Origin of the sequence: Pantoea sp. LS15, assembly GCF_012241585.1 — a bacterium.
GTDB lineage: Bacteria > Pseudomonadota > Gammaproteobacteria > Enterobacterales > Enterobacteriaceae > Enterobacter.
Map to the genome: position 1 here is coordinate 1 of NZ_JAAVXA010000019.1, position 57,077 is coordinate 57,077.

Below are 57,077 nucleotides of genomic sequence, written 5' to 3' on the forward strand. Positions count from 1 at the left end.
GGCGAACAAAACAAACTCGGTACGTAATGACATGGTATCTCTCGCATCCCAGGGCATAAGCGACTCCATTAACGGGTTCTTATGCCTTAGTTGTAAGTGTCTACCATGTCCCCGAACAAGTGTTCACTATGTCCCCGGACTGTACATTGGGAGAGGGTTGGGGTGAGGGCATCAGGCCGCTCTTACTCCTGCTCATTCACCGGTGGAATGGCCGGTGCCGGCTTCACTTCTTCCTGCGTATTGCGGTTTTCCAGCTCGGTAAGACGCTGTTCCAGCAATGCCAGTTTCTCGCGGGTGCGCAGCAGAACCTGGGTCTGCACGTCGAACTCTTCACGGCTGACTAAATCAAGGCGAACCAACTGCGCCTGCAGCGTCTGGCGGATCTTCTTTTCTACGTCATCACCAAATTCACGAATGCCTTTCGGCATGGATTCGTGTACCTGACGCGCAATTTGCTCAATTTTTTTCGGATCAATCATTGTCGTTTCCCTTGATGAAAAGGTGTCAGTGCCTATTGTAGCGCGTCATGCCGCGGGTTAAACAAAATTGTTTGATGCTTATGCATTGCCCAGGGTAATCAATAGCGTTATAGTTATCTCGCTTATTCTCAGGGCGGGGCGAAATTCCCCACCGGCGGTAAATCAGCTTCACGCTGAAAGCCCGCGAGCGCTTTGAGTGAACACTCAAAGGTCAGCAGATCCGGTGTAATTCCGGGGCCGACGGTTAGAGTCCGGATGGGAGAGAGTAACGATCCAGTCGGGCATGGGCCCGCTCACGTTATTTTTTTGCCGCTTATACGGCGCTCCTAAGACTGCCCTGATTCTGGTAACCATAATTTTAATGAGGTTTTTTTACCATGAATCAGACGCTACTTTCCTCTTTTGGCACTTCAACTCAACGTGTTGAACATGCACTGGATGCACTGCGCGAAGGCCGCGGTGTGATGGTGCTTGACGATGAAAACCGTGAAAATGAAGGCGACATGATTTTTGCCGCCGAAAACATGACCGTTGAGCAGATGGCGCTAACCATCCGTCACGGCAGCGGCATCGTATGCCTGTGTATTACCGAAGACCGTCGTAAGCAGCTCGAACTGCCAATGATGGTTGAGAACAACACCAGCGCCTTTGGTACCGGTTTTACCGTCACCATCGAAGCGGCGCATGGCGTGACCACGGGTGTGTCTGCGGCTGACCGTCTGACCACCGTACGTGCAGCGATTGCCGACGGTGCTAAACCATCCGATCTGCACCGTCCTGGGCATGTTTTCCCACTGCGTGCGCAGGCGGGCGGTGTGTTGACTCGTGGCGGCCACACTGAAGCGACTATCGATCTGGTGACGCTGGCAGGTTTCAAACCTGCAGGTGTTTTGTGTGAGCTGACCAACGATGACGGCACCATGGCGCGCGCGCCGGAGTGCATCACCTTTGCTCGTCTGCACAATATGCCAGTGGTAACGATTGAAGATCTGGTGGAGTATCGCCAGGCGCACGAGCGTAAAGCCAGCTGAAATAGTTAACGTGAAAAAGCCGGGGAAACCCGGCTTTTTTGTTGTTAGTGGTAGTTAATTTTAAACAGCACAACCGATTCGAAGGGGCCTGACTGAATTGCTTTTCCCTCCACTGGTGAGAGTTCTGCCGTGTACATTTGTTCATACTGCAGTGTGCCGCCTGTAAAATCGGCGTACTCTTTATACTGGTTGAAAGTATACGGCTGGGTTCCGTTAAGGATCCGCAGCTTCAAGCCATTACCTATCAGCAACGCCGTATCTTCGGCGGTAAGCGTTTCAGCCGTGTAGAACGACGAGTCCATTTTGAACCCATCTGAACACTGGGCATCCTGCACCTTCGTCGTCTTCACCGAGAAGGTACGTGTACGCGTCTGTTGATTCACAATATCGCGTGCACTAAAGGTGCCGAAGTCGATCTCCTGGTTTTCAGGAAAAATGCTAAACGTCGCCCCACAATCCAGAACGGTAATATTTTGCAGGCCGTTGATGTGGTACTTGAGGTTTTTCGCGTCGGCCATCTGATTAACCCCACCTTTGCCATCGAACTGCACAACGATGTAGTCGCTGAGCGAACTCACATAGCCATGTGGGGGGGCCGCTTTAATTTTGACGAACAAGCGCAAACGCGCGATGAATGTCCGGGTGGTATGGATATTATCCGGATTACCGGAGCAGATGAGATTTTCCCATCCCATCTGTCGGATTTGATCCGGGGTATAAATCGTGATGCTGTTGTTATCCAGGCACTGACGGGTATCGACCCCGTTAGGCTGGCCCGTCGCATCATAATCCATCCCTTCATAAGTGACGCCAAGTTCATAGTAAGGATCGGCTGCGGCAGGGTAAGGGTTCACCCATGCGTAGATATCCTCTTGTGTAAAACCACTGGCAACATTGTGATCGCAGGTCACCGGGATTTTAATGTCGTCCGATTCCCAAATTTTTTGGCCGATCTGCGCGTTACTTGGGATGGAAAAAGGTGAGATTGTTTTTGTCTCCTCTACGGGACCGCCGGAACCACCAAGATAGCAGTTCAGCGCCAGTGCTTCTTTTAAAGGCAGAACCGAAAGCAGCATAATAAACAGTATATTAGCGAGCTTTCGCATTTTCTATCTTCCGTTCGGTGAGCTTGCACTGAGCTGTTCCTGCGCACTGCACGTCGACCTTCTTCAGTGCGCCGTAATCGTCGATATAGCCGATGCTGTAATAGTTGCCGTGGTAGTCACCCGTAGACGTTTTTGCCGTCGAGAAAGGCGCGATCATCAGGCTGTCAAAGCCCGGCAGCATGGTTTTCGCATTCTTACTGAGCCACGCCAGGGTGATGTAATACGGCGTGGGATTATGCACGATCAACCCTTTCGCATTGGCTGTGATCTCCATGCGCATTTCCGCCAGCTCGCCGGGCTTTTTGGTAATCGCTTTTGGGCGCCAGAACAGTTTGATCCTGCTCTGCATCGCGATCTGCATGACGCTACGTTCATCGCTGGCGCCGCTGCTTTTCGGCGGCACTTCGCGCAGGTTGAAATAGAACAGGGATTCTCTGTCTTTCGGCAGCTGGCTGGTGGCCGCTTGCTTAACGATCCTGACCTGAGACGCGGAACCCGCTTCAAGGCGTTGAATGGGAGGGAGCGCCATGAAATGCGTGTCTTCTTTGCGCCCCTTTTCATCTTCAATCCAGGAGAGCGCCAGGTAAGGCAAAGCTTTGCTCTGATTGTCCACTTTCAGGCTGCTGGCTTTGTCACTTTCCGGGAAGACAATGCGTGTGCGGTCCAGATTAATGGCTGCATGGGTGGTAAATGCTGTGCCAAGCAATAACAGGCACAGGCTTTTAAGCGGGGTTAAATTCATCATGATTTTTTACTGACATGGCAGTATCAACTGCATACTGTTTTCGAGGTGTGAAGGTAATGTGAAGCGACACTGCTGATTGTCTCCCCACGTTACGCGGAATTCTTGTTGTGGCTCTACGGCACCGAGCCAGACGTGACCGTCATCGGCAACCATTGCAATCTGCCGATCGTTTTCCAGCAGGCGAACAACCGCGCCCAGCGGCGGCGTACCAGAGGTGGTGCGTAAGATACCTGCGATATCATTGCCTGAACGAGTGGCAATCTGACGATATCCAATGGCGCCTTCAGTCCAGGTAGAGGTGACGACGCGGGTATCCACGTCCACGCCATCGGGAAGGTTGTTCATATTGACCTGCACGCTGGCGGGTGAATAGCTGGAAATCGACGGTAAAACACCAATACCAAATCGGTTGGTTTCATCCCGTGACATATTCAGCGGGATGTTGCCTACGCCATCAGTGCTGACCATGACTCGCGGTTCGTTGCCATAACTGCGCCGGTGCAACGCAGCACCTTTAGCCGTTGAGGTGAATGAGCCGTTCCAGCTGGCGCTCAGTGAATTGTATTCGTTAGCCTTATAGCTCCCGGAGAGATTCAGGTCACCAAAAGGTGAATAATGTTGATAGTTGCCGCTTACCTGCGCACCAGCATCTGACTTCTCGCTTTCGGTGCCTACGGAAACACCCCAGGTATTATTGCGGTCTGATGTGTCATACCAGGATACATTCTGGCTCAGGCTGTCGCTGTTGTGCAGGTCGTAATTCAGACGATGATCGGGATCGAGTGGTACGCTCAGTGAGAGATAGAACTGCGTATCGTCGTCTTCATCTTCATAATGCGTTTTACTCCACGACAGGGTGACGCCGAGGTTTTTCCAGCGACCCAGATCAAAGTTGTAGCCTGCGGTAACGCTGCCCGTGGTAGAAGGTGAATTGTTCCACCAGGTTTGACGTAACATATTCACATAGAGGTTGAGTGATAACGCTGAAATGTACTGGCTTGCCGTCAAGCTAAGCGTCTGTTTTTCTGACTGCCGATTGTTATTGTCATAATCCAGAAAACGGGCGTAGCTCAGGAACTGTGGGTCTGAGTAGCGATAGCTGGCGAGCGTTAGCTGGCTGCCTGTAGTATCGAAACGTTTACTGTAGTTTAAGCGGTAGCTGTAACCTGTCTGCTTATTCAGATTCGGTAACTGACTGGTTGCCTGCGTGATATCAAAAGAGAGGGCGCCAAAGTACTCCATATTTTGCCCGATCCCGGCGGCGAGAGACCGGTAATGATCGCCATCGGCGAGCGTACCGCCATAGAGGGAGGTTTGTGACAACACGCCCCAGGAATATTCACCGCTCATAAACGCGTTATCTTCAACATCATGCGAGGTGTCTTTGCGCGCTCTCCCGGCCGCCAGTTTGTAGCGAACCTGACCTTTTCGCGTTAAAAAAGGCACTGATTCCGCAGATACCTGGAAGGTACTGACGCGTCCATCTTCTTCCGTCACTTTTACGTCCAGCGTACCCTGAACAGACTGGTTAAGATCCTGAATTACAAAGGGTCCAGGCGGGACTTTGCTCTGGTAAATCACGCGATCAGCAAGGCTGACGGTAACCGTGGCGTTGGTTTGCGCTATCCCGGAAATTTGTGGCGCGTAACCCCGTAGCGACCATGGCAGCATGCGCTCATCGCTAATCAGAGATGCACCGGTATAGGTGAAAGCATCAAAAATGGCGGACTGAAAATCTGTTTCACCCAGGGTTAATTTGGCCCCGAGTGAGGGAAGGGGGCGGAACATATAAACACGTGAAAAGCGTCCATTATGTTCAGAACCGGCATCGGTATGTGTTTGCGTGTACTGATAATCGCTTCGTAACCGCCACGCGCCCATATTGGCACCCGCAGTCCCGTAGGTGTTGGCGTTGTCTGTGTCTGAGCCGTTATCAGGCTGGTAATGGCTGGCGAACAGGTTGTAATCCAGCAATACGCCTGGTACGCCATTGTCCCAGGTTGATGGCGGCATCCAGTCTGCGGCACGGTATTGTAACCATGCCTGAGGAATGGTCACGTTGAGCGTCTGACTAGCCTGGTCAAAGGTAAACTTAATATCGGGTCTGGATGAAAAATCAATGCACCCCTCTTTTTCTGGCAGGGCGTTGCGAATGTTGTCCTGCAGAGCAAAGGTATCGGCCAGCTCGGATGGAATACAGACCTGTACCTGGTTATTAATCTCTCGCCAGCGAAGCTGCCAGCCATTTGCCTGAGGAATATTATTAATGGAAATCGTGACAAAATAGTTACCTGGGATTACGGCGATTTGATCTTTGAAGAGAGATAAGTCAACACTACCACGTTGTTCTTTATCAATTGCATTAATGTTAAATTCAGTTGCGGAGGTAATTTTCGTCATTAACAGGGACGTGATAATGATTATCCATTGTAATTTATATGTCATCGTCCTGTTACTCAAAAAGATATAGAATACCGGCTGCATTAAATTGCAGCCGGTTTATCCTGTGGCGTGATATTATTATTTGTACATCAGAACATAGTTGGCGGTTGCTTCGACCTGACCCGCAGTGGCAGTTTTACCTGAAGCCACTTCCATTAATGCTTTGAAATGCAGTGTTTGAGTAGTGGAACCTGCCAGCAAAGCGATCTCATTTGCTGCTCCCAGCGTAATGTTGGCTTCGGCATTATCCAGCAAACGAACGCCAACGTTCTGCGCACCACTTGCATAAGTGTTACTCATCAGGCTGGTGTCCGTCGCGTCTGTTGCTGCGCTGGTAAAGGTTACATCGACTTTGGTGATCGGCGTGTCAGTTTCGTCCGCCGGGTCGTCGAGCTGGCAATTTTCCAGATTGATATCAACCGGAACAGCGGTAGACTTTTTGTTGGCATTGATGACGGCAGTGGTCACTTCACCAAGATCAACTTCTTTATCAACGCTGTCTGGCGCAATACTGCAAGGGGCATCAATTACAACGCCTTTGAATTTGATCTTGCCCGACCCCTGGTCCTCAGCAACGGCAGAACCCGAGACGATAGCAGCCATAGCAACGGCTAACAGAATTTTTTTACCCATATACATGAAAATATCCTTTTTCAAACGAATTCATACTCTGAATATTAATTTCAGGACGCATATCGAGTATACGGGAGGAGGGAGGGGGGATGCGATTACCGTAGCTTAAAGCTATTTTAAGATTATATTAATATATAATGCCTGTTGATTGTAACTATCGGCTTACTCTCATAATTTAAACAGTGGCCCGGATAATATGCTTACTCAGTTTAAAAGTCTATTTCTATAAAACCATAGCATCCATTGTAAATAAACAGGATGGATTATTAATTTTTACGTGTATTTTGCGTTTCGCAACCCTGCCTCCGTAATAAACAGAGGCAGGGTTAATGTTACCCGATACCTGCTGACTGCAATAATACCAGGCTCAGCCCCATCACCGACATTCCGCACAGTACGCCATAGCTTGGGTTGTTGTTAGGGTCGATCTCTTTGGCGAGCGGCATCAGTTCATCGACCGAAAGCGCAACCATAATCCCGGCGACTGCGGCCATTATGGCGGCCATCACCACCGGTGAAACCAGGCTGCCGAGTATCAGCCATGCCAGAACGCCTCCCAGAATTTCTGCCAGCCCCGAAACGTCTGCCCAAAGAATGGCGGTACGTTTCGACCCTGTGGCCGCATATACCGGTCCGGCAACTGCCAGTCCTTCAGGAATATTGTGTAAGGCTACTGCCAGCGCGATGCCAAAACCCATCTCCAGATTGCTGCTGGCCGTCACGTAGGTAGCGACGCCTTCCGGGAAATTGTGCAGACTGATACCCAGCGTCAGCAGGATCGCGGTGCGCTTAATATTACGTGGCATGGGGGTAACGCTTTTTTGCATCAAATCCTGCGGATGGGCATGAGGCAGCATGCGGTCGAGTGCAAAGTACCCCAGCAGGCCAAAGACAAACATGCCATACCCCAGCAACGGAGACATACCCTCTGTTCCCAACGCGGCGGGCAGCATCTCCATCAGGGAGATGAGTAGCATGATCCCGGCAGCAAAACCCAGTGAGAACGCCAGCACGCGGTTAGACGGTTTCTGGCCAAGAACACCGAGGATCGCTCCGATGAAGGTCGCAGCGCCCGCAAGTATCGTCAGGATCAATGGTACTGACATGTATTACTCCTTGTGATAATGATTCTCATTAATGTAAATGATTCATTGTCAGCAAAGCGAGCAGTGGAGCTCTGCTTTACACATTCCTTACATTCAAATTTCCTGAAGATGATCTTCACGCTTATCAGCGTTCATCTTTGCCAGATTGCGCGTAATGTAGCACCATTAAATTGACACCTTCTGTAAGGATATCACCATGACTTCTTCCCGTATGCCAGCCCTGTTTTTAGGCCACGGTAGCCCAATGAATGTTCTGGAAGACAACGTCTATACCCGCTCATGGCGTCATCTGGGTGAAACGTTGCCGCGTCCGAAAGCGATTGTGGTGGTATCTGCGCACTGGTTTACTCGTGGGACAGGCGTGACCGCCATGGAAGCGCCAAAAACCATTCATGATTTTGGCGGTTTCCCGCAGGCGCTGTACGACACGCATTATCCGGCCCCTGGCTCACCTGAACTGGCACAGCATCTGGTGGAGCTGCTTGCTCCTGTCCCGGTAGCGCTGGATAAAGAAGCCTGGGGCTTTGACCATGGCTCCTGGGGTGTGCTGATCAAAATGTATCCGGATGCGGATATCCCGATGGTGCAGTTGAGCATCGACAGTACCAAACCGGCCGCCTGGCATCTGGAGATGGGTCGTAAGCTGGCGACACTGCGTGATGAAGGCATTATGCTGGTGGCAAGCGGCAACGTGGTGCATAACCTGCGTACGGCACGCTGGCACGGCGAGAACACCCCCTATCCGTGGGCGACATCTTTTAATGATTACGTTAAAGCGAATCTGACCTGGCAAGGCCCGGTTGAGGAGCATCCGTTAGTGAATTATCTGGATCACGAAGGCGGTTCGCTCTCTAACCCGACGCCAGAACACTTCCTGCCGCTATTGTACGTTCTTGGTGCGTGGGATGGTCAGGAGCCGGTTACGATCCCGGTTGACGGCATTGAGATGGGTAGTCTGAGTATGCTGTCGGTGCTGGTAGGGTGAAAACATGCCCGGTGGCGCTGCTTACCGGGCCTACAAAACCGTAGGCCGGGTCAGGCGAAGCCGCCACCCGGCAGATCTTACTCCACAAAAATATGTGGATAGAATCGTGACAGATCCTGCGTGATCAGCGCGCGATCTTCGCGGATGCCAATCCCGGCTGGTTGATCGTTGATGAGCCAGCTGCCAATCAGCGTGTAGCTGTCGCCAAATTTCGGCAGTTGATAAAATTCCTGGACGATCATCCCTTCTTCGCCGTAAGGCCCTTCAACCGCTTCCAGCGTTTTGCCGTTTTCGATAATCGACACGTTCGCCCCTTCACGGGAGAAGATCGGCTTAACGACGTATTTCTCCATTTGCGGATAATCATCTTCCGCAAAATACGCAGGCAGCAGGTTAGGATGGTTCGGGAACATTTCCCACAGCAAAGGCAGCAGGGCTTTGTTGGAGATAATGCTCTTCCATGCCGGTTCCAGCCAGCATACGCCTGCATCTTCCAGCTTGGTGGAGAACATTTCGCGCAGCATATATTCCCACGGGTAAAGCTTGAACAGGTTGCTGATCACCTGATCCTGCATGTCCGTGAACTGACCTTTTTCACCCAGGCCGATATCTTCGATATAGAGGAATTCGGTTGCCACTTCTGCTTCGGCGGCGCAGTCCTGCAGATACTGAACCGTCCCGCGATCTTCTTCCGTGTCGCGGCAACAGGCGAGGTGCAGCAGGTTGAAGCCAAACTGCTCGCGCAGCTCGGCAAAACGCTCTATCAGCTTCTCCTGCAGGCTGTTGAACTGATCGCTGCCTTCCGGCAGATTTCCGGCATTGGCCTGGTCTTCCAGCCAGATCCACTGGAAGAACGCCGCTTCATACAGAGAGGTTGGCGTATCGGCGTTGTTTTCCAGCAGCTTAGGCTCGCCTTTGCCGTCCCACGCCAGATCCAGGCGAGAGTAAAGCGAAGGCTGATTCGTTTTCCACGACTGACGGACAAAGCTCCAGGTGTGCTTCGGAATGCGGAATTTTGCCATCAGCTCGTCGCTGTCGATGACTTTATCCACCACCTTGAGGCACATCTGGTGCAGCTCGGCCGTCACCTCTTCCAGTTTCTCAACCTGAGCGAGCGTGAGTTTGTAATAGGCGTCTTCACACCAGTACGGCTCGCCGTACATGGTATGGAAGTTAAAACCGTATTCGGTAGCTTTTTCGCGCCAGTCCGGGCGCTCGGTGATACTGACTCGTTCCATGATCAGCCGCCCATTGAACGAGTAGAGGTGCCTGTCGCGCTACGCTGCATACTGGTCTGCTTCGCTACGGATTCACCAAACCCGCCACGGGTGATGGTGCTGGTGGTCGCAGGCTTCGGTGCCATCGCCGTTTTCGGGACGGTCACGGTGCGGCCTGGGGTTGCTGCGCCGTAGCCTTTGCCGCTGGCGTCGGTGTATTGACCATAAGCCGGGCTAGCCGGGTTTTTCGAGCTAAACAGCGGTTGCTGCTGGTAACCCGCTCCGCCACCCATCAGACGGCCCATCATATAACCTGCCATCAGAGGCATCCAGAAACTGCCGCTGGACTGCGCCTGTGCCTGATTTTCCGGGGCCGTGCCTGCCTGAGCAGGCGTCTGCTGGCACTGACCTTCACCGAACTCTGCTACACAATCTTCACGTGAAGCATATTTCGGTGCGGTACGTTCTGCTTCTTTCAGCGCGTTGGTGTATGCCGTTTTACATTCGGCGGCTTTACCGGTTGCGGCAGAGCAGTCGTCGGCGTTTTGATACAGCGAAACCGTTTCGTCGTTTTTCTCACAACCTGCCAGCATAAAGACAGCCGTAACTGCCAGCGCAACAGGGGTGAGGTGACGCGCGTTCCAGCTCTTGCGGAACGATGCGTGATTAATCGTTTTTGTCCGTTTCATCTTTGTCTTCCAGGACCCAGTGGTAATAACGCTCAGGATAGAGGATGAGTGGTTGAAAATGAAGCGAAGAGGGGCGGAATCAGGGGGATCTTTACGTTGGCTTACGTTCGGGTGTGATTCAGATGCGCCCTCTCCCTGCGGGAGAGGGCCAGATGACAATCTTAGTTACGGAACGGATTGCTGCCGTTGCTTGCTGGCGTGGTAGAACGCGCAGCAGCAGGCTGTGCAGCAGGGGCGTTGCTGTTAGCGTTGAAGTTATCTACGGCGGCAACCTGCTCCGGGTTCTCCGGCGCAACGCTGTCCGGCGACGTTGAGACCGGTTTGCCCAGTGCGCTGTTCAGCATCTGCAGGTCCTGCTCGTTCAGTGTACCCAGAGCCTGTTTGATGTTCAGCTGGTTAATCAGGTACTGGTAACGCGCGCTTGAAAGCTGCTGTTTCGCGTTGTACAGCGTGGTGGTTGCATCCAGCACATCAACGATAGTACGTGTACCGACCGAGTAACCTGCTTCCATCGCATCCAGGGAGCTCTGTGCAGACACCACGGCTTGTTTATACGCGTTGATGCTGCTGATAGAGGCATTCACGTTGTTGAAAGAAGAACGAACGGTCTGCACCACGTTGCGGTGAGCACTTTCCAACTGCTCGCTCGCGCCAACAAAGTTGTACTGCGCCTGTTTCACCTGAGAGTTGACCTGACCGCCCTGGTACAGTGGCAGGGAGAAGCTCAGACCCACTTTGTTCTGACCCATATTGCTGTCGTCATACTGGGACGTATTGGTTTTAGAGCCGCTGTAGCTCGTATCAGAAACACCGGTAGATGCGCTGAGGCTCAGGGTTGGCAGGTGGCCATCCTGTGCCTGACGAATCTGTTCGCGGGCCAGATCCTGGCTCAGACGCGCCTGCAGCAAACTCAGGTTGCGGTTTTCCGCTTCTTTCAACAGGGCGTTGACCGCCTGCGGTTTATCCGTTTTGAAGCTGTCCACGTTCAGAGACGCCAGCTCAGGGTAGTAATTCCCGGTGACCTGACGCAGGGATTCCAGCGCATTGTCGAGATTGTTACGCGCGGTCACTTCGTTGGCCAGTACGCTGTCGTACTGTGAACGGGCGTTCTGCACGTCAGTGATCGCAACCAGACCCACGTTGAAACGCTGTGTGGTTTGATCTAACTGGCGGTAAATGGCCTGTTTCTGCGCTTCGGTGTAGGAGAGCGAGTCAATCGCGCTCAGCACGTTAAAGTAAGCTGTTGCGGTGTTCAGGATCAGCGTTTGCTGGTCAGTCTGATAGGTCACATCCTGGATGCCTGCGCTCTTTTCCTGCAGGGTCAGGGCACGCCATTTGGACATATCAAACAGCGTTTGTGTCAATTGCAGTGAGGCGCTGGTAGCATTGGAGTTGACGCCGTTAGCGTCGCGGAAACCGTTGCTGTAGGTATAATCTGCACCTAAACCTAACTGTGGCAGCAATGGGCTACGCGCTTCGTTAATCTTTTCAAACGCAGCATCACGATCGGCCGCTGATTTACGTAAATCAGGGTTGCCCAGACGTGCCTGCTGGTAGACCTGTAACAGGTTTTCCGCCTGGCTCATTGCACTGAAGCCCGTCAGGCTCAGGCCGATAAGGATGGGGAGCAATTTCTTCATTTGCATTCCTTGTTGTGAAGCAGTATTAGCGCTGATCTAATTAAAAAATAATTGCCGATTCTAACAGAATCTTCCATACCAAAAGGTTGGCGTTACGTGCCATCTGGCGGTAATTTGCACCAATCTAGCATATAGCCTTACAAACGGCAGCCAAACAGCCTTGAAATTCACAATTTCATCACCATTGCTACCAGGACTCGACTCATGCAGAAACCAGAAAAGTTGCCCGTGACATTCGCCAAAAACGATGTAGAAATTATTGCACGAGAAATGCTTTATAGCGGTTTTTTTTCGATGGAACTTTACCGTTTCAGGCATCGCCTGTTTAACGGTGAAATGAGCGGCGAAATCAGACGCGAAATTTTTGAGCGCGGGCATGCGGCAGTCTTGCTACCCTTTGACCCAGTGCGCGACGAAGTTGTGCTGGTGGAACAGATCCGAATTGCGGCTTACGACGTCAGCGAGAGCCCGTGGTTACTGGAGATGGTAGCGGGGATGATCGAAGAGGGCGAATCGGTCGAAGACGTTGCCCGTCGCGAGGCGCTGGAAGAGGCAGGTTTAGTGGTAGGACGTACAAAACCGGTGCTGAGTTATCTGGCAAGCCCGGGGGGCACCAGCGAACGCCTGTCGATTATGGTGGGCGAAGTGGACGCCACGACGGCGGAAGGGATCCACGGTCTGGCAGATGAAAACGAAGATATTCGGGTTCATGTGGTGAGCCGGGAACAGGCTTATCAGTGGGTAGAAGAGGGGAAAATCGACAACGCAGCGTCTGTCATCGCCCTGCAATGGCTGCAACTGCATTATCAGACATTACGAAACGAGTGGAAAAAATGAAGCGTTATACACCTGACTTCCCAGAAATGATGCGCCTGTGCGAAACCAATTTCGCACAATTGCGCCGCCTGCTGCCGAAAAATGACGCACCCGGCGAAACGGTAAGCTATCAGGTGAGCAACGCGCAGTATCGGTTAACGATAACAGAATCAACGCGCTACACTACGCTGGTGGAGATTGAGCAAACGGCACCCAGTATTAGTTACTGGAGCCTGCCGTCGATGACGGTGCGCCTCTATCACGATGCAATGGTCGCTGAAGTGTGTTCAAGTCAGCAGATCTTTCGCTTCAAGGCACGGTATGATTACCCGAATAAAAAGTTGCATCAACGCGACGAAAAGCATCAAATTAACCAGTTTTTAGCTGACTGGCTAAGATATTGTTTAGCACATGGAGCAATGGCGATTCCGGTTTGTTAGCGTCATAAACCTACCTAAGGACACCATTTGGAAAGCCTGTTGAACCTGACTGTTGCTGGTGGGGCGCCAGTCAGGATATTACAAATCACCGATACCCACCTTTTTGCCGAAAAGCATGAAACTCTGCTTGGGGTCAACACCTGGGAGAGCTATCAGGCGGTACTTAGCGCCATTCACGCTGAAAATCGTGCATGCGATTTGATTGTCGCAACGGGCGATCTGGCGCAGGACCAATCCTCCGCGGCCTACCAGCATTTTGCTGAAGGCATCGCGAGTTTCAGCGTGCCTTGCGTCTGGCTGCCAGGAAACCACGATTTCCAGCCGGCTATGTACAATGCCCTCCAGGATGCAGGGATTTCTCCGGCAAAATGTGTCTTTGCGGGTGAACAGTGGCAGATCTTGCTGCTGGACAGCCAGGTGTTTGGTGTCCCGCACGGTGAGTTAAGCGAGTTCCAGCTCGACTGGCTGGAGACCAAACTGGCTGCTGAACCTGAACGTCATACGCTGTTATTACTTCATCATCACCCTCTGCCAGCAGGTTGCAGCTGGCTCGATCAGCACAGTTTGCGTAATTCTGCTGCACTGGATCACGTGCTGGCGAAATTCCCGCGTGTGAAGAATCTGCTGTGCGGACACATACATCAGGAACAGGATCTCGACTGGAATGGTCGCCGTATGCTGGCGACGCCATCGACCTGCGTTCAGTTTAAGCCGCATTGTGCCAACTTTACTCTGGATACCATCGCACCAGGCTGGCGCTGGCTGGAACTGCATGCTGATGGTTCGCTGACCACGGAAGTCTGCCGTTTGACAGGCGCCAAATTCCGTCCGGACACCGCTTCAGAAGGCTACTGATGTCTACGCTCCTTTATCTGCACGGATTCAACAGCTCGCCGCGCTCCGCAAAAGCGACACAGTTTCGCCAGTGGCTGAGCGTGCATCACCCTGATGTTGAGATGATTATTCCGCAGCTGCCGCCTTACCCGGCGGAGGCTGCGGAGATGCTGGAATCTATTGTGCTTGAACACGGCGGCGAATCATTCGGTGTGGTCGGCTCATCACTGGGCGGATACTACGCCACCTGGCTCTCGCAATGTTTCATGCTGCCCGCTGTTGTCGTTAACCCGGCGGTGCGGCCATTTGAGCTGCTTCGGGACTTTCTTGGTGAAAACGAGAACCCCTACACCGGTCAGCAATATGTGCTAGAGTCACGCCATATTTACGATCTCAAAGTTATGCAGGTTGACCCGCTTGAAGCGCCCGATCTTATCTGGCTGCTGCAACAGACGGGTGATGAAGTGCTGGATTACCGCCAGGCAGTGGCGTATTACGCCTCCTGCCGCCAGACGATAGAAGAGGGCGGAAACCATGCTTTCACGGGCTTTGAGGATCATTTCACCCAGATTGTCGATTTTCTTGGACTGCACAGCCACTGACAATCAATGCGAATTGCTAGTTTAAATCATGACGCAAACCTATAACGCTGATGCCATTGAGGTCCTCACCGGGCTTGAGCCGGTTCGCCGCCGCCCGGGGATGTACACCGATACGACGCGCCCAAACCACCTGGGCCAGGAAGTTATTGATAACAGTGTGGACGAAGCGCTGGCTGGCCATGCCAAACGCGTTGACGTCATCCTGCATGCTGATCAGTCGCTGGAAGTCATTGACGACGGACGCGGTATGCCGGTGGATATCCATCCTGAAGAGGGCGTACCGGCCGTTGAGCTGATCCTCTGCCGACTGCATGCAGGCGGTAAGTTCTCCAATAAAAACTATCAGTTCTCTGGTGGTTTACACGGTGTGGGGATCTCTGTGGTCAACGCCCTGTCTAAACGCGTGGAAGTGAACGTCCGCCGTGACGGTCAGGTCTATAACATCGCGTTTGAAAATGGTGAGAAGGTTCAGGATCTGCAGGTTGTCGGTACGTGCGGCAAACGCAACACTGGCACCAGCGTTCACTTCTGGCCTGACGAAAGCTTCTTCGACAGCCCACGTTTTTCTGTTTCTCGCCTTACACACCTGCTGAAAGCCAAAGCGGTGCTCTGCCCAGGCGTGGAAATCACCTTTAAAGACAACGTAAACAATACAGAGCAAAGCTGGCGCTACGAAGACGGTCTTAACGACTATCTGTGCGAAGCGGTAAACGGCCTGCCGACGCTGCCGGAAAAACCGTTCGTCGGTAATTTTACCGGTGACACCGAAGCGGTGGACTGGGCGCTGCTGTGGCTGCCGGAAGGCGGTGAGCTGCTGACCGAAAGCTACGTTAACCTGATCCCAACCATGCTTGGCGGTACGCACGTCAACGGCCTGCGTCAGGGGCTGCTGGACGCGATGCGCGAGTTCTGCGAATACCGCAATATCCTGCCGCGTGGCGTGAAGCTGTCGGCGGAAGATATCTGGGATCGTTGTGCCTACGTGCTCTCTGTGAAAATGCAGGATCCGCAGTTTGCCGGTCAGACTAAAGAGCGCTTGTCGTCACGTCAGTGTGCGGCATTCGTCTCCGGCGTGGTGAAAGATGCGTTTACCCTGTGGCTGAACCAGAACGTTCAGGCGGCAGAGATGCTGGCTGAAATGGCGATCTCCAGCGCTCAGCGTCGTCTGCGTGCTGCGAAGAAAGTGGTGCGTAAAAAACTGACCAGTGGCCCTGCGCTACCAGGAAAACTGGCGGACTGTACTGCGCAGGATCTCAACCGTACCGAGTTGTTCCTCGTGGAAGGGGACTCGGCGGGTGGTTCGGCCAAGCAGGCGCGCGATCGTGAATATCAGGCGATCATGCCGCTTAAGGGTAAGATCCTGAACACCTGGGAAGTCTCTTCAGATGAAGTGCTGGCTTCGCAGGAAGTGCATGATATTTCGGTGGCGATCGGTATCGATCCTGACAGCGATGATCTGAGCCAACTGCGCTACGGAAAGATCTGTATCCTCGCGGATGCGGACTCCGATGGTCTGCACATTGCCACGCTGCTGTGCGCACTGTTTGTGAAGCACTTCCGCACGCTGGTGAAAAACGGCCACGTTCACGTGGCGCTGCCGCCGCTGTACCGTATCGACCTCGGCAAAGAAGTGTATTACGCGCTGACGGAAGAAGAAAAAGCGGGTGTGCTGGAACAGCTGAAGCGTAAGAAGGGTAAACCGAACGTTCAGCGCTTTAAAGGGCTGGGTGAGATGAACCCGATGCAACTGCGCGAAACCACGCTGGATCCCAACACGCGTCGTCTGGTGCAACTGACGATCAGTGACGAAGACGAGCAGCAAACCAACGCGATGATGGATATGCTCCTTGCCAAGAAACGTTCGGAAGACCGACGTAACTGGCTACAGGAGAAAGGCGATATGGCGGATATTGAAGCCTGATGCTGAAAAAGCCCTGCGATGCAGGGCTTTTTTTATGTCAAAACTCCATCTTCACCGTAAATTGCACTTCACGTGGGTCGCCAATCTGGTTGCCCAGGTTATTGGTCGCGATAGATGATGTGTAGTAAGTCTTATCAAACAGGTTCTTCACGTTCACCTGCAGCGTCACCGGATACTGCAGTTTCATCTTATAGGCCGCAAAGGCATCGGCAACAAAATAGCCCGGTAAATAATAGTCTGCGCCGTTGGTCGCTGAGCGACGGCTCACACCGTGTCCACCACCGCCAAGCGTCAATGTATTTCCGCCGATCACATTGTGAATGTCATAGGTCAGGAACAGTGAGCCGGTATGGCGTGGCACGTTCGGCAGCGGTTTGCCTGCATAGTCCGGGTCTTCCAGCACTTTTGCGTCCGTATAGCCGTAGCTGGCAATGATGTTGGTGTTCTCCGTCAGGGACCCTGCCAGATCCACCTCTACACCCTGCGAACGCACGCGGCCAGCGGTTTTCGCGATGGTTTCTCCCGCGATGCTTTCGGTGTACAACACGTTGCGTTTGTGAATATCAAACAGCGCGATATTGGCAGTAATACCGTCGAACAGGTCAAACTTAGCGCCAATTTCATATGCATTTGATGTTTCCGGCGGCAGATCGCCAATGTAGCTCGCAATGGATGATTGCGGCATAAACGTCTGGGAATAGTTGGCAAACAGTGAGACTGCTGGCGTGAGCTTGTAAACCAGCCCCAGCTTCGGTGTCCACTGGTCGTCGCGGCTGTCGGTATTGACGTTGAACGGGCGACCTTTACCGGCGTACTGGGTGTAATACTGATAGCGCAATCCGGCGACGGCGATCCATTTATCGGTCAGGTACAGCGCGTCCTGAGCGTAGGCGGAGTAACTCTCTTGCTTGATGGTCTGGTCGCTGTCTGACGCTGAGACAGTAGTGCACTTGCTAAGGTTGCCATACGTCGGGTTGTAGATATTGAAATCTTTGACGTTTTTACAGCGGATCATATCCGTACGCAGCAGATCGTAATTCTCATACGACACGCCGGTGAGGATCTCGTTGTAGAAGCCAGCGATGTCCACATTCCCCTGCAGATCCGCACGCGTCGTATGCATCCGCTGGGTCGAGCCTTGCGTCGCATCTACGCGGCGGGTCAGGTTGCCCGTTTTTGAATCGTAGGCCATTACGCGGGCCTGGTTATCGCTGTATTTATCCTGGCTAAAGCTGTAGTCGAACTTTGCGGTCCACTGGCTGTTCAGGCGATATTCTGCGTTGAGCTGCGCCAGGTCTGACTGACCATCGGTAATGTTAAACGGTTCGTCAAAACGCGTTTTGCGATCAACGTTTACCGGCTGTTTGGTGTTGAGATCGAAGATCGTTCCACGATCGAACGGTGTCTTATAGTCGCGATGCGAATAGAGCACGGTGACCGTGGCATCATCGCCAAACCAGGTCAGAGATGGTGCGATAAAGGTGCTGCGCTCGTTGCCAAAATTGCGCCAGTAATCTTCGTCCTGATATTCGCCCGTCAGGCGATACGCCAGACGCGTGCCGTCAATCGGGCCAGTAACATCAACCTGGCCAGTACCGCCGCCAAAGCTGGAAGAGGTGGCAGAAATTGAGCCGCCGAAGGTTTTCTCCGGGCGTTTGGTCACGACGTTTATCAGACCGCCAGGATCGAGGATGCCATAAAGCGTTGAGGCCGGGCCTTTTAGCACTTCCACGCGCTCGGTAACGGCATTAAAACTGCGCGGCAGTACGGTGCGCAGGCCGTTGGTCATCACCGAACCGTCGCGGTTCGCGCCAAACCCACGACGAACAAATGCATCCTGCGTACCGCCCAGAGTATTGGTTTGCACCACGTTACTGACGTTATAAAGCGCTTCATCAAGCGTAGTGGCGTGCTGATCTTCCAGCACTTTATCACTGACAGTATTGACTACCTGCGGGATATCCAGCATTGGCATGTTGGTCAGTGTCGCGGTGGAGGTATTCAACGGCTGATAGCCATTTGTAGCATCTATCGTAGCATTCGGACTGGCGGTGACGGTAAGCGTTTCGCCGTCTTTAGCCGTTGCGTTGTCAGCTGCCTGCACCAATGGCGCCATAAACAGCAGTGAAAAGAGCGCGCGCCCTTTTACCCCAGAGAGAGAAGGTGTGAACGTAGCCATTACATCTGTTTTCCCAAGATATCCCGCGCATGAAGGGGCGCGGAAGAATATGTGAGTCATTGCCCTTAATTGTCTGCTCGTTAACCGTATGGTATCGAACATGTAATTGATAATCATTCAATCATGTGGGGATGTAGTAGTAAATGGAAAAAAGCAAAAATCGGCTACAACATTTAACTGTGCGTATTAGCGCAGCAGAGTTCTAATTAACCTGTTGAAAGTAATGATTTTATAAGCATTGTTTTATTCATGTTTCTTCAGGTTTATCCCTGGTTTTATCAGGGTGTTTCTTCGCTTGACTACTACATGACGCAGCGTCAAACTCTCAAAAGAGAATGAGTTTTATTTTTATTTGTTGGTTTTTCATTACGTTGGCGTTCACGTGGCTCACAACACAAAACAACCGGGACTGGTTCTGGAGAACCTCTCTGCGGGCTATCAGAAAAAAATCATCGTTGATGATATCTCCCTTGCGATCCATCAGCAGAAAATGACGGTGCTGGTAGGGGCGAACGGCTGTGGAAAATCCACACTGTTGAGCACTATCGCGCGGCAGCTGCAGCCGCTCGGGGGTACCGCGCTGCTGGACGGTAAAGCCATTCATGAGCAGCCGACCAAAACGGTTGCCCGTCAGCTTGGCATTCTCCCGCAGTCTCCGCTGCTGCCGGAAGGGTTAACCGTCTTTGAGCTGGTTTCACGCGGGCGCTTTCCCTGGCAAAATTTTATGCGCCAGTGGAGCGACGAGGACGAACGGGCTGTTGAAGAGGCGCTGCGGCTGACGGGGACGGCAGAGTTTGCACATCTGCCGGTTGAAAGCTTGTCTGGCGGTCAGCGTCAGCGCTGCTGGATCGCCATGGCCCTGGCGCAGCAAACGCCATATATCCTGCTGGATGAACCGACAACCTTTCTCGATCTCCGCTATCAGGTGGAGATCCTGGAACTGCTGCATATGCTGACCCGCCAGCACGGACGCACCGTCGTGGTGGTGCTGCACGATCTTAACTTCGCGGTGAACTACGGTGATTCGCTGATCTTTTTACGTCAGGGGAAAGTTGAAGGCGTATTGCATGAGGGCGATGCCTGCACGCCGGAGTTGATCAAAGCAGTGTTTGATGTCGACGTGCATATGTCGGTTAACCCGTTGACTGGCAAACCGTTTTTTATGCCGTTCCGTCAGGTCACTGAAAAACCATGATACGCACAACGCTGGCTTTTATTCTCTTTGCGTTACTGCTGATGATGGGGGCGATTGCCCACCTGGGTATCGGCGCGCGCGTTATTTCTCCGTTGACGGTGGTCCAGGCGTTTTTCGATTTTAATCCCCATAATTTCGACCATAACGTCATTATCAAATTAAGACTGCTGCGCCTCTGTGCCGCGATGGTGACAGGTGCCGCGCTCGGCGTGGCGGGTGTCCTGCTACAGTCCGTGATCCGCAACCCGCTTGGTGAACCGCATATTCTGGGGCTGAATGCCGGGGCAGCGCTGGCGGTGGTGCTGACGAGTGCGCTCGGAATGACACTGCCGTTTGGTCGCCCGCTCGTTGCCGCCGCCGGTGCTGCCGCGCTGTTTTTGCTGGTGCTGATGTTCTCCTCGTCTGGCCGCACCGGGCTCACACCAATGAAAGTGACGCTGTGTGGCGTGGCACTGTCGGCATTTGCCTCATCAGTGACTGCCGCAGTTCTGATTCTGGATGAACAGACGCTGCTCGCCCTGCGAACCTGGCTGGCGGGGGATTTAGCGGGGGTAAAACAAGAAACGCTTCAGAGTGCCCTGTGGGCTGCTGCTGGCGGTTTTGTTCTCGCTATCGGAGTGTCGCCGTCGCTCAATATGCTGGCTCTGGGCGACCGGATGGCGCAAGGGCTTGGCGTTTCACTACTCAGAACCCGCCTGCTGGCCCTGCTGGCAATTGCGCTGCTCTGTGGCGCGGCCGTCTCTATCGCCGGGCCGATTGGCTTTATCGGCCTGGTCGTGCCGCAACTCATTCGCCGTCTGGTGTCGGTCGATTTACGTGTGATGGTGCCGCTGTCGGCCCTGTGTGGCGCGCTGGTTTTGCTGCTGGCGGATATTGCCGCCCGAACGTTGTTTACGCCCTGGGAGCTGGCAACCGGCATCATGACCGCCCTGGTTGGCGCACCGATCTTCATTTTCATGGCATCGAGGATGTTCAAATGAACCGGGCCGGACTCCGCGCGATCCGTATTGGTCGCCTGTCGGCATTGGTTCGCCCGAGGGCATTGGCATGCCTGGCGTTTTTAGCGCTGGTGGCATTAAGCCTGCTGGGCTTTGGTCTGACGCACGGTTCGCTACCCATTCCCACCTCCGCTATTGCCCGCGCGCTGTTTTCTCCTGAAGGCCTGACAGCAGAGGCGCACTATATCGTGATGGATATTCGCCTGCCGCGCCTGCTGATGGCGGTACTGTGCGGCGCAATGCTCGGCATGGCCGGAGCGGCCATGCAGTCCATCACCCGCAATGGCCTGGCCGACCCCGGTCTTATCGGCGTGAAAGAAGGCTGCAGTGCGGCCGTGCTGGTGCTGATCTTTCAGTTCCCGGCGCTGAGTCTGGCCTGGCGTCCGCTGGCAGGCATGGCCGGGGGGCTACTCACAGCGCTGCTGGTGGTCTTGCTGGCGCGTGATATCTCGCGTCCGCGATTCATCCTGATTGGCATCGGTGTGTCATGGGCCTTTGCTGCCGCAATGGGCGTCTTTATGACCACCGCCGACGTGCGTGACGTGCAGACGGCAATGCTCTGGCTGGCTGGAAGCCTGCATGCGGCAAACTGGACGCTGGTGGGGCTGGCCGCACTCTGGACGCTTCCCGCGTTTGCGTTGTTACTGTTTACCGCGCGTGCCGCCGATGTTGCGTTACTCGGTAATCAGGCCGCAACAGGCCTCGGCGTGCATACAACCCGACTGGCGCTGCTGCGCGTCCTTGCCCCGGTGGTGCTGACGGCGGCCTGCGTCTCCTGCGTAGGCAGTATTGGTTTCGTGGGACTCATTGCCCCGCATATGGCACGCCTGCTGCTACGTGGTGGGCAAACCGCGCTCCTGACGGGAAGTGCTGTGCTGGGGGCACTGCTGGTGTTGCTGGCGGATAACGTCGGGCGTCTGGCATTTCTCCCGCTGCAATTGCCAGCGGGAATTGTGATTTCATTGATTGGCGGACCGTTTTTCCTGCTGTTGCTCTGGCAGCGTCGGGACAGATTTTAGGGGACAGAAGATGCGCGTACTTTTTTCGATGTTGCTGCTGGTAGGGTTTGCGGTGAGCGCGGCAGAACCGACTCAGACATTTACCGATGATTTGGGGCGCAAGGTCGTTGTGCCGGTTCATCCGAAACGGATTGTCTCGCTGCATGACCTGGATATCACCATCCCGCTGATTGAGCTGGGTGTGCCACCGGTAGCCAGCCACGGCCGCACGCGACCGGACGGCAGCCACTTTTTGCGCTCCAGCGGTATGCTGACGGGTGTCGATTTCGATAATTCTGACATCAAGTTTATCGGCACTGCGGATATCGACATTGAAGCCATCGCCGCCGCAAAACCGGACCTGATTATCACCGAGCCGACCCGCAACACGCCGGTGGAACAGCTGCAAAAAATTGCCCCGACGGTAAGCATCGATCACCTCGACGGTGGTGCACCGGAAATCTACCGCAAGCTGGCGCAACTTACCGGCACGCAGGCGCGACTGAAGCTCCTGGAGCGCCGCTATCAGGAACAAATCAACGCGCTGAAAGCGACGGTGGATACCCGCAAAATTAGCGTGTCAGTGATTCAGGCGAATCAGGGGAAGATTAACGCCATGCACAGTTACCACTCGCTGGGCCGTGTGCTGCGTGATGCCGGGTTCACCTTCCCACCGCTTATTGAGGCCATCCCGGAAGGGGGACGGATTGACGTTAGTGCTGAGCGTCTGCCGGAGCTGGATGCCGATTTCGTCTTCGCTACCTGGCGCGGGGATACCGGGGGTAAACCGCAGGACGAGCTGGCAGCGATGGAGGCGGTAATGCCTGGCTGGTGTCAGTTCCTGAACGCCTGCCGAACCGGACACTACGTGCTGATCTCACGTGAAGAGGCCATCTCGAATTCCTTCTCGTCTTTGGGCCTGATGGCTGCGCAGGTGCAATCGCAGATAGCCGGGCGACCACTGCCGGAGGCATCACGGTGATCCGCAAAGAGAAAGGGCGCGTGGATGTCTACGGTGACCGCTTTCGTTCGCGTGCGCACCAGTTGACGCCGCGCGTGCTGCAGGTGGCAAGCTATATCAATGAGAACCGCGAAGCGGTGATGGAACAAACGGCAATGGAGATTGCTGCACTGTTAAAAACCTCAGATGCCACCGTGGTACGCGCCATTCAGGCGCTGGGGTTCGCCGGGCTGCGCGATCTCAAACAGACGCTGGAACAGTGGTTTGGTCCAGTGGTCAGCTCCAGCGAAAAGATGTCCACCACGGTGAATACACTGACCAGCGACGTCAACGCGAGCATTGATTTTGTGCTGGAAGGACATCAGCACACCCTGGAAGTGTTATCTGAGCCCCATAACCGTTATGCGATGGCTCAGGCGGTCTCACTGCTGGCTCAGGCGAGGCAGGTCGCAATTTTTGGTATCGGCGCTTCGGGTATTCTGGCCGAGTACACCGCCAGGTTGTTCAGCCGTATGGGATTACCCGCCACACCGCTTAACCGTACTGGAATAGGACTCGCCGAACAGCTCATCGCCCTTCAGCGCGGTGACGTGCTGGTGATGATGGCGCAGAAATCCGCGCACCGGGAGGGGCAAACCACACTGCGTGAAGCAAAACGTCTCGGTATTCCGACTATCCTGCTGACCAACGCCCTGGACTCGCGTTTCAGTAAAGAGGCCAGCGTAGTGATCCATGTCCCGCGCGGCGGTGAAAAGGGGAAAATCCCACTTCATGGTACGGTACTGTTGTGTCTGGAGATGATTATTGTGTCCGTCGCCTCCACTGAGCCGCAGCGCACTATCAAATCAATGAAGCGGATCAACGAGTTTCATCGGGGATTAAAACCGGGGAAGAAAAGCAGCTAAAAACAAAGCCCGGTGGCGCTAGCGCTTACCGGGCCTGGGGGAAACTTAAACCCCTTGCTCCAGAATACGGATGTGGGTTTCCAGCACGTCACCTTTCACCGCGTCACTCCACGCTTTCATTTGTGCGGTCTGCAGGTGTGCTTCAAGATGAGCGACGGTTTCCCACTGCTCAACCATGATGATTGAGTCTGGCGCGGTGGCCTGGAAGCTTGCGTCAGTGGTGGCATCCACCATTGGCGCGTAGCCATGGCAGCCTTCTTCTTTCAGTACGGTCGGGATAATTTTCGCGAACTGATCCAGCACCGCCTGACGGTGATGTTGGCCTGGACGAGTACGGATTTCAGCAATAACGGTAAGCATGGTTAACTACTCCTTTAATTCCAGGGTACCAGTTAAGCAAAAATTTCCGCGAGATGCTTGTGATATTCTGCGATATAGCGCGGGACATCAGGCATTTTAATCACGTCGTTGACGATAAAGGTTGGCAGCGGATCCATGCCCAGGAACTGGTTAGCCTTGTGGAACGGCAGATACGCGCCGTCTACGCCCACGCCTTCGAAGAACTGGTCGTTCTCGGTGAAGGCTTCCAGCGGGGCGTTCCAGGTCAGGGAGAGCATATATTTTTTGCCCTGAATCAGACCGCCAGAACCGTATTTTTTGGTGGCGTCAGAACGGGTGCGGCCATCGCTGGCATACAGTGAACCATGACCTTCAGTGAACACGTCGTCCATGTATTTTTTCACGGTCCATGGCGCGCCCATCCACCAGCCCGGCATCTGCCAGATCACCACGTCAGCCCACAGGAAGTTCTGCACTTCGGCTTTCACGTCATAATGGCTGTCTGCACGCACGACCTTAACATCATGCCCGGCGTCGCGCAGGAAACCGTCCGCGACCTCGGTCAGGGTGTCATTCAACTGGCCTTTAGAATGCGCAAATTCTTTTGCACCGTTGATAATCAGAATGTTGCTCATTATTTGTCCTCGATGATGAGAGTATGGCGAGTATTCTACGCGCGAGGACGGAGCGGAAAAATGAGCAAAATGTGCAAAGTCTTTTGCGTACAGCGCAATAATCTCTTACCAGCTAACCTTCACTTCAAAGCCGCCTTCCGCCGCATTGTTTAATGAAACACGCATACTGTGCAGGGCGGCGATGCGCTTCACAATGGATAACCCGAGCCCGCTGCCCGTGGCATCCTGCCCCGGTGGTCGATAAAATCGCTCGCCGAGGCGCACCAGCGCATCAGCTGAAATACCGGGGCCGTTGTCATGCACAGTAAAGCTTCGGGTGTCCAGCGTTACGTCCACCACGCTGCCTCGCGGGCTGTAACGGATAGCGTTATCCAGCAGGTTACGCACCAGCAGGCTCAGTAGTAGCGGCTGAACCGTGCGTGTAACCTCTGGCGCATTGATGTTCAGGCGAATATCAATACCTGCCTTCTGGGCGGGATGCCAGATATCCAGCACGGCCGACTGCAGTAAATCGGCCAGGGTGATCGGTTCGACATCGTCAAGGTTATCCAGTGAATCCAGACGTGAAAGCGTAAGAAGTTGATCCACCAGCCGGGACGCACGATCGATACCCGCATGCAGTTGTGTGAGCGCTTTTGCCTGAGCCAGCGGATCGTCCGAAGAGAGTTGTGCCACGTCAGTTTGTACTTTCAGGGCCGCCAGCGGACTGCGTAATTCGTGAGCGGCATCGGAGGTAAATCGGCGCTCGCGGGTCACCATCTCCTGGGTGCGGGCGAACAGATGATTTAGTGAGTCGAGCAGGGGGCGCACTTCCGTGGGGACACCCTGAACCGTCAGCGCTTCAGTGGCATCTGGCGAGCGGGAACGCAGGGTCTGCGCCAGTTTTTTCAGCGGCCTGAGTTCACGGCTTAACAGAAGGATTAGCAACAACAGCATCACGGGGAGCGCCACCAGCCACGGCGTAAGCTGCGAACTGACTATATCCAGCGCCATATCCTGCCGGTACTCCCACTCCTGGCCGATCACCACGCGGTACTTTCTGTCGGGGGAGGTCAGCCATAAAAAACGCCACTCATCGTTGTCGCCCTGTAGCTGCCCGTTATCAAACCCGTCGCGTCGATAGTGGTACGGAATATCGCGCCCGTTTTCCCCATCGTTCAGTATCATTTTGCCGTCGACGGTATAGATGGCGAAAGCCAGCGCGTCGTCATCCAGACGACCATGCTTAGCTTTCTTTGGGATCTCACGCATGCGCTCGGGGGCTCGGATCTCATCCAGATCCATTGTCAGCAGCCGTTTGGCAAATAGCATTTGCTGGGTATCAAACAGCTTATCGAGCTTGTGGGTCGTCTGCTGCCAGGCGACCAGACTGGCGGCAAACCAGGCCGTCAGGGAGAGCAGCAGGAAGAGAAGCGTCAGGCGTAGTTTCAGGCTCAGTTTCATGCGTCACCCAGGGTATAGCCGATGCCATGCACGGTGCGGATAAACTCGCTGCCAAGTTTACGACGCAGATGATGGACGTGAACCTCGATGGCGTTGCTGGAGACCTCATCGTCCCAGGTATACAGTTTTTCTTCGATCAGCTTACGCGGCAACACCCGGCCTGCATTACGCATCAGCAGCTCAAGTAGCGCGAACTCTTTGGGTTTGAGCGTCAGCGTTTCGCCGTCCAGCGTGGCGATGAGACGGGTCGGATCGAGCGTGACGTTGCCGTGGCGAAGCTCGCTGCGTGTCTGTCCATGGCTGCGGCGGACCAGGGCTTCGAGACGAGCACCGACCTCGATCAGGGCGAACGGCTTACAAAGGTAATCATCTGCGCCCAGACGCAGCCCCTCAACGCGTTGGTTAAGTGCATCCCGCGCGGTCAGGATCAGCACCGGTTCGCTGCGCCCGCTTTCGCGCCACCCACGCAGGATCTCCAGCCCGTCGATTTCCGGTAATGTCAGATCCAGCACCACGGCATCATACGGTGCGCTATACAGTGCAGCCTGACCCGTTTTTCCGTCGGTAAACCAGTCAACGCTAAAGCCCATTTTGCCTAAACCCGCTTTGATGCCATCGCCGATTAACCTGTCATCTTCTACCAGTAAAATGCGCATGTTCCCTCCTTGATGTCGTCAGTAAACCCTCTGTAAGCGCCTGCTGTACAGCAATAATAAATAAATTTTCCCCTTAAGAAGTTGTTAAGGATTACCCTGTTAAATGGACCGCGAAACCAGATTAAAGGGAGAGTTAATATGAAAAAATTCGCTGCGATTGCCGCTATCATGATGATAACCACTGCCCCTGTTTTTGCTGCGCAAGGGGGATTCAATGGCCCATCGGCCACACAAACCCAGACTCAAACTCAGACAGGCGGCTTTGTCGATAATGACGCCAACCTCACCACGGCGGTGAAGGTGAAAGAGATGAAAGATGATAGTTGGGTGAAGCTGCGCGGGAACATTACCGAGCGCCTGTCTGATGACCGCTACACTTTCCGCGACGAGACCGGAACGGTAGTGGTAGAGATTGACCACAAGCGCTGGAACGGTGTAACCGTGACCCCGCAGGATAAAGTGGAACTCCAGGGTAAGGTCGATAAAGACTGGAACGAGTTTGAAATCGATGTGAAGCAGGTTATCAAGCTGAACAAATAACCCAGAAAGGGCCGCTTATCCGGCCCTTTTTCTTTGTGACTCAACCCGGCAGATAAGGTAGTATCTGCGGCAATATTGCCTGAAACCCTTCGGTTTCTGAGTTGAGGAATCACACGTAATGAGCGATATGGCAGAGCGCCTCGCGCTACATGAATTCACGGAAAACGCCTACCTGAACTACTCCATGTACGTCATCATGGACAGGGCGTTGCCGTTTATCGGGGATGGCCTGAAGCCTGTTCAGCGCCGCATCGTCTACGCGATGTCCGAGCTGGGGCTGAATGCCAGCGCCAAGTTCAAGAAATCCGCCCGTACCGTCGGTGACGTACTGGGTAAATACCATCCGCACGGCGACAGCGCCTGTTATGAAGCGATGGTGTTGATGGCACAGCCGTTCTCTTACCGTTACCCGCTGGTGGATGGCCAGGGGAACTGGGGGGCGCCGGACGATCCAAAATCCTTCGCAGCGATGCGTTATACCGAATCCCGTCTGTCTAAATATGCCGAAGTGCTGCTGGGCGAGCTGGGTCAGGGAACCGTTGACTGGGTGCCAAACTTCGACGGCACGCTGCAGGAGCCGAAGATGCTGCCTGCGCGCCTGCCGAATATTCTGCTGAACGGCACCACCGGTATCGCGGTTGGTATGGCGACAGACATCCCGCCACACAACCTGCGTGAAGTGGCGAAAGCCGCCATCACCCTGATTGAACAACCGAAAACCTCGCTGGACGAGCTGCTGGATATCGTGCAGGGGCCGGACTATCCAACCGAAGCGGAGATCATCACCTCCCGCGCGGAAATCCGCAAAATCTACCAGAACGGTCGCGGCTCCGTGCGTATGCGCGCGGTGTGGACCAAAGAAGACGGTGCGGTGGTGATCACCGCGCTGCCGCATCAGGTCTCTGGCGCCAAAGTGCTGGAACAGATTGCCGCCCAGATGCGCAATAAGAAGCTGCCGATGGTGGACGATCTGCGCGACGAATCGGATCATGAGAACCCGACTCGTCTGGTGATTGTGCCGCGTTCCAACCGCGTGGACATGGAGCAGGTGATGAACCACCTGTTTGCCACCACCGATCTGGAAAAAAGCTACCGTATCAACCTGAACATGATTGGCCTCGACGGGCGTCCGGCAGTGAAAAACCTGCTGGAGATCCTCACCGAATGGTTGACGTTCCGCCGCGATACGGTACGCCGTCGTCTGAACCACCGTCTGGAGAAAGTGCTTAAGCGCCTGCATATCCTCGAAGGTTTGCTGGTGGCGTTCCTCAATATCGACGAAGTGATTGAGATCATTCGTACCGAGGACGAGCCTAAGCCTGCGCTGATGTCGCGCTTTGGCATCAGTGAAACCCAGGCCGAAGCGATCCTCGAACTGAAACTGCGCCATCTCGCCAAACTGGAAGAGATGAAGATCCGTGGTGAGCAGAACGATCTGGAAAAAGAGCGCGATCAGCTGCAGGCGATCCTCGCGTCCGAACGCAAGATGAACAACTTGCTGAAGAAAGAGCTGCAGGCAGATGCCGACGCATTCGGTGATGACCGTCGTTCTCCGCTGCACGAGCGCGAAGAAGCGAAGGCGATGAACGAGCACGACATGCAGCCGTCTGAGCCGGTGACCATTGTCCTGTCTCAGAGCGGCTGGGTGCGCAGCGCTAAAGGCCACGACATCGACGCGCCAGGACTGAGCTACAAAGCGGGCGACAGCTTCAAAGCCGCCGTGAAAGGGAAGAGCAACCAGCCGGTGGCGTTTATCGACTCTACGGGCCGTAGCTACGCGATTGACCCGATCACGCTGCCTTCCGCACGTGGGCAGGGTGAACCGCTTACCGGTAAGCTGACGCTGCCGCCGGGTGCCACGGTTGACCATATGCTGATGGAATCCGACGAGCAGAAACTGCTGCTGGCGTCTGATGCCGGTTACGGTTTTATCTGTACCTTTAACGATCTTGTCTCTCGCAACCGTGCCGGTAAGGCGCTGATTAGCCTGCCGGACAACGCCCACGTTATGCCGCCGCTGGTGATTGAGAACGAGAGTGACATGTTGCTGGCGATCACCACCGCCGGACGTATGCTGATGTTCCCGGTTAGCGATCTGCCTGAACTGTCAAAAGGCAAAGGTAACAAGATCATCAACATCCCGTCGGCAGAAGCGGCGAAAGGTGAAGATGGTCTCGCGCACCTCTTCCTTCTGCCGCCGCAGAGCACGCTGACCATTCATGTCGGTAAGCGTAAAATCAAACTTCGTCCGGAAGAGTTGCAGAAGGTCGTCGGTGAGCGCGGTCGTCGCGGCTCACTGATGCGTGGCCTGCAGCGTATCGACCGCGTGGAGATTGACTCTCCTGCACGCAGCACCGCAGGTGACAGCGAAGAGTAATGTCGTGATATCCCCCTCTGTCCGGAGGGGGAATTTCAATAAAATTTCCCGTAAAATCGTTGTTAATTCGTGCGTTGCGATTAACAATACGCGCTCGTAATAAAGTCCTTACCTGGCCACAGGTGAAGTATAATTGTCAGCTGTTGGGGCTTCAGAGGTCGCTATGCTATACATTGTTCGTCTTATTCTTACCGTTATCTACTGCATTCTGGTCTGTATTTTCGGCTCAATTTATTGCCTGTTCAGCCCACGTAATCCGAAGCATGTTGCCACCTTCGGCCATATGTTCGGTCGTCTTGCGCCGCTGTTTGGTCTGAAGGTTGAAAAACGTCTGCCAGAAGGCGCTGAGAATTTCGGTAATGCCATCTTTATCGCTAACCATCAGAACAACTACGATATGGTGACGGCCTCTAATATCGTTCTTCCTCCGACCGTCACGGTGGGGAAAAAAAGCCTGCTGTGGATCCCGTTTTTTGGCCAGTTGTACTGGCTCACGGGTAACCTGCTCATCGACCGTAATAACCGTGCAAAAGCGCACAGCACCATTGCGGAAGTCGTGAATCATTTTAAAAAACGCAGAATATCCATCTGGATGTTCCCGGAAGGGACGCGCAGCCGTGGTCGTGGCCTGCTGCCGTTTAAAACGGGCGCGTTTCATGCCGCAATTGCGGCAGGTGTTCCAATTATTCCTGTGTGTGTTTCCAATACTTCGAATAAGATTAATCTCAATCGCCTGAATAATGGGTTGGTGATTGTCGAAATGCTGCCACCTGTCGATACCAGCAAATACGGTAAAGATCAGGTGCGTGAGCTGGCAGCACACTGCCGCGAGCTGATGGCTCAGCATATTGCGCTGCTCGATAAAGAAGTCGCAGAGAGAGAAGCCGCCGGTAAGATTTAATCCGGCGTTAAAGGGAAAACGAATTCCCGCGTTGTTAGTCGTTTCAGATGGAGCTTATATGTCACTCAGTCGGCGTCAGTTTATTCAGGCTTCTGGGATCGCCCTTTGTGCGGGTGCGATACCGCTGACAGCCAGCGCCGCCGGGCAGCAACAGCCGCTGCCCATCCCGCCGTTAATTGAATCCCGTCGCGGACAACCGCTTTTCCTGACATTACAGCGCAGCCACTGGTCCTTTACTCAGGGGACGCGTGCGCCGGTATGGGGCATTAACGGGCGTTACCTTGGGCCGACCATACGCGTGTGGAATGGCGATGACGTTAAACTCATCTACAGTAACCGCACATCCGAAAATGTCGCCATGACCATCAGCGGTTTACAGGTGCCTGGCCCGCTGATTGGCGGTGCGCCGAGGATGATGTCACCCAATGCCGACTGGGCGCCGGTTCTGCCAATTCGTCAAAGTGCGGCAACGCTGTGGTATCACGCCAATACCCCGAACCGCACTGCACAACAGGTATATAACGGTCTGGCCGGGATGTGGCTGGTAGAAGATGAGGTCAGCAAATCCCTGCCGATCCCGAATCACTACGGTGTGGATGATTTCCCGATCATTATCCAGGACAAACGTCTGGATAATTTCGGTACGCCGGAATACAGCGAGCCGGGTAGCGGTGGCTTCGTCGGCGACACGCTGCTGGTCAATGGTGCGCAAAGCCCTTACGTTGAAGTCTCGCGTGGCTGGGTGCGTCTGCGTCTGCTCAACGCCTCAAACTCGCGCCGTTATCAGCTGAAAATGAGTGATGGCCGCGCGTTGCACGTGATCTCCGGTGACCAGGGCTTTTTACCTGCGCCGGTTTCCGTCAAACAACTGGCGCTGTCACCGGGTGAACGTCGTGAAATTCTCATTGATATGACGAATGGGGACGAAGTGTCTGTAACCTGCGGTGAAGCGGCAAGTATTGTTGACCGTATTCGAGGGTTCTTTGAGCCGTCGAGCATTCTTGTTTCTACCCTGGTGCTGACCCTGCGCCCAACCGGCCTGTTGCCGTTGGTGACCGACAGCCTGCCCATGCGTCTGCTGCCGCAGGAGATCATGAGCGGTTCGCCTGTGCGTAGCCGCGATATCAGCCTGGGCGACGATCCTGGCATCAATGGCGCGCTGTGGGACGTAAACCGTATCGACATTACCGCGCAGCAGGGCACCTGGGAGCGCTGGACCGTTCGCTCCGACATGCCGCAGTCGTTCCATATTGAAGGTGTGTCATTCCTGATCCGCAACGTGAACGGCGCGATGCCTTTCCCGGAAGACCGTGGCTGGAAAGACACCGTCTGGGTGGATGGCCAGGTCGAACTGCTTGTCTACTATGGTCAGCCTTCGTGGCCGCACTTCCCGTTCCTGTTCCACAGCCAGACGCTGGAGATGATGGACAGGGGGTCAGTGGGGCAGATGCTGGTCAACCCTGCGCCATAACCCCCGACATTCCCGGTTCGCCGGGAATGTTTTATGCCCGCCAGAAAAAGCGCGAGAAGAGGATCAGCACCGGATAAATTTCCAGACGCCCTAAGATCATCGCTGCGCACATCAACAGTTTGGCCTCTTCTTTTAATGTCCCGAAGGTGGAGGCCGTCTCGCCAAAACCCAGCCCCATGTTATTGATACAGGCCGCTACCGTTGCAAATGACGTAAACAGGTCGTAGCCCATCAGATTGAGCGACCAGACAAAAAAGCCCGTAATCATCACGTAGAGGAAAAAGAAGCTCCATACCGAGCGCAGGACGCGTTCATTCACCACGCTTTTACCGACCTTAATGCTCAGTAGGGCGCGTGGATGCGCCAGTTGATTCATTTCCTGAATACTCTGTTTGAACATGATCAGAAAACGCAACGCTTTGATCCCGCCACAGGTTGATCCCACGCAACCACCAAAAAAGCTGGCGCTCAACAGCAGGAAAATGGTGTGGGCAGGCCAGTGCGCGTAATCGGCCGTCGAAAGACCGTTGTCGGTCATCATCGAACTGGCCAGGAAGAAAGCATGAACCAGGCTATCCGTCGCGTTGTACATCCCCGCATGCCAGACCTGCCAGGCGGTAATGACAATAACCACCGCGGCGGCACCCAGAAAGAATTTGACCTCCGGGCTGCGGCGAATCGGTTTCAGAGTGCGTCTGACAATCGCGACGTACCAGAGGGTAAAGTTGAACGCGGAGAGCAGCGAAAACGCGCCGGCGACGAGTTCAATTGCGTGGCTGTCGTAAAAACCAATGCTCTCGCTGCGGGTGGAGAATCCGCCCAACGATACGGTCGAAAGCCCGTGACAGATGGCGTCAAAAAAAGACATTCCCGCCAGCCAGTAGGCCAGGGTGCAGGCCGCGCCCAGCGCGAAATAAGTCACCCACAGCGTACGCGCGGTATCGGCAAGGCGGGGAGTCAGACGCTCCTCCTTGAACGGTCCTGGCATCTCTGACTGATAGAGCTTCATGCCACCGATACCCAATAGCGGCAGCACCGCGACGGCCAATACGATGACGCCTAAGCCACCAATGAAATTTAGCTGAGCGCGGTAATAAAGGTATGACTTAGGCAGGGCGCTGACGTCCCCGATCACCGTTGCCCCGGTAGTGGTTATCCCGGAAACCCCTTCAAAGAGCGCGTCAGCAAAGGAGAGCTGGAGCCCGTCATCCATCCATAACGGCATAGCGCTGATCAATGAAAACAGCAGCCAGAACAGCACAATAATTACGAAACCGTCGCGGGTACGCAGCTGAATACCGGCATGACGGGTTGCCCTCCACGTTAGTCCACCAAGGCTGAAAAAGGTTAAAAAGGTGGTTAAAAACGCAAAATAGGTCCGCTCTTTATTCAGCAGGGCGATGACCATTGGCGGCAGCATCGAAAGGCTGTACAGCAGAACCAGAAAACCGCAGAGGTGAAGGACAACCCGCAGCTGAGATATATGTAACGAATTGTTGGACTTCACAACAGAACTCCGTGCAAGAACACATTCCGGGGACAACACACCGGAAGATATAGTGGATATTATGATCCAAAATTAACAGGGCGCTGTATTTTAACGACTTCCACGAATATCTGTCTGCTTCATGCATCCTTTTCTTCAAATCTGGCGGATGAACAGCGTATAATCCCGCTCCTTTTGTTTATTTTTTCTTCGGAAGCATTATGAGCGCAATTTCCCTGATCCAGCCGGATCGTGACCTCTTCTCCTGGCCCCAGTACTGGGCAGCCTGCTTTGGACCGGCACCGTTCCTGCCGATGTCCCGGGAAGAGATGGACCAACTGGGCTGGGACAGCTGCGACATCATTCTGGTCACGGGCGATGCCTACGTTGACCATCCAAGCTTCGGTATGGCCATTTGTGGCCGTATGCTCGAAGCACAAGGCTTCCGCGTAGGGATCATTTCTCAGCCAGACTGGAACAGCAAAGACGACTTTATGCGTCTGGGTAAACCCAACCTGTTCTTCGGTGTGACTGCCGGCAACATGGACTCGATGATCAACCGTTATACCGCTGACCGTAAGCTGCGTCATGACGATGCCTATACCCCGGATAACGTGGCGGGCAAACGTCCGGACCGCGCCACCCTGGTGTATACCCAGCGCTGTAAAGAAGCCTGGAAAGATGTACCGGTGATCCTGGGCGGCATTGAAGCAAGTCTGCGCCGCACTGCCCACTACGATTATTGGTCAGATACCGTTCGCCGTTCGGTACTGGTGGATTCCAAAGCCGACATGCTGATTTACGGTAACGGCGAGCGTCCGCTGGTGGAAGTCGCACACCGTCTGTCTCAAGGGGAACCGGTGAGCAGTATTCGCGATGTGCGTAATACCGCGATCATGGTGAAAGAGGCGCTGCCGGGCTGGAGTGGGGTGGATTCGCGTATTATTGATATGCCGGGCAAAATCGACCCGATCCCGCATCCGTATGGTGAAGATTTGCCATGCGCAGATAACAAGCCGGTTGAGCCAAAGAAAGCGGAAGCGAAGGCTATTGTTGTGCAGCCGCCACGCCCGAAACCGTGGGAAAAAACGTATGTGCTGCTGCCGTCCTACGAGAAGGTAAAAGCTGACAAAGTGCTCTACGCGCATGCGTCCCGTATTCTGCACCATGAAACCAACCCGGGCTGTGCCCGCGCACTGCTGCAGAAACACGGCGAGCGCTATATCTGGATCAACCCGCCAGCGATCCCGCTGTCAACTGAAGAGATGGATAGCGTCTTTGCACTGCCGTATAAGCGCGTGCCGCACCCGGCGTATGGTAACGCCCGTATCCCGGCGTATGAGATGATCCGCTTCTCGATCAACATCATGCGTGGTTGTTTCGGCGGGTGCTCGTTCTGCTCTATTACCGAGCATGAAGGACGCATTATCCAGAGCCGCTCTGAAGATTCGATCATCAATGAGATCGAAGCGATTCGCGATACCGTACCGGGTTTTACTGGCGTGATCTCCGATCTTGGCGGCCCAACCGCCAACATGTACATGCTGCGCTGTAAGTCGCCGCGTGCAGAGCAAACCTGTCGTCGTCTGTCCTGCGTCTATCCGGATATCTGCCAGCACATGGATACCAACCATGAGCCGACAATCAATCTCTATCGCCGTGCTCGCGACCTTAAAGGCATCAAGAAGATCCTGATCGCTTCCGGGGTACGTTACGATATCGCCGTGGAAGATCCGCGTTATATCAAAGAGCTGGCGACACACCACGTCGGCGGATATCTGAAGATTGCGCCAGAGCACACCGAAGAAGGCCCGCTGTCGAAAATGATGAAGCCGGGCATGGGCAGCTATGATCGCTTTAAACAGTTGTTCGATACCTACTCTAAGCAGGCAGGGAAAGAGCAGTACCTGATCCCTTACTTCATCTCTGCCCACCCGGGTACGCGCGATGAGGACATGGTGAACCTGGCGTTGTGGCTGAAACAGCGTCGCTTCCGTCTGGATCAGGTGCAGAACTTCTACCCGTCACCGCTCGCCAACTCGACGACCATGTATTACACCGGCAAAAACCCGCTGAGTAAGATTGGTTATAAGAGCGAAGACGTGGTGGTGCCGAAAGGGGATAAACAGCGCCGTCTGCACAAAGCGCTGCTGCGTTATCACGATCCGAAAAACTGGCCGCTGATCCGTCAGGCGCTGGAAGAGATGGGTAAAAAGCATCTGATTGGCTCGCGTCGCGACTGTCTGGTACCGGCTCCAACCCTGGATGAAATGCGCGAGGCGCGCCGTCAGAATCGCAATACGCGCCCGGCGTTGACCAAGCACACGCCGATCGTGCACCAGCGTTCGAATGGTGGGACGACGGTGAAGAAGCCAGCCAAACGTAAAGCGTAAAATAAAAACCCCGGCAAGCCGGGGTTTTTTATCTATCCGCCAAACTGATCCGGGTCTGGCCCAAGCCGTTTGCCCTTATCCAGTTTCGCAATCTCACCCAACTCATCTTTATCCAGGCGGAAATCCCAGACGTCGAAGTTCTCGGCGATGCGCGAAGGGGTGACCGATTTCGGGATCACCACCAGGCCGTTATCCAGATGCCAGCGAATCACAATCTGTGCTGGCGTCTTACCGTATTTATCCGCCAGGTCGCGAATAATTTTCTGATCAAATACGCCTTCACCACCCTGAGCCAGCGGGCTCCAGGATTCGGTCTGGATATTGTGGGTTGCGTTCCAGGCATGAAGCTGGCGCTGTTGCATCAGCGGGTGCAGCTCGATCTGATTGATGACAGGAGCGATACCTGTCTCGTCGATCAGGCGCTGCAGGTGGTGAACCTGGAAATTACAGACACCGATACTTTTCACCCGCCCCTCTTTTTGCAGCTCAATCATTCCTTTCCAGGCATCAACATAATGGTCGATAGCCGGAACCGGCCAGTGCATCAGCCAGAGATCGATGTATTCGAGCCGGAGCTTGTCCAGGCTTTCCTGCAGGGCTTCGCGGGGGCGCTTTTGATCGTCGTTCCACAGCTTAGTGGTAATGAAAAGGTCGTCGCGGGGCAAGCCAGCGCTGGCCAGTGCCTTACCCACACCGTCTTCGTTTTTGTACGCAGCGGCGGTATCAATCGACCTGTAGCCGACTTCCAGGGCTTTATGAATGGCGGAGACGACCTCGTCGTTACCGGCTTTCCATACGCCGAGCCCCAGTTGGGGCATCACGTTGCCGTCCTTCAGCCTGATTACGGTTTGGTTTGCCATTTTTCCTCCTTCAGGTGCGCATCGTCGGAGGGTTTCTCCGACGATGGGGTGTGCATTAAGTCTGGACGAAATGTCAAAAAACGAAAGTCGGGAGGACAAAAACGCTTAGCGTGCCGCTTCGTAGATACGACGGCTCACGTCCAGCGTGATGTCGCCATGCTCGCCCAGATGGGTCATACCGTGTTCTTCCAGTTTTGCCAGCAGGGCAGGGATAGAACTGCCATCCAGGCCGTAGCCAGAGAGACGCGTTGGCACGCCCAGGCCTTCGAAGAAGTTGCGGGTCGCTTCGATGGCGGCATCAATACGCGCATCGTCAGAACCTTCGGTAATGTTCCACACGCGCTCAGCGTACTGCAGCAGTTTGGCGCGTTTGGTATCACGTTTTTCGTTCCACAGCGCAGGCAGAACAACGGCCAGCGTCTGAGCGTGATCCAGACCGTGCATTGCCGTCAGTTCGTGGCCCAGCATATGGGTTGCCCAGTCCTGAGGTACACCCGCACCGATCAGGCCATTAAGCGCCTGCGTTGCCGCCCACATCACATTGGCGCGAACATCGTAGTTTTCTGGCTCTTTCAGCGCTTTCGGACCTTCTTCAACCAGCGTCAGTAGAATGCCTTCCGCGAAGCGATCCTGAATTTTGGCATCTACCGGGTAGGTCACGTACTGCTCCACGGTATGCACAAAGGCGTCGACCACTCCGTTAGCCACCTGACGTGCAGGCAGAGTGTAGGTGTAAACCGGGTCGAGGATGGCGAAAACAGGCTGAACATGTTCGTTCATAAAGGCCTGCTTATCACCCGTAGTTTTGCGGGAGATCACGGCACCTTTGTTGGATTCAGAGCCCGTGGCTGGCAGAGTCAGTACGGAGCCCATCGGGATAGCGCTTTTCACGTCGCTGCCACGGGTTTCCAGGATATGCCATGGGTCGATACCGTCAGCGTAATGTGCCGCCGCGGCGATGAATTTGGTTCCGTCCAGCACTGAGCCACCGCCAACGGCCAGCAGGAAGGTGATGTTCTCTTCGCGGGCGATTTTCACTGCGTTCATCAGCGTTTCGTAAGACGGGTTTGGTTCAATGCCGCCGAATTCGCGCACGTCCAGACCTTCCAGGGCACTGTAAACCTGATCCAGCACGCCGGTTTTTTTCACGCTGCCGCCACCGTAGGTGATCAGTACGCGGGCGTCAGCAGGGATCTGTGCGCGCAACTCGGCAATAGCGCCTTTACCAAACAGAATGCGGGTTGGGGTGTGGAGATTAAAGTTGTTCATTGCTCGTTCCCTTATGTGGGTGAAAAATCGTGGTGGCGCAGAAGGCTACCTGATGCTGCACATTGTGGCTGTCCGGGGCTATCCTCTCAATGCACATTCCTGCCGATGTCTTGCCCATTTCTACAGAGCGCTGGAGAAAGTGCGGAAAAGCACGCACACTATCAACGTCGGAAACCGTACCCGGAGTAACGTAACATGAACCGTGAAGCGATCTGTCATCAGCTCACAATGCAGATTAAGAGATTGATAGATAATGAAAATGGTGTCAGCAATTTGCTGCCGGACATTCGCCTGCTCTACGGTACCCAACCCGGGACGCGTACGCCGGTCATGTATCAGCCCGGCATCGTTTTTCTCTTTTCAGGCCATAAAATTGGCTATATCAATGAACGTGTTTTCCGTTACGACACAAATGAATACCTGCTGCTGACAGTACCTTTACCCTTTGAATGTGAAACTTTCGCGACAGAGGCCGTTCCGCTGGCAGGTATTCGCGTCAATGTCGATATTCTTCAGTTGCAGGAGCTGCTGATGGAGATTGGTGAAGACGAGCTTTTCCAGCCATCAATGGCATCAAGCGGGATTAACTCCGCGACATTATCTGAAGAGATCCTCTGTGCCATTGAGCGTCTGCTGGACGTGATGGAAAGGCCGCTGGATGCACGAATTCTCGGCAAGCAGATTATCCGCGAGATCCTCTACCATGTACTGCTGGGGCCGGGTGGGGGGGCCTTACTTGCGCTGGTGAGCCGACAGACCCACTTCAGCCTGATAAGCCGCGTGCTAAAACGTATTGAAAGTCAGTACACGGAAAACCTGAGCGTCGACCAACTCGCTGCAGAAGCGAATATGAGTGTCTCGGCGTTTCACCATAATTTTAAGTCGGTCACCAGCACTTCACCGCTGCAATACCTCAAAACCTACCGTCTGCATAAGGCGCGGATGCTGATGATCCACGATGGTATGAAGGCCAGCGCGGCGGCGATGCGGGTGGGCTATGAAAGTGCATCGCAGTTCAGTCGGGAATTTAAGCGCTACTTCGGCGTCACGCCGGGGGAAGATGCGTCACGTATCAGAACCATGCAGGGAGCGTGAAGGGGAAGCGTAGGCCGGGTAAGCGGTAGCGCCACCCGGCTTTTGTTTATGCACTGCAGTACTTTTTCTTAATCACTACCGCAATGGTCCCTACCAGCCCTGCCACCAGCAGGAAAATCGGCAGCACCATCAGAAAGGTCATCACCTGATCTTCGTGGTGTTTCACGAACGGGATCATATTCAGCGCGTAGCCGAGCGTCGTGACCACACCAACCCACAACAGGGCGCTCAGCCAGTTGAAGAACTGGAAGCGGCGGTTCGACAGACCAGAAATGCCTGCCATTGTTGGCAGAAGCGTGCGAACAAACGCCAAAAAACGCCCGGCCAGCAGTGCCAGCAGGCCGTGCCGATCAAACATGCAGGTCGCACGTTGATGATATTTATGCGGTAACTGCGCCAGCCAGCTTTTCACGACGCGCGTGTTCCCAAGCCAGCGGCCCTGCAAATAGCTCAGCCAGCAACCCAGACTGGCTGCGGAAGTGAGGATCACCATCGTTGGCGTGAAGTCCATGACACCTTTGCCGATTAACGCCCCGGCAAGTAAAAGCAAACTGTCACCGGGTAAAAATGACGCTGGCAGTAATCCATTTTCCAGAAACAGAGTCGCGAACATCACGAAATAGACGATACCTAAGACGTGAGGGTCCGCCAGCGCGGCAAAATCGTGTTGCCAGAGCGCTGCGATAATATCTTGAATAACAGCCATGGACTTTCCTGTGGAACAGCAGATATAGAGCTATTGTACTCCTTTATTTGCGCTTCGGGTTTGATCCCGGGCGCAACTAATGCGGACTTTTCTGGTGGCAATGTTCACAAAAACGTCCAGGGAGTACATTTTCAGCCAGCACTCTACACGATACGTTCAAACCCTGCTGTTAAATCCGCAATTAAATCGTCTGCATTTTCTAAACCGATATGCAGTCGAATCAGAGTTCCGCTGAAGTCCACTTCGCCGCCGGGACGTAAAGCCGCAATCTGCTCCGGTTGGTTAGGCAGGATCAGGGATTCAAAGCCGCCCCAGGAGTAGGCCATGCTGAAGAGGGTAAAATTATCCAGATAGTTTGCCAGTTCGTCATTATCCAGCCGTTTTTTAAGAACGAATGAGAACAAACCGCTACTCCCCGTAAAGTCACGTTGCCAGTATTCATGGCCTTTGCTGCCCGGTAACGCAGGATGGTTGACGCGTTCAACCTGCGGGTGTTGCGCCAGCCATTCGGCTATTTTCAGGCTGCTTTCGTGATGCTGACGCAGGCGCACACCCAGTGTACGGATCCCGCGGCTGGTCATGTAGGCGGTGTCCGCATCCACCATTTGCCCCATCAGGTAGGCATTTTCACGCAGTTGATCCCAGCAGCGTGCATTGGATACCGCAGTGCCAATCATGCCGTCAGAATGGCCAATCAGGTATTTGGTCGCCGCCTGAATCGAGATATCAATGTCGAATTCCAGTGCTTTAAACAACACGCCAGCCGCCCACGTGTTGTCGATCATGATGATCGCCTCTGGCGCTTTGCTGCGAACCGCTTTCACGATTGCCGGGACGTCGTGGACTTCCATGGTGATAGACCCTGGAGATTCCAGGAACACAATGCGCGTGTTTGGCTGAATAAGTTCAGCGATGCCTTCACCGATCAGCGGGTCGAACCAACCGGTTGTTACGCCGAGCTTACTGAGGATTTTGGTGCAGAAGTCCTGGCTGGGTTCATAGGCGGTGTTGGTCATCAGGATATGATCGCCTTGTTCCACAAACGCCAGAATAGTATTGGCGACGGCTGCCGCCCCACACGGGAACAGCGCACAGCCCACGCCGCCTTCCAGTTCGCACATGGCCTCCTGGAGTGAAAAATGGGTTAGCGTGCCACGACGACCATAAAAAAGTCCGCCTTTTGCGCGGTTACGCGTGGCGATTTTTTTCTCCTCAATGGTATCAAATACCAGTGAGGAGGCTCGTTGAATCACGCTATTGACCGATCCCTGAGTGTATTTCTTGCTGCGTCCAGCCTGTACCAGCGTGGTATCAAGATGCTTCTTTGTCATGTTCGCTAACCCTGTTTTTATACGTCTGGACGTCCAGACTACCACGATTGTAAAAAACTGCACCCGGATGCTTATCGAATAAGCAGAAAATATTAGCAAAAAACCGCATAAGAAATTTTTACTGCGTAAGCGCAAGGAAAGTGAGCGAAAATTACGGCACCATGTAAATACTAATGAGAACTACTATCAATTCGACGACGTTTTGATATTATTACGTTCAGATTTTGTGATTTGCGTCCTGGAGATACAGAGTGGGTAATAATTTGATGCAGACGGATCTCTCCGTTTGGGGCATGTATCAACATGCTGACATCGTGGTTAAGATTGTGATGATCGGCCTGATTCTGGCGTCCGTTGTCACCTGGGCTATCTTCTTCAGCAAGAGTGCTGAGCTGCTTGCACAGAAGCGTCGCCTTAAGCGGGAGCAACAGCAACTGGCTGAAGCCCGCTCTCTGGATCAGGCTTCAGATATGACCTCATCCTTCCACGTAAAAAGCCTGACCACCCTGTTAGTTAATGAAGCTCAGAATGAGCTGGAACTTTCCGCTGGCAGTGAAGATAACGAAGGTATTAAAGAACGTACCGGCTTCCGTCTGGAGCGTCGTGTTGCTGCTGTTGGTCGACATATGGGCCGTGGCAATGGTTATCTGGCGACGATCGGTGCGATCTCTCCTTTCATCGGGCTTTTCGGTACGGTCTGGGGCATCATGAACAGCTTTATCGGTATCGCGCAGTCTCAAACTACCAACCTTGCGGTGGTTGCGCCGGGTATCGCGGAAGCGCTGCTGGCGACGGCGATCGGTCTGGTTGCCGCAATCCCGGCTGTGGTTATCTACAACATCTTCGCGCGTATGATTGGCAGTTACAAAGCTACTCTCGGTGATGTTGCCGCGCAGGTTCTGTTGCTGCAAAGTCGCGATCTTGATTTGAATGCCAGCTCGGTTAAGCCGGTGCATGCGGCATCTAAACTGCGCGCAGGTTGATGCTATGGCGATGCGTCTGAACGAAAATCTGGACGATAACGGCGAAATGCATGAAATCAACGTAACGCCGTTTATCGACGTTATGCTGGTTCTGCTGATTATCTTCATGGTGGCTGCGCCGCTGGCGACGGTGGATGTGAAGGTGAATCTACCCGCTTCTTCCAGCCAGCCGCAGCCGCGCCCGGAGAAGCCAATCTATATCTCGGTAAAAGCGGATAAATCCATGTTCCTCGGGAACGACCCGGTGACGGCCGACTCAGTCATCCCGGCGCTGGATCAGCTCACTGGCGGCAAGAAGGACACCACGGTTTTCTTCCGTGCGGATAAAACCGTCGATTATGAAACCATGATGAAGGTAATGGACACACTGCATCAGGCGGGTTATCTGAAGATAGGACTGGTCGGCGAAGAGAAAGCGGCCTCGAAGTGATAAAGAAGCTGGCGAAAGCCGGCTTTTTTTTTGGTCTGTCGGTTTATGTTTTTTTGTTATCTGTCGGTGCGGTAGGGGAAGTTGCCAGCGCATCCTCATCAAGCGCAACGCAGGTGACGTTTGAGGTACGGTACTCACCGTCTGACAGCTTGCGCGTCAGACGCAGGGTGGCGATTTCTCTGGCAAGCAGGTACTGATAATTGGCCTCGAGACGTCCGAGAAGCTTCTCTTTCAGTTCTGGCCGCTGTTCAATGATGGCGTTCATCACCGCACCGTAAATTTCTTCTTTCACCTGTAGCGGATAAATTTCGCGGCGATTCTGCCATTTCAGACGGACCAGTGTGGCCGGGATCGATACCAGGTCTTGTGTAATACGCGTCATCTCGGTATTTTTTGTGGTTCGCAGTGCCTCGAGATTTTGCTTTAAGATAAATTCATCACTTTTTTTATCATCTAAAGTCAAATAAACGTCGTTGTTTTTAATTTCTTTCACGTTAATCTTCCCCCAGGTTATAAAAAATTGGGTTGTTTTTTTCGCGCGTAATTAAATTAAGCCAAATTTCATTGCCCGCTTCATTAATTTCTTCAGTTTTCTCGGCCATTATTTGACTTAGTTTCTGGGCATCTATTTCACCTTCGGCTTGCAGGTCATTCAACAGATGGACAAAGGCTTCAATTTTTATAGCGCGAAATAAGCGGTCCTTTATATGGCGATCGTGCTCTTCCAGCAACATATTACGTGATTTCCCAGTTTGGGAAACGCCAATTAATATGTCAGGCTCGAAATCGGAGAGCTTTCTTTTTCCCTGAGTGAAACTCGCCTCTTTTTCTGCTTCCGCGGGGTGCTGTTCCACAGACGCAATGTGGTACTTAGCCGGGACGAGATAGTCGGGCAGCATTTTTAATTTCCTTTAATTTCAACAGGGTGGGGTTGGTAAAGGCGTGAGATTCGTTGACAATATCATGAGGCAATTTTAAAATCAAAAAAAATGGAGCCTACCCATGAACAGCATCTTTTACACGGTCATCACATTACTATTACTGACCGCTGGTGTTCTTTTATTGATGCAGGAATTCAATAAAACGAAAGTGTCGAAAGACATCAGTGAACCACCGCAACCTGAGCGGATGACAAAAGAGGAAGGGGAAGATCATTTCTCCGTATTGATGAACTCAGTAACGCCTGTTTGGTACTGGCGAGTGAACCATGAATATATCGACTTTTTGCATGCGACAATTAAACGCATGAAAATGTCGGAAATTAATGATACGCCCGGACTGTTTGAGGCACAGCGTCGCTGCAGCGACCTGAATTCAGCAGTGTATAAATATTATGATAATATCAAAAAGCGCTGTCTGAACGGTGAGAAGGTGTCATATTCCGACCTCGACGTATTAAATCTGCGTCAGTGTTTTCGTGAGTTCAGTCTGGAAGCCTACCCTGAGCTGGTGGCGCTTGTCTGGCCGGAGTATGCGCGTCCGGAGGTTAACCCGGATAACGTCTGAGTGACGTACCGTTGAGTTATTGCAAACAGTCAGCGCCGTTGCGATATACTGGGCGCTGGTTTCTTTTGCAAACAGGACTTTATGGAACGCTTTTTTGAAAATGCCATGTACGCCTCTCGCTGGATACTGGCTCCCGTCTATTTTGGCCTTTCGCTGGCGCTGATCGCACTGACGATTAAGTTCTTTCAGGAAATCTGGCATGTTCTGCCGAACATTTTTTCCATTGCTGAAGCGGATTTGATTCTGGTTCTGCTGTCTCTGGTGGATATGACGCTGGTGGGCGGATTGCTGGTGATGGTGATGTTCTCCGGCTATGAAAATTTTGTCTCCCAGCTGGATATTGATGAGCGTAAAGAGAAGCTCAACTGGCTGGGCAAAATGGATGCCTCGTCGCTGAAGAATAAAGTGGCCGCGTCGATTGTTGCGATCTCCTCTATCCACCTGCTACGCGTATTTATGGACGCGAAAAATGTCCCGGATAACAAACTGATGTGGTACGTCATTATCCATCTGACGTTTGTGTTGTCAGCGTTTGTGATGGGGTATCTGGACAAGATCAGTAAGAAGTAAAATACTTGTCCCCCTCTGCCTACGGGCTGAGGGGGCGAAAAAGGCCTATTTATCCGATGATGCCTGCCACAGGTTCAACTCCCCGTCCGCAACATGTCGATCAATCCTTTCCAGCTCATCTTTGCTGAAGTGCAGGTAATCCAGGGCCCGAACGTTTTCTTCGATCTGTGCCGGGCGGCTTGCACCGATCAGCACTGAGGTGACGCGTTCATCCTTGAGCAACCAGCTTAGTGCCATCTGCGCCATTGTCTGTCCGCGGACATGGGCCATTTCACTCAGCAAACGCAGACTGTTGAGATTGGCTTCGGTCAGCATTTTTTCCGTCAGACCGCGCACCTTTTTACCTTCGCGCTGCATGCGAGAATCTTCAGGGATCCCGTTCAGGTATTTGCCGGTAAGCAACCCCTGCGCCAGCGGGGTAAACGCAATGCAACCCGTCCCGTTTTTCTTAAGCGTATCCAGCAGGCCGGTGTTATCTACCCAGCGGTTGAGCAGATTGTAGGATGGCTGATGAATAAGCAGCGGAATTTTCCACTCCCGCAACAGGTCCGCCATTTTCTGAGTGCGCTCCGTTGAATAGGATGAAATCCCGATATACAGCGCTTTACCGCTTTGCACTGCATGAGCCAGTGCCGCGGCGGTTTCTTCCATCGGCGTGTTTTCATCGACGCGATGGGAATAGAAAATATCAACATACTCCAGACCCATCCGCTTCAGACTTTGATCGAGACTGGCAAGCAGATATTTGCGCGAACCGCCTGACCCATACGGCCCCGGCCACATGTCGTAACCCGCTTTCGTGGAGATAATCAGTTCGTCGCGATAGCCGGCAAAATCCTCCCGCAGAAGGCGGCCAAAATTTTCTTCCGCACTACCCGCTGGTGGGCCGTAGTTATTGGCAAGATCAAAATGGGTAATACCGAGATCGAAGGCTTTACGCAGCAGCGCGCGCTGGGATTCGAGAGGGTGTATGTGGCCAAAGCTATGCCACAAACCAAGCGACAGTGCTGGCAGGCGCAAGCCACTTTTTCCACAGTAGCGGTACTGCATATTTTCATAGCGGGCGGGGTCAGGGGTCCAGGACATGATGTCTCCTTTCTTATCGTTGAATTTTCGAAACAACGTTTTCATTCTGAACTTATCACAACACAAATGACATAACTAAGCGCGGGGATAATGGTTAATGACAGCTGTGTGACCAATGAAGCCACGCTAATCAAAAATGATCACAAAACGTTATAATTTCCCCGGTTCCTGCCGATAACGAGAGAAGTACTCGCCTCTGGGCGAATTCACCCTCACGGCAAGGAAGACTTATGAATATGCTCCGTAATTTCACGATCCGCTTCGTCATGCTGACGATCCTCGGGATCTTTTGTTTAATGTGGGCGGGTGTTGGTCTGTACAGTACCTGGTCCCTTTCGCGTGTTTCGGATGGCAATGACGTGGATCGTCAACTGGTCAAACAGATGACGGTACTCAGTCAGGGTAATGATCAATATTTCCGCTTCGTGACCCGTTTGAGCCGTGCGATGGAAGTCAAAGCCGCAGGTGGCACGCCGGATTTGGCCTCTGCCCAACAGGCTCTGGATAACATGGGTAAGAAACTCGCCGAGATGAAAGCGATCTCGCCAGGACCGATGGACGAACAGATTTCTGCTCAGGTCATCGGTACCTGGCAGGCGCTGCTTGATCAAGGTGTCACGCCGCAAATGCAGCAGGCGAAGCTGGAGACTCTGGATGGCTATCGCCAGCAGGCCAATAACGTTACCCCACCGCTAAGCCGCGCGTTTGGTGCCGCAGCTGAGAACTTTAACAACGCGGCCGCTAAGGCGCTCGACAGCACCCGTGTGGTGGTGGACAACCTGACCAGTATGACCCGTACGGTGATTATCACCGCCACCATTATTGGCCTGCTGATCCTGCTTTTCACCGACCGCTACCTGGTCGCGATGCTGGTCAAACCGCTGGGCCGCATTCGCCAGCAGTTCCGCCAGATTGCCCTGGGCGATCTCAGTCAGCCAATTGAACCTTTCGGCCGCAACTGCGTGGGACAGCTGGTTCCTTTGTTGAGCGCGATGCAGGACAGTCTGCGCGAAGCGGTCAGCACGATCCGCTCCGGCAGTGAAAATATCTGGCGCGGTGCGACGGAAATCTCCAGCGGTAATAACGATCTCTCTTCCCGTACTGAAGAGCAGGCTGCTGCACTGGAAGAGACGGCTGCCAGCATGGAACAACTGACTGCAACTGTGAAACTGAACGCGGAAAGCGCGCGTCAGGCAAGCCAACTGGCAGATGTGGCATCGACCACTGCCAGCCGTGGCGGCTCGCTGGTGGAAGAAGTGGTGACCACCATGAGCGGCATTTCTGAAAGCTCGAAGAAAATTGCTGAAATCACTAACGTCATCAACAGCATTGCCTTCCAGACGAATATTCTGGCACTCAATGCGGCCGTTGAAGCGGCGCGCGCGGGTGAACAGGGCCGTGGTTTCGCCGTGGTGGCGGGTGAAGTCCGTAACCTGGCAAGCCGCAGCGCCAACGCGGCAAAAGAAATTGAAGGGCTGATCGCTGATTCTGTTAACCGCGTAGAGCAGGGGGCCCAACTGGTGGGCGACACGGGCACCACCATGGATGCGATTTTGCGCGACGTGACGGAAGTGACGACCATTATGAAGCAAATCGCTTCCGCCTCTGAGGAGCAAAGTAAGGGTATTTCTCAGGTCGGGATTGCCATTACGCAGATGGACGGTGTTACCCAGCAGAACGCCTCGCTGGTGGAAGAGGTTTCTGCGGCAGCGGCGGCGCTGGAGCGCCAGACCGAAGAGCTTCAGCGCTCGGTGCAGAAGTTCCGCCTGACGGCATAACGCAACGTTGCAAGGCCGCCTGGTGTGGCCTTGCATTATTAACGCCTTCCTCATTCAGCGAGCGCTGAAACTGCTATTCTTTTGCTAACCCCCTGACGTTCTGGGCTCTCTTCTATGAGGTGTTGCTATGAACAGATCGTTGTCAGTTATCCCTGTTATCTCTTTCATTTTTCTGATGCTGTTCTCGGTTTTTGCCAGTGCGACCCAGCAGGCGCAGGAGCGGCGTGTGTCGCGTGATGTCAGGCAGGAAACCCGCGACGCGTCACGGCAGGTGAAGCAGACCTGCGTGGCGAACAATAACCAGAGTAATCACGACTGCCGTCAGGACAAGCGTCAGATGAAACAGGCCGGACGGCAAAAAGCGCGGGACATTAAGTATTAATGCAACTGGTGAGGCGGCATGCAGGCATGTCTCCTACCGCCTTTTCCAATAGCGTTTCAGTATGACGATCGTCATTGATGCTTCGTCCGGCTAGCACTTTCGGGCGTGTTTTGACGTGCGTCTCACGCTGGTGCGTTTAACCCTGCAGCTGCAATTCGGGAAATCGGGTATCCCGTTGCAGATGCCACTTCTGCGATACGCTTAAATGAGGGGTTACCGTTTGGTGAGAGTGATTTATAGAGTGATTCGCGGGAAATACCTGCACGTTTAGCAATGACAGTCATCCCGCCAGAGGCTTCAATGACATGCCGTAAAGCCAGCATGAACGCCTCATAGCCTCCGGGCTCGTCAATTTCAATGAAAGCCTGATGAAGATATACGGGCGCGAAATCCGGAGAATCTTTCAGGAGCTGTACCATTGCGTCATCATGTAGTACTGATTTAGCCATTACGATTTCCTCTTATATTCTGCGGTTGTAGTCGTTGAGGTACTCAACGGCCCTTTCAATATCTGCATTTTGCTTTTTTTTCGTACCAGTCAATAACACCAGACTCACTGCGCCATCTTCCGGATCGGAGACTTCGCTGAAATAGACACGGTAACCCGGCCCCTGGTTAATTCTGAGCTCTGAAACGCTCTCTCTGCATGGCTTGCAATCACCATAGTTACCCGTTGACATTCTGGCGACACGCGTAGCAATCATGGCTTTTGCTATGGGATCTTTCACACTTCTCAGATATGCATCAAAAGGGTCATACCCGTCTGCTGTGATGTAGTGTTTAACTTTAGCCATTATTGTAGCCTGTAGTTTACGATAAGCAAATGCATTGTAATCTTCAGGCTACGACTGGCAATTGTTAACATCGTTGTGACAGGGGGGAAGATGTTATTTCTGAAAGCGGATCGCAGAAATTAGAGATTTAGTGCGGGGATTATGAATGAACAACAATGAGGCCGGGCAAAACGCAGTGTCGCCCGGCGAGATCTTATCAGTGCGTCGCTTCACCAATCAGCGCGCCTGTACCCGCGCCAACGGCCGCACCTTTCAGCACGTTATTGCCTGTCACCGCAGCCGCGCCCGCGCCAACCACAGCACCTACGGCACCGCCCTTACGTGCGTCTTTGCCTTTTTCGCCGTTTTTGAACATCGCACCCGTGCCTGCACCAACGACGGCGCCGCCAACGGTTGATTTCAGATCTTTGCCCGTGGCTGCGCCAATAGCCGCGCCTGCTACCGCGCCGGCAGCGGTTTTGTCGATGGCCATTCCCGAGGTAGAAAAAATGAGAGCGCTGATAACCAGCGTTGTTTTAATAAGTTTCATAACAGATCCTTTGTGACTGCTGTCGGTTAATTCGTCGTGTCTCACCGTCTGGTGTGAGAAAAACGGACAAATAGTGCCAGCAATATAGGGTCAGCCTTTAGGCTAATCATGCCCTGGGAAAGGATCCTTGCAGCCGGGCGGTGACCCGCCCGGCCAGTCATCATGCCTGACGTTTGTCTTCAGTATGGGTATCGAAGTCACTCGCAGCGTGGCGTTCGTGGAGCTGCTCGTTCAACTCACCGCTGGTGCGGTTCACGATACGTCCACGCTTCACGGCTGGGCGATGCGCAATGTCTTTCGCCCAGCGCTGAACGTTGGTGTACTTCTCCGCGTCCAGGAACTCGGCGGCGTTATATACGCTCCCCAGCGCGACGCAGCCAAACCACGGCCAGATTGCCATATCGGCGATGGTGTATTCTTCACCTGCCACATAACGGCCGCGGGCGAGTTGTTTATCCAGCACGTCGAACAGGCGTTTGGCTTCCATGGTGAAGCGGTCAATCGCATATTCAATTTTCACCGGCGCGTAGTTGTAGAAGTGGCCAAAACCACCGCCGAGGAACGGGGCGGCCCCTTGCAGCCAGAACAGCCAGTTCAGGGTTTCTGTGCGGCCTGCAGGATCTTTTGGCAGGAAGTGACCAAATTTTTCTGCCAGGTAAAGCAGAATGCTACCGGATTCAAATACGCGCGTCGGTGGGGTCGTGGAGTGGTCACGAAGTGCGGGTATTTTCGAGTTTGGGTTCACCTCAACAAAGCCGCTGGAGAACTGATCGCCTTCGCCAATGCGGATCAACCACGCATCGTACTCGGCCCCTGTTACGCCCAGCGCCAGCAGCTCTTCGAGCATAATCGTTACTTTCTGACCGTTCGGTGTTCCCAGGGAGTAGAGCTGAAGCGGATGAGAACCCACAGGGAGTTCTTTCTCATGTGTCGCACCGGAGATGGGACGGTTGATGTTGGCGAATGCACCGCCGTTGTTCTTTTTCCATTCCCACACTTTCGGTGGCTGATAAGTGTTGTCTGACATGTTGGCCTGCCTTTTGAGTGATGTGTTGAGGGAGTTTAGCAGGAGATGAAGCGACCGTTTAACGATGTGAGCGCAACGGTCAGTGTAGGTGTATGATAAATCCACCTCTGTCAGGTTAATTACAACGTGCAGACGACGACAACCCTTTAAAAAAATTGCCGCCTGCCTGTTTTAGGTTGGATACATGCGTAAAGGAAAGTTAAGCAGTGACGCGCCATTCGGGACGTTATTAGGCTATGCGCCGGGTGGCGTGGCGATTTACTCTTCAAATTACGGCAGTCTTGATCCGCGTAAGTACCCGGAAGATGCGGATTTTCGCAGCTATATCGGCAACGAATACATGGGCCACAAGTGGCAATGTGTTGAGTTTGCCCGCCGTTTCCTGTTCCTCAACTATGGTTTCGTTTTTACCGATGTCGGCATGGCGTGGGAGATCTTCTCCCTGCGTTTTTTGCGCCAGGTGGTGAACGATAACATTCTGCCGCTGCAGGCCTTCGCCAATGGCTCAAAACGCGCGCCGCGAGCCGGAGCGCTGCTTATCTGGCAAAAGGGTGGGGAGTTTCATGAGACCGGCCACGTTGCGGTTATTACCCAACTTCTGGACGATAAGGTCCGTATCGCGGAGCAGAACGTCATCCACTCTCCGTTGCCGCTTGGGCAGCAGTGGACGCGCGAGCTGCGTTTGAGTGTCGAGAACGGGTGCTACACCATTCATGACACCTTCACCGACACTGAAATTCTCGGCTGGATGATCCAGACGGACGACACCGAACACAGCATTCCCCAGCCGGAAATCGACGGTGCGTTGTTGAAAATCAGCGGCGCGCGGCTGAAAAACAAACGTCAGTTCGACGGTAAATGGCTTAACGAAAACGACACGTTGCAGCAAGCATATGTCCGCGCGAACGGCCACTTTATCAATAAAGATCCCTGCCAGTACTTCACCATCACGGAAAGCGCCGAGCAGGAGCTGATCAAAGCGACTAACGAACTGCACCTGATGTACCTGCACGCGACCGACAAAGTGTTGAAAGACGACAACTTACTGGCACTTTTCGACATCCCTAAAATCCTCTGGCCACGTCTGCGTCTCTCCTGGCAATGGCGCCGTCACCACATGATTACCGGTCGTATGGATTTCTGCATGGATGAGCGGGGCATCAAGGTTTACGAGTACAACGCTGATTCCGCATCCTGTCACACTGAGGGTGGGTTAATCCTCGAAGAGTGGGTCAAAAACGGTTACCGCGGCAACGGGCACAATCCGGCGGAAGGGTTGCTGGAAGAACTGACCGGGGCGTGGAAACACAGCCATGCGCGTCCGTTTGTGCACATCATGCAGGACAACGATGTCGAGGAGGATTATCACGCGCTCTTTATTCAGCGTTCTTTGTTGCAGGCCGGGTTTGAAACCAAAATTCTGCATGGGCTCAGTGCCCTGAGCTGGGATGCTGCCGGACAACTGATTGACGACGAAGGCCGTCACGTGAATTGCGTGTGGAAGACCTGGGCGTGGGAAACCGCAATCGAACAAATCCGCGAGGTGAGCGAAACCGAGTATGCCGCAGTACCGATCCGTACCGGACATCCCGAGAGTGAAGTCCGGCTGATCGACGTCCTGCTGCGCCCGGAAGTTCTGGTGTTTGAACCGCTGTGGACGGTTATTCCCGGCAACAAAGCGATCCTCCCGGTACTCTGGCAACTGTTCCCGAACCATCGTTACCTGCTTGATACCGATTTTGAGGTTAACGACCTGCTGAAACAGACCGGCTATGCCGTTAAACCGATTGCCGGACGCTGCGGCAGCAATATCGATTTGATCAGCCCTGAGGATGAGCTGCTGGATAAATCCAGCGGCAAGTTTGTCGACCGCAAAAACATCTACCAGCAGCTGTGGTGCCTGCCAAACGTTGATGGCAAACACATTCAGGTTTGTACCTTTACCGTGGGCGGTAACTACGGCGGAACCTGCCTGCGCGGTGACGACTCGCTGGTGGTGAAGAAAGAGAGCGATATTGAGCCATTGATTGTGGTGAAAGATGAATAGCCTCCGCAGAACGTAAGCAAAGATCCGCAAGCGACCCTTGCGGATTTTTTTTATCCGTGAGCGAAACCTTCAGGCGTTAGCGTGCGAACTATTATTCATACAGCACCTTTTTCCCTGATGGAGCCGACCATGAAACGTTTGAAAACCTTGTCAGCCGCCGCCGTTTTGAGTCTTTCCCTTTTCACCCTGAGTGCTCATGCTGCCCTTGAAGCGGGTGCGAAAGCGCCGGATTTCAGTCTGCAGGGCGCGCTTGGCGGTAAACCGCTCACTTTCTCCCTTCAGCAGGCGCTGCAGAAAGGCCCGGTGGTGCTCTATTTCTTCCCGGCGGCCTTTACCAAAGGCTGCACCCTTGAGGCTCATGCTTTCGCTGAAGCGACGGATGACTTCAGAAAACTGGGGGCAACTGTGGTGGGGGTAACCGCCGGCAACGTCGATCAGGTGGATGAGTTCTCGAAGCTGGAGTGTCGCGATAAATTTGCCGTTGCGGCTGATCCTGGCGCGAAAGTGGCAGCCGAATACCAGACGTTGATGCAGATGAACGGTAAAACGGTGTCTGACCGTACTTCATTCGTTATCGCACCGGATGGCAAGATCCTGATGAGTTATACCGATCGTAACCCTGACGAGCACATCCAGAAAACCATGGATGCCGTGAAAAAATACGCAAATTCGCATTCGTAATTTAGCCGCCGGGGTTTGCTATGTTAACAGCGATGCTGGCCGCCTTTGTGGGCGGCATTATTCTCAACTTCATGCCTTGTGTATTTCCGGTTATCTCCCTTAAGGCGTTAGGAATTTTACGTCATCAGGGCGATACCCGGAGTGCGCGCACCGAAGGGCTTGGGTTTCTGCTGGGTGTGATTTTTACCATGCTGGTCTTAGCAGGCGTATTGTTGGCGTTACGGGCGGGTGGAATGGCTGTTGGCTGGGGGTTCCAGCTTCAGTCACCGCTGGTGATTGCTGCGCTGGCGCTGGTTATTCTGGGAGCGGCACTGAACCTGCTCGGTGTGTTTGAGGTGGGGTTATCACTGCAACGGGCAGGGGAAATTTCGGTCGGGCGCGGCGCGTTTACCCGCTCGGCATTAACTGGCGCGCTGGCGATTGTGGTCGCGACACCATGCTCTGCACCCTTTATGGCCGGGGCGGTAGGGTACGCACTGGTGCAGACCCCGGCCGTTTCGCTGGGTATTTTTCTCGCGCTGGCACTCGGGTTCGCTGCACCGTTTACGCTGATCTCACTCTTCCCGGCCATTGCCGAACGCTTGCCCCGCCCTGGTGCCTGGATGGATATCCTCAAGCGTGGGCTGGCGTTCCCAATGCTCGGTGCCTTCGCCTGGCTGGTGTGGGTACTTACACAGCAGGCAGGTACGACGGCGTTGGCGGCCATGCTTGCCAGTGCGGTGGTGGTGAGCTTTGCGGCGTGGCTATATGGTATGGCACAGCGCAGACGCTTTACCGGTCAGCCCTATAAAGCGCTGCTGGCGGTTACCCTGGTATTGTTTATTGCGGCTATCTGGCAAGATGCGCAGGCGATGTCGGATGCGACCGCTGATGAACGTCTAACAGCCGGGATGCAGGTGTTTCTGGAGTGCCTGACAAAATCGGGTTCGAAAGTTGAAAAACTCGACAAAAACCTGATTGACCATCATATCGCAGAGCTGGATTACCAGATTAGTCGTCAGCTTGACGCTGTCATGCACCATGAAGACTTTCAGGCGGTAGAAAGTTTGTGGCGCGGTGTTAAATCCCTTGTCGACAAAACCGATTTCCGCCAGAACGTGAAAGTCGAACTGCTTGATATGTCTAAAGAAGATCTGCGTCAGGACTTCGAAGATAGCCCGGAAATTATCCAGAGCGGATTATATAAACAGACATACATTGATGAGTATGACACGCCGGGTGGAGAGCCGATTGCTGCGCTGATTTCCGCTTACGAATTTGACGCGTCTGCGCAGGATGTTGCCCTGTTGCGCAACATCTCGAAAGTCTCTGCAGCCGCGCATATGCCGTTTATCGGCTCTGCAGGTCCGAAATTCTTCCTGAAAGATACCATGGAAGATGTCGCGGCCATCAAAGACATTGGTAACTACTTCGACCGTGCGGAGTACATCAAGTGGAAATCGTTCCGCGAGACGGATGATTCCCGTTATATCGGCCTGGTGATGCCACGCGTGCTGGGTCGTCTGCCGTATGGCCCGGACACTGTGCCGGTGCGCAGCTTCAACTACGTCGAGGAAGTGAAGGGGCCGGATCACGACAAATACCTGTGGACCAACGCCTCGTTTGCCTTTGCATCCAACATGGTTCGCAGCTTCATCAATAACGGATGGTGTGTACAAATTCGTGGCCCGCAGGCCGGTGGTGCCGTTCAGGACTTACCAATCCATCTGTATGACCTGGGCACCGGTAATCAGGTCAAGATCCCGTCAGAAGTGATGATCCCGGAAACCCGTGAATTTGAATTTGCGAATCTGGGGTTCATTCCCTTGTCCTACTACCGCAACCGCGATTATGCGTGCTTCTTCTCGGCGAACTCCACCCAGAAACCGGCGCTGTACGACACTGCTGACGCTACCGCTAACAGCCGCATCAACGCCCGTCTGCCGTACATCTTCCTTCTGTCGCGTATCGCACATTACCTGAAGTTGATTCAGCGTGAAAATATCGGCACCACTAAAGATCGTCGTCTGCTGGAGCTGGAACTGAACACTTGGGTTCGCGGTCTGGTGACAGAAATGACCGATCCAGGTGATGAGTTGCAGGCATCACACCCACTGCGCGATGCGAAAGTGGTGGTGGAAGATATCGAGGATAACCCGGGCTTCTTCCGCGTGAAGCTGTTTGCTATCCCGCACTTCCAGGTGGAAGGGATGGACGTCAACCTGTCACTGGTTTCCCAGATGCCGAAGGCGAAATCATAAGCTAAGGCAGGAAGCCAATGAGAACGGAACAACCGTTATGGGGCAGGGGCGTTATGGTCTCTCCCCAGCACTTCCAGCAACAGGCCGCGTATGCGGCCTGGTCCGCGGAATGCATTGCCCGACTGGGGCTCTCCCAGCCCTGGGGGATGATTGATGCCACTTTCGAACCGGATGCTCTGAAATTGGGCCGCCTGCAGGCCCGTCATTTGCACATCCGTTTCCCGGACGGCACGTTGATTGATACCGAAAATGCGGACGCCCTGCCTCCGGCGCTATCGCTCGATGGTGAATCGCATATCTGCGTGAACAACCCGGTGGTTGGCTTGCGGCGCATCGGCTGATGAAAAGTCTGCGTCATGACACGCTAAGCGCTATTCCGGCACCGGATGCTGAAGGGAAAACGCGCATCGAACCGCCGCGGGCTGACCAGCGGGCCATGCTCAAACGCCTGTACCTGCAACAGAGCTGGCTGGAAATACTGGAGCAAGCGGACAATACCTTCTCGCGCGGAGCCAACCACCTCTGGCTGGATTTGCAGTGGTATATCCACCAGGCACTGATTAAATCGGGGCAGGATGTACTGGCCGATATCATCGTTGCAGACCTGAAAGGATTGCTGCGCCGCCTCACCGGGCTTGAAACCCTGGCCTTTAACGACGGTACGCCGTTTGCTGATGAAGTGACGCTGAACTGGATAAACCAGAGCGTACTGGACGATATGTCCGGCTGGCGGGATGAACCGGTCAGCGCAACCAGTACGGAGGACAACGATATTCTGGCGCTCGAGCCTGAGGCACTGGAGAAAGCGGACAGCGAAGGTCTTGATAACACACTCCACTGGCTGCAGACCCGGCCCGGTACGGACTCCACAAAAGACAAATGGATGCTGCGCCTGCTGATGGCCCGTGTAGCAGAGCAGAAGGGCAAAAATGAGCTGGCTATGCATCTGCTTGGTGAACTCGATGGAGCAGCTCAGTCCATCACCCTCACGCAGTGGACACCAACACTGCTCTTTGAAGTGAAATCACGTCGCCTCAGACTGCTGCGCATGAAAGCCACACGCAGTGAAACCGATAAATCGCGGCTTCAACCGGAGATGGACCAGCTTCTGGCAGGTCTGATTGCGCTTGATCCGGCAAGCAGTGCAGTGCTTTGCGGGTAACAACACCTGGCATACCTTTAAAACACATATATTCAGGTTCTTATGGACGATTTAACCCTGCGTTATTATGACGCTGAAATGCGCTACCTGCTGGAAGCCGGTGAAGAGTTTGCCCGTGCTCACCCCGAGCAGGCGGCAATGCTCAATCTCGATAAAGCGGGTGCGCGCGACCCTTACGTGGAGCGGCTTTTCGAGGGCTTTGCCTTCCTGATGGGCCGGTTGCGTGAAAAGCTTGATGACGACCTGCCTGAACTGACCGAAGGGCTGGTCAGCCTGCTGTGGCCGCATTACCTGCGTACCATTCCGTCAATGTCGGTGGTGGAGTTCACCCCTGACTGGCGTGAGATGAAAGAGCAGATGCGCATCGTCAAAGGTTTCGAGGTGAACTCGCGGCCGATCGGTGAGAAGGGCACTCGCTGCCGGTATACGACCACCAAA

52 protein-coding genes, 5 pseudogenes and 1 riboswitch (1 of these 58 running past the window's edge) are annotated in these 57,077 nt (G+C 53.9%); of the genes and pseudogenes, 31 read left to right on the forward strand and 26 right to left on the reverse strand.

Annotated elements, in window-relative coordinates; genetic code table 11:
- Positions 1-182: 182 nt before the first annotated feature.
- A complete protein-coding gene (ubiK, locus tag HED65_RS20530) occupies positions 183-479 on the reverse strand; it encodes a ubiquinone biosynthesis accessory factor UbiK (protein ID WP_114979957.1) in 297 nt (98 codons plus the stop codon).
- Between the two features lie 120 nt (positions 480-599).
- Positions 600-750: riboswitch (FMN riboswitch) on the forward strand.
- A 106-nt stretch (positions 751-856) separates the two neighbouring features.
- Between ubiK and ribB the strand changes: the two genes are divergently transcribed.
- Positions 857-1,510: a 3,4-dihydroxy-2-butanone-4-phosphate synthase gene (gene ribB, locus HED65_RS20535; RefSeq protein WP_010435670.1), complete on the forward strand. Its 654-nt coding sequence runs from the start codon at positions 857-859 to the stop codon at positions 1,508-1,510.
- A gap of 44 nt (positions 1,511-1,554) precedes the next feature.
- Here the strand turns inward: ribB and HED65_RS20540 are convergent, their stop codons facing one another.
- The 5 genes from HED65_RS20540 to zupT form a co-directional block, all read right to left on the reverse strand.
- Positions 1,555-2,616: a fimbrial protein gene (locus HED65_RS20540; RefSeq protein WP_114979958.1), complete on the reverse strand. Its 1,062-nt coding sequence runs from the start codon at positions 2,614-2,616 to the stop codon at positions 1,555-1,557.
- Positions 2,600-3,358: a fimbrial biogenesis chaperone gene (locus tag HED65_RS20545; RefSeq protein WP_114980012.1), complete on the reverse strand. Its 759-nt coding sequence runs from the start codon at positions 3,356-3,358 to the stop codon at positions 2,600-2,602. The genes HED65_RS20540 and HED65_RS20545 overlap by 17 nt, the downstream gene beginning before the upstream one ends.
- A gap of 9 nt (positions 3,359-3,367) precedes the next feature.
- A complete protein-coding gene (locus HED65_RS20550) occupies positions 3,368-5,806 on the reverse strand; it encodes a fimbria/pilus outer membrane usher protein (protein WP_114980013.1) in 2,439 nt (812 codons plus the stop codon).
- 75 nt (positions 5,807-5,881) lie between these two features.
- Entirely contained in the window at positions 5,882-6,442 is a 561-nt protein-coding gene (locus HED65_RS20555) for a fimbrial protein (protein WP_114979959.1), read from the reverse strand.
- 326 nt (positions 6,443-6,768) lie between these two features.
- On the reverse strand, positions 6,769-7,542 hold the full coding sequence (gene zupT / locus HED65_RS20560; RefSeq protein WP_114979960.1) for a zinc transporter ZupT: 774 nt from the start codon (positions 7,540-7,542) through the stop codon (positions 6,769-6,771).
- 196 nt (positions 7,543-7,738) lie between these two features.
- Between zupT and ygiD the strand changes: the two genes are divergently transcribed.
- Positions 7,739-8,527 carry a 4,5-DOPA-extradiol-dioxygenase gene (ygiD, locus tag HED65_RS20565; protein WP_114979961.1) on the forward strand — a complete coding sequence of 263 codons (789 nt, stop codon included), beginning with the start codon at positions 7,739-7,741 and terminating at the stop codon, positions 8,525-8,527.
- 77 nt (positions 8,528-8,604) lie between these two features.
- Here the strand turns inward: ygiD and HED65_RS20570 are convergent, their stop codons facing one another.
- The 3 genes from HED65_RS20570 to tolC form a co-directional block, all read right to left on the reverse strand.
- Positions 8,605-9,765, reverse strand: a complete 1,161-nt coding sequence (locus HED65_RS20570) for a glutathionylspermidine synthase family protein (RefSeq protein ID WP_114979962.1) — start codon at positions 9,763-9,765, stop codon at positions 8,605-8,607.
- A gap of 2 nt (positions 9,766-9,767) precedes the next feature.
- A complete protein-coding gene (locus HED65_RS20575) occupies positions 9,768-10,433 on the reverse strand; it encodes a DUF1190 family protein (RefSeq protein ID WP_114979963.1) in 666 nt (221 codons plus the stop codon).
- A 161-nt stretch (positions 10,434-10,594) separates the two neighbouring features.
- On the reverse strand, positions 10,595-12,073 hold the full coding sequence (tolC, locus tag HED65_RS20580; protein ID WP_114979964.1) for an outer membrane channel protein TolC: 1,479 nt from the start codon (positions 12,071-12,073) through the stop codon (positions 10,595-10,597).
- A 204-nt stretch (positions 12,074-12,277) separates the two neighbouring features.
- Here tolC and nudF point away from each other — a divergent pair, with 204 nt between their 5' ends.
- The 5 genes from nudF to parE are packed head-to-tail and all read left to right on the forward strand — an operon-like array spanning position 12,278 to position 16,686.
- Positions 12,278-12,910, forward strand: coding sequence for an ADP-ribose diphosphatase (gene nudF / locus HED65_RS20585; protein WP_028017156.1), 633 nt, complete (start codon positions 12,278-12,280; stop codon positions 12,908-12,910).
- The gene (locus tag HED65_RS20590) at positions 12,907-13,329 is read left to right on the forward strand and encodes a DUF1249 family protein (RefSeq protein WP_014833293.1); all 423 of its coding nucleotides are present in this window, start codon (positions 12,907-12,909) and stop codon (positions 13,327-13,329) included. The genes nudF and HED65_RS20590 overlap by 4 nt, the downstream gene beginning before the upstream one ends.
- A gap of 27 nt (positions 13,330-13,356) precedes the next feature.
- On the forward strand, positions 13,357-14,184 hold the full coding sequence (gene cpdA, locus HED65_RS20595) for a 3',5'-cyclic-AMP phosphodiesterase (RefSeq protein ID WP_114979965.1): 828 nt from the start codon (positions 13,357-13,359) through the stop codon (positions 14,182-14,184).
- A complete protein-coding gene (gene yqiA / locus HED65_RS20600; RefSeq protein WP_114979966.1) occupies positions 14,184-14,765 on the forward strand; it encodes an esterase YqiA in 582 nt (193 codons plus the stop codon). Before cpdA ends, yqiA begins: the two co-directional genes overlap by 1 nt.
- A 28-nt stretch (positions 14,766-14,793) precedes the next feature.
- Complete coding sequence (parE, locus tag HED65_RS20605) at positions 14,794-16,686, forward strand: DNA topoisomerase IV subunit B (protein ID WP_049005057.1); 1,893 nt, start codon at positions 14,794-14,796, stop codon at positions 16,684-16,686.
- A gap of 37 nt (positions 16,687-16,723) precedes the next feature.
- On the opposite strand, the gene HED65_RS20610 is transcribed toward parE, so the two are convergent.
- Entirely contained in the window at positions 16,724-18,865 is a 2,142-nt protein-coding gene (locus HED65_RS20610) for a TonB-dependent siderophore receptor (RefSeq protein ID WP_114979967.1), read from the reverse strand.
- Between the two features lie 382 nt (positions 18,866-19,247).
- On the opposite strand from HED65_RS20610, the gene HED65_RS20615 reads away from it, so the two are divergent.
- The 5 genes from HED65_RS20615 to HED65_RS20635 are packed head-to-tail and all read left to right on the forward strand — an operon-like array spanning position 19,248 to position 23,922.
- Positions 19,248-20,060 (forward strand): ABC transporter ATP-binding protein, encoded by an 813-nt coding sequence (locus tag HED65_RS20615; protein WP_114980014.1) that lies wholly within the window; start codon positions 19,248-19,250, stop codon positions 20,058-20,060.
- Positions 20,057-21,040 (forward strand): FecCD family ABC transporter permease, encoded by a 984-nt coding sequence (locus HED65_RS20620; RefSeq protein ID WP_114979968.1) that lies wholly within the window; start codon positions 20,057-20,059, stop codon positions 21,038-21,040. Before HED65_RS20615 ends, HED65_RS20620 begins: the two co-directional genes overlap by 4 nt.
- Positions 21,037-22,077 carry a FecCD family ABC transporter permease gene (locus tag HED65_RS20625; RefSeq protein ID WP_114979969.1) on the forward strand — a complete coding sequence of 347 codons (1,041 nt, stop codon included), beginning with the start codon at positions 21,037-21,039 and terminating at the stop codon, positions 22,075-22,077. Before HED65_RS20620 ends, HED65_RS20625 begins: the two co-directional genes overlap by 4 nt.
- A gap of 10 nt (positions 22,078-22,087) precedes the next feature.
- The gene (locus tag HED65_RS20630; RefSeq protein ID WP_114979970.1) at positions 22,088-23,038 is read left to right on the forward strand and encodes an iron-siderophore ABC transporter substrate-binding protein; all 951 of its coding nucleotides are present in this window, start codon (positions 22,088-22,090) and stop codon (positions 23,036-23,038) included.
- Complete coding sequence (locus tag HED65_RS20635; protein ID WP_114979971.1) at positions 23,035-23,922, forward strand: MurR/RpiR family transcriptional regulator; 888 nt, start codon at positions 23,035-23,037, stop codon at positions 23,920-23,922. The genes HED65_RS20630 and HED65_RS20635 overlap by 4 nt, the downstream gene beginning before the upstream one ends.
- 45 nt (positions 23,923-23,967) lie before the next feature.
- Here the strand turns inward: HED65_RS20635 and HED65_RS20640 are convergent, their stop codons facing one another.
- From HED65_RS20640 to qseB, 4 genes are all read right to left on the reverse strand, one after another.
- On the reverse strand, positions 23,968-24,282 hold the full coding sequence (locus HED65_RS20640; RefSeq protein WP_114979972.1) for a putative quinol monooxygenase: 315 nt from the start codon (positions 24,280-24,282) through the stop codon (positions 23,968-23,970).
- Positions 24,283-24,314: 32 nt separating this feature from the next.
- Positions 24,315-24,896 carry an NAD(P)H-dependent oxidoreductase gene (locus HED65_RS20645; RefSeq protein ID WP_114979973.1) on the reverse strand — a complete coding sequence of 194 codons (582 nt, stop codon included), beginning with the start codon at positions 24,894-24,896 and terminating at the stop codon, positions 24,315-24,317.
- A 105-nt stretch (positions 24,897-25,001) separates the two neighbouring features.
- A complete protein-coding gene (gene qseC, locus HED65_RS20650) occupies positions 25,002-26,339 on the reverse strand; it encodes a quorum sensing histidine kinase QseC (protein ID WP_114979974.1) in 1,338 nt (445 codons plus the stop codon).
- Positions 26,336-26,995, reverse strand: coding sequence for a quorum sensing response regulator transcription factor QseB (qseB, locus tag HED65_RS20655; RefSeq protein ID WP_114979975.1), 660 nt, complete (start codon positions 26,993-26,995; stop codon positions 26,336-26,338). The genes qseC and qseB overlap by 4 nt, the downstream gene beginning before the upstream one ends.
- Before the next feature lie 138 nt (positions 26,996-27,133).
- On the opposite strand from qseB, the gene HED65_RS20660 reads away from it, so the two are divergent.
- The 4 genes from HED65_RS20660 to ftsP all read left to right on the forward strand — a co-directional run bounded on the left by HED65_RS20660 (position 27,134) and on the right by ftsP (position 32,284).
- Complete coding sequence (locus HED65_RS20660; protein ID WP_114979976.1) at positions 27,134-27,535, forward strand: YgiW/YdeI family stress tolerance OB fold protein; 402 nt, start codon at positions 27,134-27,136, stop codon at positions 27,533-27,535.
- Positions 27,536-27,653: 118 nt separating this feature from the next.
- Positions 27,654-29,912 carry a DNA topoisomerase IV subunit A gene (gene parC, locus HED65_RS20665; RefSeq protein ID WP_114979977.1) on the forward strand — a complete coding sequence of 753 codons (2,259 nt, stop codon included), beginning with the start codon at positions 27,654-27,656 and terminating at the stop codon, positions 29,910-29,912.
- A gap of 163 nt (positions 29,913-30,075) precedes the next feature.
- Positions 30,076-30,813, forward strand: coding sequence for a 1-acylglycerol-3-phosphate O-acyltransferase (gene plsC, locus HED65_RS20670; RefSeq protein ID WP_049005051.1), 738 nt, complete (start codon positions 30,076-30,078; stop codon positions 30,811-30,813).
- Positions 30,814-30,871: 58 nt separating this feature from the next.
- Positions 30,872-32,284: a cell division protein FtsP gene (ftsP, locus tag HED65_RS20675; protein ID WP_114979978.1), complete on the forward strand. Its 1,413-nt coding sequence runs from the start codon at positions 30,872-30,874 to the stop codon at positions 32,282-32,284.
- Positions 32,285-32,315: 31 nt separating this feature from the next.
- Here the strand turns inward: ftsP and HED65_RS20680 are convergent, their stop codons facing one another.
- Positions 32,316-33,791, reverse strand: a complete 1,476-nt coding sequence (locus HED65_RS20680; protein WP_114979979.1) for a TrkH family potassium uptake protein — start codon at positions 33,789-33,791, stop codon at positions 32,316-32,318.
- Positions 33,792-33,991: 200 nt separating this feature from the next.
- On the opposite strand from HED65_RS20680, the gene HED65_RS20685 reads away from it, so the two are divergent.
- Complete coding sequence (locus HED65_RS20685; protein WP_114979980.1) at positions 33,992-36,163, forward strand: YgiQ family radical SAM protein; 2,172 nt, start codon at positions 33,992-33,994, stop codon at positions 36,161-36,163.
- Positions 36,164-36,195: 32 nt separating this feature from the next.
- On the opposite strand, the gene dkgA is transcribed toward HED65_RS20685, so the two are convergent.
- A complete protein-coding gene (dkgA, locus tag HED65_RS20690; protein WP_114979981.1) occupies positions 36,196-37,023 on the reverse strand; it encodes a 2,5-didehydrogluconate reductase DkgA in 828 nt (275 codons plus the stop codon).
- A gap of 105 nt (positions 37,024-37,128) precedes the next feature.
- Entirely contained in the window at positions 37,129-38,292 is a 1,164-nt protein-coding gene (gene yqhD, locus HED65_RS20695) for an alcohol dehydrogenase (RefSeq protein WP_028019645.1), read from the reverse strand.
- A 195-nt stretch (positions 38,293-38,487) separates the two neighbouring features.
- Between yqhD and HED65_RS20700 the strand changes: the two genes are divergently transcribed.
- A complete protein-coding gene (locus HED65_RS20700) occupies positions 38,488-39,387 on the forward strand; it encodes an AraC family transcriptional regulator (protein ID WP_049005046.1) in 900 nt (299 codons plus the stop codon).
- Between the two features lie 46 nt (positions 39,388-39,433).
- Here the strand turns inward: HED65_RS20700 and yghB are convergent, their stop codons facing one another.
- Together yghB and metC are read right to left on the reverse strand one after the other, a co-directional pair.
- The gene (yghB, locus tag HED65_RS20705) at positions 39,434-40,093 is read right to left on the reverse strand and encodes a DedA family general envelope maintenance protein YghB (RefSeq protein WP_028019647.1); all 660 of its coding nucleotides are present in this window, start codon (positions 40,091-40,093) and stop codon (positions 39,434-39,436) included.
- A gap of 143 nt (positions 40,094-40,236) precedes the next feature.
- On the reverse strand, positions 40,237-41,424 hold the full coding sequence (gene metC, locus HED65_RS20710) for a cystathionine beta-lyase (protein ID WP_114979982.1): 1,188 nt from the start codon (positions 41,422-41,424) through the stop codon (positions 40,237-40,239).
- A gap of 251 nt (positions 41,425-41,675) precedes the next feature.
- Between metC and exbB the strand changes: the two genes are divergently transcribed.
- Together exbB and exbD are read left to right on the forward strand one after the other, a co-directional pair.
- Positions 41,676-42,407: a tol-pal system-associated acyl-CoA thioesterase gene (gene exbB / locus HED65_RS20715; RefSeq protein WP_114979983.1), complete on the forward strand. Its 732-nt coding sequence runs from the start codon at positions 41,676-41,678 to the stop codon at positions 42,405-42,407.
- A gap of 4 nt (positions 42,408-42,411) precedes the next feature.
- Positions 42,412-42,837, forward strand: coding sequence for a TonB system transport protein ExbD (gene exbD / locus HED65_RS20720; protein ID WP_114979984.1), 426 nt, complete (start codon positions 42,412-42,414; stop codon positions 42,835-42,837).
- Between the two features lie 43 nt (positions 42,838-42,880).
- On the opposite strand, the gene HED65_RS20725 is transcribed toward exbD, so the two are convergent.
- Both HED65_RS20725 and HED65_RS20730 read right to left on the reverse strand, forming a co-directional pair.
- The gene (locus tag HED65_RS20725; RefSeq protein ID WP_114979985.1) at positions 42,881-43,330 is read right to left on the reverse strand and encodes a cytoplasmic protein; all 450 of its coding nucleotides are present in this window, start codon (positions 43,328-43,330) and stop codon (positions 42,881-42,883) included.
- 1 nt (position 43,331) lies between these two features.
- On the reverse strand, positions 43,332-43,736 hold the full coding sequence (locus HED65_RS20730; RefSeq protein WP_114979986.1) for a hypothetical protein: 405 nt from the start codon (positions 43,734-43,736) through the stop codon (positions 43,332-43,334).
- Between the two features lie 103 nt (positions 43,737-43,839).
- Between HED65_RS20730 and HED65_RS20735 the strand changes: the two genes are divergently transcribed.
- Together HED65_RS20735 and HED65_RS20740 are read left to right on the forward strand one after the other, a co-directional pair.
- On the forward strand, positions 43,840-44,343 hold the full coding sequence (locus HED65_RS20735) for an ESA_00282 family adhesion-associated protein (RefSeq protein WP_114979987.1): 504 nt from the start codon (positions 43,840-43,842) through the stop codon (positions 44,341-44,343).
- An 81-nt stretch (positions 44,344-44,424) separates the two neighbouring features.
- A complete protein-coding gene (locus HED65_RS20740) occupies positions 44,425-44,913 on the forward strand; it encodes a TIGR00645 family protein (RefSeq protein WP_114979988.1) in 489 nt (162 codons plus the stop codon).
- Positions 44,914-44,958: 45 nt separating this feature from the next.
- On the opposite strand, the gene HED65_RS20745 is transcribed toward HED65_RS20740, so the two are convergent.
- The gene (locus tag HED65_RS20745) at positions 44,959-45,999 is read right to left on the reverse strand and encodes an aldo/keto reductase (protein WP_114979989.1); all 1,041 of its coding nucleotides are present in this window, start codon (positions 45,997-45,999) and stop codon (positions 44,959-44,961) included.
- A 230-nt stretch (positions 46,000-46,229) separates the two neighbouring features.
- Between HED65_RS20745 and HED65_RS20750 the strand changes: the two genes are divergently transcribed.
- Entirely contained in the window at positions 46,230-47,777 is a 1,548-nt protein-coding gene (locus HED65_RS20750; RefSeq protein ID WP_114979990.1) for a methyl-accepting chemotaxis protein, read from the forward strand.
- A gap of 127 nt (positions 47,778-47,904) precedes the next feature.
- The gene (locus HED65_RS20755) at positions 47,905-48,159 is read left to right on the forward strand and encodes a hypothetical protein (RefSeq protein WP_114979991.1); all 255 of its coding nucleotides are present in this window, start codon (positions 47,905-47,907) and stop codon (positions 48,157-48,159) included.
- A gap of 122 nt (positions 48,160-48,281) precedes the next feature.
- Here the strand turns inward: HED65_RS20755 and HED65_RS20760 are convergent, their stop codons facing one another.
- From HED65_RS20760 to yghU, 4 genes are all read right to left on the reverse strand, one after another.
- Entirely contained in the window at positions 48,282-48,608 is a 327-nt protein-coding gene (locus HED65_RS20760; RefSeq protein WP_032640599.1) for a helix-turn-helix domain-containing transcriptional regulator, read from the reverse strand.
- A 12-nt stretch (positions 48,609-48,620) separates the two neighbouring features.
- Positions 48,621-48,953: a type II toxin-antitoxin system RelE/ParE family toxin gene (locus tag HED65_RS20765; RefSeq protein ID WP_114979992.1), complete on the reverse strand. Its 333-nt coding sequence runs from the start codon at positions 48,951-48,953 to the stop codon at positions 48,621-48,623.
- 196 nt (positions 48,954-49,149) lie between these two features.
- On the reverse strand, positions 49,150-49,482 hold the full coding sequence (locus HED65_RS20770) for a glycine zipper domain-containing protein (RefSeq protein WP_114979993.1): 333 nt from the start codon (positions 49,480-49,482) through the stop codon (positions 49,150-49,152).
- A 160-nt stretch (positions 49,483-49,642) separates the two neighbouring features.
- Complete coding sequence (gene yghU / locus HED65_RS20775) at positions 49,643-50,509, reverse strand: glutathione-dependent disulfide-bond oxidoreductase (protein ID WP_114979994.1); 867 nt, start codon at positions 50,507-50,509, stop codon at positions 49,643-49,645.
- A gap of 184 nt (positions 50,510-50,693) precedes the next feature.
- Here yghU and gss point away from each other — a divergent pair, with 184 nt between their 5' ends.
- From gss to tssF, 7 genes and pseudogenes are all read left to right on the forward strand, one after another.
- Positions 50,694-52,556 (forward strand): bifunctional glutathionylspermidine amidase/synthase, encoded by a 1,863-nt coding sequence (gss, locus tag HED65_RS20780; protein ID WP_114979995.1) that lies wholly within the window; start codon positions 50,694-50,696, stop codon positions 52,554-52,556.
- Positions 52,557-52,685: 129 nt separating this feature from the next.
- Entirely contained in the window at positions 52,686-53,237 is a 552-nt protein-coding gene (locus HED65_RS20785; RefSeq protein WP_114979996.1) for a peroxiredoxin, read from the forward strand.
- 32 nt (positions 53,238-53,269) lie between these two features.
- Positions 53,270-53,887: pseudogene (locus HED65_RS22825) on the forward strand (cytochrome c biogenesis protein CcdA); the annotation flags it as partial.
- 180 nt (positions 53,888-54,067) lie between these two features.
- Positions 54,068-55,477: pseudogene (tssC, locus tag HED65_RS22830) on the forward strand (type VI secretion system contractile sheath large subunit); the annotation flags it as partial.
- Positions 55,478-55,494: 17 nt separating this feature from the next.
- Positions 55,495-55,764 (forward strand): annotated as a pseudogene (gene tssK, locus HED65_RS20795) (type VI secretion system baseplate subunit TssK); the annotation flags it as partial.
- A gap of 8 nt (positions 55,765-55,772) precedes the next feature.
- A pseudogene (locus tag HED65_RS20800) lies at positions 55,773-56,639 on the forward strand (type VI secretion system domain-containing protein); the annotation flags it as partial.
- Between the two features lie 42 nt (positions 56,640-56,681).
- Positions 56,682-57,077, forward strand: a pseudogene (gene tssF / locus HED65_RS20805) (type VI secretion system baseplate subunit TssF); its annotated part runs 765 nt beyond the window's last position; the annotation flags it as partial.

Excerpts from the sequence above, each read along its gene's own strand:
- ubiK (WP_114979957.1), bottom strand. The coding sequence starts at position 479 with ATGATTGATCCGAAAAAAATTGAGCAAATTGCGCGTCAGGTACACGAA.
- ribB (WP_010435670.1), top strand. The coding sequence starts at position 857 with ATGAATCAGACGCTACTTTCCTCTTTTGGCACTTCAACTCAACGTGTT.
- HED65_RS20540 (WP_114979958.1), bottom strand. The coding sequence starts at position 2,616 with ATGCGAAAGCTCGCTAATATACTGTTTATTATGCTGCTTTCGGTTCTG.
- HED65_RS20545 (WP_114980012.1), bottom strand. The coding sequence starts at position 3,358 with ATGAATTTAACCCCGCTTAAAAGCCTGTGCCTGTTATTGCTTGGCACA.
- HED65_RS20550 (WP_114980013.1), bottom strand. The coding sequence starts at position 5,806 with ATGACATATAAATTACAATGGATAATCATTATCACGTCCCTGTTAATG.
- HED65_RS20555 (WP_114979959.1), bottom strand. The coding sequence starts at position 6,442 with ATGTATATGGGTAAAAAAATTCTGTTAGCCGTTGCTATGGCTGCTATC.
- zupT (WP_114979960.1), bottom strand. The coding sequence starts at position 7,542 with ATGTCAGTACCATTGATCCTGACGATACTTGCGGGCGCTGCGACCTTC.
- ygiD (WP_114979961.1), top strand. The coding sequence starts at position 7,739 with ATGACTTCTTCCCGTATGCCAGCCCTGTTTTTAGGCCACGGTAGCCCA.
- HED65_RS20570 (WP_114979962.1), bottom strand. The coding sequence starts at position 9,765 with ATGGAACGAGTCAGTATCACCGAGCGCCCGGACTGGCGCGAAAAAGCT.
- HED65_RS20575 (WP_114979963.1), bottom strand. The coding sequence starts at position 10,433 with ATGAAACGGACAAAAACGATTAATCACGCATCGTTCCGCAAGAGCTGG.
- tolC (WP_114979964.1), bottom strand. The coding sequence starts at position 12,073 with ATGAAGAAATTGCTCCCCATCCTTATCGGCCTGAGCCTGACGGGCTTC.
- nudF (WP_028017156.1), top strand. The coding sequence starts at position 12,278 with ATGCAGAAACCAGAAAAGTTGCCCGTGACATTCGCCAAAAACGATGTA.
- HED65_RS20590 (WP_014833293.1), top strand. The coding sequence starts at position 12,907 with ATGAAGCGTTATACACCTGACTTCCCAGAAATGATGCGCCTGTGCGAA.
- yqiA (WP_114979966.1), top strand. The coding sequence starts at position 14,184 with ATGTCTACGCTCCTTTATCTGCACGGATTCAACAGCTCGCCGCGCTCC.
- parE (WP_049005057.1), top strand. The coding sequence starts at position 14,794 with ATGACGCAAACCTATAACGCTGATGCCATTGAGGTCCTCACCGGGCTT.
- HED65_RS20610 (WP_114979967.1), bottom strand. The coding sequence starts at position 18,865 with ATGGCTACGTTCACACCTTCTCTCTCTGGGGTAAAAGGGCGCGCGCTC.
- HED65_RS20620 (WP_114979968.1), top strand. The coding sequence starts at position 20,057 with ATGATACGCACAACGCTGGCTTTTATTCTCTTTGCGTTACTGCTGATG.
- HED65_RS20625 (WP_114979969.1), top strand. The coding sequence starts at position 21,037 with ATGAACCGGGCCGGACTCCGCGCGATCCGTATTGGTCGCCTGTCGGCA.
- HED65_RS20630 (WP_114979970.1), top strand. The coding sequence starts at position 22,088 with ATGCGCGTACTTTTTTCGATGTTGCTGCTGGTAGGGTTTGCGGTGAGC.
- HED65_RS20640 (WP_114979972.1), bottom strand. The coding sequence starts at position 24,282 with ATGCTTACCGTTATTGCTGAAATCCGTACTCGTCCAGGCCAACATCAC.
- HED65_RS20645 (WP_114979973.1), bottom strand. The coding sequence starts at position 24,896 with ATGAGCAACATTCTGATTATCAACGGTGCAAAAGAATTTGCGCATTCT.
- qseC (WP_114979974.1), bottom strand. The coding sequence starts at position 26,339 with ATGAAACTGAGCCTGAAACTACGCCTGACGCTTCTCTTCCTGCTGCTC.
- qseB (WP_114979975.1), bottom strand. The coding sequence starts at position 26,995 with ATGCGCATTTTACTGGTAGAAGATGACAGGTTAATCGGCGATGGCATC.
- HED65_RS20660 (WP_114979976.1), top strand. The coding sequence starts at position 27,134 with ATGAAAAAATTCGCTGCGATTGCCGCTATCATGATGATAACCACTGCC.
- parC (WP_114979977.1), top strand. The coding sequence starts at position 27,654 with ATGAGCGATATGGCAGAGCGCCTCGCGCTACATGAATTCACGGAAAAC.
- plsC (WP_049005051.1), top strand. The coding sequence starts at position 30,076 with ATGCTATACATTGTTCGTCTTATTCTTACCGTTATCTACTGCATTCTG.
- ftsP (WP_114979978.1), top strand. The coding sequence starts at position 30,872 with ATGTCACTCAGTCGGCGTCAGTTTATTCAGGCTTCTGGGATCGCCCTT.
- HED65_RS20685 (WP_114979980.1), top strand. The coding sequence starts at position 33,992 with ATGAGCGCAATTTCCCTGATCCAGCCGGATCGTGACCTCTTCTCCTGG.
- dkgA (WP_114979981.1), bottom strand. The coding sequence starts at position 37,023 with ATGGCAAACCAAACCGTAATCAGGCTGAAGGACGGCAACGTGATGCCC.
- yqhD (WP_028019645.1), bottom strand. The coding sequence starts at position 38,292 with ATGAACAACTTTAATCTCCACACCCCAACCCGCATTCTGTTTGGTAAA.
- HED65_RS20700 (WP_049005046.1), top strand. The coding sequence starts at position 38,488 with ATGAACCGTGAAGCGATCTGTCATCAGCTCACAATGCAGATTAAGAGA.
- yghB (WP_028019647.1), bottom strand. The coding sequence starts at position 40,093 with ATGGCTGTTATTCAAGATATTATCGCAGCGCTCTGGCAACACGATTTT.
- metC (WP_114979982.1), bottom strand. The coding sequence starts at position 41,424 with ATGACAAAGAAGCATCTTGATACCACGCTGGTACAGGCTGGACGCAGC.
- exbD (WP_114979984.1), top strand. The coding sequence starts at position 42,412 with ATGGCGATGCGTCTGAACGAAAATCTGGACGATAACGGCGAAATGCAT.
- HED65_RS20730 (WP_114979986.1), bottom strand. The coding sequence starts at position 43,736 with ATGCTGCCCGACTATCTCGTCCCGGCTAAGTACCACATTGCGTCTGTG.
- HED65_RS20735 (WP_114979987.1), top strand. The coding sequence starts at position 43,840 with ATGAACAGCATCTTTTACACGGTCATCACATTACTATTACTGACCGCT.
- HED65_RS20740 (WP_114979988.1), top strand. The coding sequence starts at position 44,425 with ATGGAACGCTTTTTTGAAAATGCCATGTACGCCTCTCGCTGGATACTG.
- HED65_RS20745 (WP_114979989.1), bottom strand. The coding sequence starts at position 45,999 with ATGTCCTGGACCCCTGACCCCGCCCGCTATGAAAATATGCAGTACCGC.
- HED65_RS20750 (WP_114979990.1), top strand. The coding sequence starts at position 46,230 with ATGAATATGCTCCGTAATTTCACGATCCGCTTCGTCATGCTGACGATC.
- HED65_RS20755 (WP_114979991.1), top strand. The coding sequence starts at position 47,905 with ATGAACAGATCGTTGTCAGTTATCCCTGTTATCTCTTTCATTTTTCTG.
- HED65_RS20760 (WP_032640599.1), bottom strand. The coding sequence starts at position 48,608 with ATGGCTAAATCAGTACTACATGATGACGCAATGGTACAGCTCCTGAAA.
- HED65_RS20765 (WP_114979992.1), bottom strand. The coding sequence starts at position 48,953 with ATGGCTAAAGTTAAACACTACATCACAGCAGACGGGTATGACCCTTTT.
- HED65_RS20770 (WP_114979993.1), bottom strand. The coding sequence starts at position 49,482 with ATGAAACTTATTAAAACAACGCTGGTTATCAGCGCTCTCATTTTTTCT.
- yghU (WP_114979994.1), bottom strand. The coding sequence starts at position 50,509 with ATGTCAGACAACACTTATCAGCCACCGAAAGTGTGGGAATGGAAAAAG.
- gss (WP_114979995.1), top strand. The coding sequence starts at position 50,694 with ATGCGTAAAGGAAAGTTAAGCAGTGACGCGCCATTCGGGACGTTATTA.
- HED65_RS20785 (WP_114979996.1), top strand. The coding sequence starts at position 52,686 with ATGAAACGTTTGAAAACCTTGTCAGCCGCCGCCGTTTTGAGTCTTTCC.